General features: G+C 54.9%; 57 protein-coding genes and 2 pseudogenes (1 of these 59 cut by a window edge). 29 read left to right on the forward strand and 30 right to left on the reverse strand.

The annotated features are described in order from the left end of the window. Nucleotides 1-331: 331 nt before the first annotated feature. Nucleotides 332-688, reverse strand: a pseudogene (locus tag AC0IYS_RS26865) (IS21 family transposase); the annotation flags it as partial. 61 nt (nt 689-749) lie between these two features. Here AC0IYS_RS26865 and AC0IYS_RS26870 point away from each other — a divergent pair. Together AC0IYS_RS26870 and AC0IYS_RS26875 are read left to right on the forward strand one after the other, a co-directional pair. Beyond that, nucleotides 750-1,091 (forward strand): hypothetical protein, encoded by a 342-nt coding sequence (locus tag AC0IYS_RS26870; RefSeq protein WP_471708042.1) that lies wholly within the window; start codon nt 750-752, stop codon nt 1,089-1,091. A 503-nt stretch (nt 1,092-1,594) separates the two neighbouring features. Beyond that, nucleotides 1,595-3,130: a recombinase family protein gene (locus AC0IYS_RS26875; protein WP_471708043.1), complete on the forward strand. Its 1,536-nt coding sequence runs from the start codon at nt 1,595-1,597 to the stop codon at nt 3,128-3,130. Nucleotides 3,131-3,746: 616 nt separating this feature from the next. Here AC0IYS_RS26875 and AC0IYS_RS26880 read toward each other — a convergent pair. The 3 genes from AC0IYS_RS26880 to AC0IYS_RS26890 all read right to left on the reverse strand — a co-directional run bounded on the left by AC0IYS_RS26880 (nt 3,747) and on the right by AC0IYS_RS26890 (nt 4,793). Beyond that, nucleotides 3,747-4,064 (reverse strand): hypothetical protein, encoded by a 318-nt coding sequence (locus AC0IYS_RS26880; protein WP_471708044.1) that lies wholly within the window; start codon nt 4,062-4,064, stop codon nt 3,747-3,749. 184 nt (nt 4,065-4,248) lie between these two features. Then, nucleotides 4,249-4,542, reverse strand: coding sequence for a hypothetical protein (locus AC0IYS_RS26885; protein ID WP_471708045.1), 294 nt, complete (start codon nt 4,540-4,542; stop codon nt 4,249-4,251). After that, the gene (locus AC0IYS_RS26890) at nt 4,539-4,793 is read right to left on the reverse strand and encodes a hypothetical protein (protein WP_471708046.1); all 255 of its coding nucleotides are present in this window, start codon (nt 4,791-4,793) and stop codon (nt 4,539-4,541) included. Before AC0IYS_RS26890 ends, AC0IYS_RS26885 begins: the two co-directional genes overlap by 4 nt. 1,840 nt (nt 4,794-6,633) lie before the next feature. On the opposite strand from AC0IYS_RS26890, the gene AC0IYS_RS26895 reads away from it, so the two are divergent. After that, on the forward strand, nt 6,634-6,975 hold the full coding sequence (locus AC0IYS_RS26895; RefSeq protein ID WP_471708047.1) for a hypothetical protein: 342 nt from the start codon (nt 6,634-6,636) through the stop codon (nt 6,973-6,975). 141 nt (nt 6,976-7,116) lie between these two features. On the opposite strand, the gene AC0IYS_RS26900 is transcribed toward AC0IYS_RS26895, so the two are convergent. Continuing rightward, on the reverse strand, nt 7,117-7,581 hold the full coding sequence (locus AC0IYS_RS26900) for a hypothetical protein (protein WP_471708048.1): 465 nt from the start codon (nt 7,579-7,581) through the stop codon (nt 7,117-7,119). A gap of 598 nt (nt 7,582-8,179) precedes the next feature. On the opposite strand from AC0IYS_RS26900, the gene AC0IYS_RS26905 reads away from it, so the two are divergent. After that, the gene (locus AC0IYS_RS26905) at nt 8,180-8,329 is read left to right on the forward strand and encodes a hypothetical protein (protein WP_471705756.1); all 150 of its coding nucleotides are present in this window, start codon (nt 8,180-8,182) and stop codon (nt 8,327-8,329) included. Nucleotides 8,330-8,824: 495 nt separating this feature from the next. Here the strand turns inward: AC0IYS_RS26905 and AC0IYS_RS26910 are convergent, their stop codons facing one another. The 3 genes from AC0IYS_RS26910 to AC0IYS_RS26920 are packed head-to-tail and all read right to left on the reverse strand — an operon-like array spanning nt 8,825 to nt 10,655. Then, nucleotides 8,825-9,340: a substrate-binding domain-containing protein gene (locus AC0IYS_RS26910; RefSeq protein WP_307139974.1), complete on the reverse strand. Its 516-nt coding sequence runs from the start codon at nt 9,338-9,340 to the stop codon at nt 8,825-8,827. Beyond that, entirely contained in the window at nt 9,340-9,597 is a 258-nt protein-coding gene (locus AC0IYS_RS26915; protein WP_229255202.1) for a substrate-binding domain-containing protein, read from the reverse strand. Before AC0IYS_RS26915 ends, AC0IYS_RS26910 begins: the two co-directional genes overlap by 1 nt. 47 nt (nt 9,598-9,644) lie before the next feature. Next, on the reverse strand, nt 9,645-10,655 hold the full coding sequence (locus AC0IYS_RS26920; protein ID WP_056139903.1) for a YeiH family protein: 1,011 nt from the start codon (nt 10,653-10,655) through the stop codon (nt 9,645-9,647). 100 nt (nt 10,656-10,755) lie between these two features. On the opposite strand from AC0IYS_RS26920, the gene AC0IYS_RS26925 reads away from it, so the two are divergent. From AC0IYS_RS26925 to AC0IYS_RS26955, 7 genes are all read left to right on the forward strand, one after another. After that, nucleotides 10,756-11,640: a LysR family transcriptional regulator gene (locus AC0IYS_RS26925; protein ID WP_056139900.1), complete on the forward strand. Its 885-nt coding sequence runs from the start codon at nt 10,756-10,758 to the stop codon at nt 11,638-11,640. An 88-nt stretch (nt 11,641-11,728) separates the two neighbouring features. After that, the gene (locus AC0IYS_RS26930; protein ID WP_056139895.1) at nt 11,729-12,160 is read left to right on the forward strand and encodes a nuclear transport factor 2 family protein; all 432 of its coding nucleotides are present in this window, start codon (nt 11,729-11,731) and stop codon (nt 12,158-12,160) included. 11 nt (nt 12,161-12,171) lie between these two features. Further along, complete coding sequence (locus AC0IYS_RS26935) at nt 12,172-12,690, forward strand: RNA polymerase sigma factor (RefSeq protein WP_056139892.1); 519 nt, start codon at nt 12,172-12,174, stop codon at nt 12,688-12,690. After that, nucleotides 12,687-13,493 carry an anti-sigma factor family protein gene (locus AC0IYS_RS26940; RefSeq protein WP_056139889.1) on the forward strand — a complete coding sequence of 269 codons (807 nt, stop codon included), beginning with the start codon at nt 12,687-12,689 and terminating at the stop codon, nt 13,491-13,493. The genes AC0IYS_RS26935 and AC0IYS_RS26940 overlap by 4 nt, the downstream gene beginning before the upstream one ends. Further along, complete coding sequence (locus AC0IYS_RS26945; RefSeq protein ID WP_082488630.1) at nt 13,490-13,930, forward strand: DUF305 domain-containing protein; 441 nt, start codon at nt 13,490-13,492, stop codon at nt 13,928-13,930. The genes AC0IYS_RS26940 and AC0IYS_RS26945 overlap by 4 nt, the downstream gene beginning before the upstream one ends. After that, a complete protein-coding gene (locus AC0IYS_RS26950; RefSeq protein WP_070245919.1) occupies nt 13,917-15,317 on the forward strand; it encodes a YncE family protein in 1,401 nt (466 codons plus the stop codon). Before AC0IYS_RS26945 ends, AC0IYS_RS26950 begins: the two co-directional genes overlap by 14 nt. A gap of 14 nt (nt 15,318-15,331) precedes the next feature. Further along, nucleotides 15,332-15,922, forward strand: coding sequence for a uracil-DNA glycosylase (locus AC0IYS_RS26955; protein ID WP_065306379.1), 591 nt, complete (start codon nt 15,332-15,334; stop codon nt 15,920-15,922). 10 nt (nt 15,923-15,932) lie between these two features. Here the strand turns inward: AC0IYS_RS26955 and AC0IYS_RS26960 are convergent, their stop codons facing one another. Together AC0IYS_RS26960 and AC0IYS_RS26965 are read right to left on the reverse strand one after the other, a co-directional pair. Continuing rightward, a complete protein-coding gene (locus AC0IYS_RS26960) occupies nt 15,933-17,279 on the reverse strand; it encodes a TDT family transporter (protein WP_471708049.1) in 1,347 nt (448 codons plus the stop codon). A 53-nt stretch (nt 17,280-17,332) separates the two neighbouring features. After that, nucleotides 17,333-17,935, reverse strand: a pseudogene (locus AC0IYS_RS26965) (DnaB-like helicase C-terminal domain-containing protein). A gap of 233 nt (nt 17,936-18,168) precedes the next feature. Here AC0IYS_RS26965 and AC0IYS_RS26970 point away from each other — a divergent pair. Beyond that, on the forward strand, nt 18,169-18,471 hold the full coding sequence (locus tag AC0IYS_RS26970; protein ID WP_471708051.1) for a hypothetical protein: 303 nt from the start codon (nt 18,169-18,171) through the stop codon (nt 18,469-18,471). 17 nt (nt 18,472-18,488) lie between these two features. Here AC0IYS_RS26970 and AC0IYS_RS26975 read toward each other — a convergent pair whose 3' ends face one another. After that, nucleotides 18,489-18,641: a hypothetical protein gene (locus AC0IYS_RS26975; protein ID WP_471708052.1), complete on the reverse strand. Its 153-nt coding sequence runs from the start codon at nt 18,639-18,641 to the stop codon at nt 18,489-18,491. Nucleotides 18,642-18,700: 59 nt separating this feature from the next. Here AC0IYS_RS26975 and AC0IYS_RS26980 point away from each other — a divergent pair, with 59 nt between their 5' ends. Next, complete coding sequence (locus tag AC0IYS_RS26980) at nt 18,701-19,024, forward strand: hypothetical protein (RefSeq protein ID WP_471708053.1); 324 nt, start codon at nt 18,701-18,703, stop codon at nt 19,022-19,024. Nucleotides 19,025-19,302: 278 nt separating this feature from the next. Here the strand turns inward: AC0IYS_RS26980 and AC0IYS_RS26985 are convergent, their stop codons facing one another. The 4 genes from AC0IYS_RS26985 to AC0IYS_RS27000 all read right to left on the reverse strand — a co-directional run bounded on the left by AC0IYS_RS26985 (nt 19,303) and on the right by AC0IYS_RS27000 (nt 24,155). Beyond that, complete coding sequence (locus AC0IYS_RS26985; protein WP_471708806.1) at nt 19,303-20,553, reverse strand: IS256 family transposase; 1,251 nt, start codon at nt 20,551-20,553, stop codon at nt 19,303-19,305. A 48-nt stretch (nt 20,554-20,601) separates the two neighbouring features. Then, the gene (locus AC0IYS_RS26990; protein WP_471708054.1) at nt 20,602-22,251 is read right to left on the reverse strand and encodes a methyl-accepting chemotaxis protein; all 1,650 of its coding nucleotides are present in this window, start codon (nt 22,249-22,251) and stop codon (nt 20,602-20,604) included. Between the two features lie 1,146 nt (nt 22,252-23,397). After that, entirely contained in the window at nt 23,398-23,904 is a 507-nt protein-coding gene (locus AC0IYS_RS26995) for a hypothetical protein (RefSeq protein ID WP_471708055.1), read from the reverse strand. Then, complete coding sequence (locus tag AC0IYS_RS27000; RefSeq protein WP_471708056.1) at nt 23,901-24,155, reverse strand: DUF2498 family protein; 255 nt, start codon at nt 24,153-24,155, stop codon at nt 23,901-23,903. Before AC0IYS_RS27000 ends, AC0IYS_RS26995 begins: the two co-directional genes overlap by 4 nt. Before the next feature lie 376 nt (nt 24,156-24,531). Here AC0IYS_RS27000 and AC0IYS_RS27005 point away from each other — a divergent pair, with 376 nt between their 5' ends. Together AC0IYS_RS27005 and AC0IYS_RS27010 are read left to right on the forward strand one after the other, a co-directional pair. After that, nucleotides 24,532-24,702 carry a hypothetical protein gene (locus AC0IYS_RS27005; protein WP_471708057.1) on the forward strand — a complete coding sequence of 57 codons (171 nt, stop codon included), beginning with the start codon at nt 24,532-24,534 and terminating at the stop codon, nt 24,700-24,702. 134 nt (nt 24,703-24,836) lie between these two features. Beyond that, a complete protein-coding gene (locus AC0IYS_RS27010) occupies nt 24,837-25,061 on the forward strand; it encodes a hypothetical protein (RefSeq protein WP_471708058.1) in 225 nt (74 codons plus the stop codon). Here AC0IYS_RS27010 and AC0IYS_RS27015 read toward each other — a convergent pair. Next, nucleotides 25,058-25,288: a hypothetical protein gene (locus tag AC0IYS_RS27015; protein ID WP_471708059.1), complete on the reverse strand. Its 231-nt coding sequence runs from the start codon at nt 25,286-25,288 to the stop codon at nt 25,058-25,060. The genes AC0IYS_RS27010 and AC0IYS_RS27015 overlap by 4 nt on opposite strands. Before the next feature lie 315 nt (nt 25,289-25,603). Between AC0IYS_RS27015 and AC0IYS_RS27020 the strand changes: the two genes are divergently transcribed. Further along, nucleotides 25,604-26,203, forward strand: a complete 600-nt coding sequence (locus tag AC0IYS_RS27020) for a hypothetical protein (RefSeq protein WP_471708060.1) — start codon at nt 25,604-25,606, stop codon at nt 26,201-26,203. Between the two features lie 660 nt (nt 26,204-26,863). On the opposite strand, the gene AC0IYS_RS27025 is transcribed toward AC0IYS_RS27020, so the two are convergent. Then, nucleotides 26,864-27,286 (reverse strand): hypothetical protein, encoded by a 423-nt coding sequence (locus tag AC0IYS_RS27025; RefSeq protein WP_471708061.1) that lies wholly within the window; start codon nt 27,284-27,286, stop codon nt 26,864-26,866. Nucleotides 27,287-27,797: 511 nt separating this feature from the next. Next, nucleotides 27,798-28,289 carry an Hcp family type VI secretion system effector gene (locus AC0IYS_RS27030; RefSeq protein WP_471708062.1) on the reverse strand — a complete coding sequence of 164 codons (492 nt, stop codon included), beginning with the start codon at nt 28,287-28,289 and terminating at the stop codon, nt 27,798-27,800. 527 nt (nt 28,290-28,816) lie between these two features. Here AC0IYS_RS27030 and AC0IYS_RS27035 point away from each other — a divergent pair. From AC0IYS_RS27035 to AC0IYS_RS27060, 6 genes are all read left to right on the forward strand, one after another. After that, nucleotides 28,817-31,768 (forward strand): UvrD-helicase domain-containing protein, encoded by a 2,952-nt coding sequence (locus AC0IYS_RS27035; protein WP_471708063.1) that lies wholly within the window; start codon nt 28,817-28,819, stop codon nt 31,766-31,768. 200 nt (nt 31,769-31,968) lie between these two features. Next, the gene (locus tag AC0IYS_RS27040) at nt 31,969-32,256 is read left to right on the forward strand and encodes an H-NS histone family protein (RefSeq protein WP_471708064.1); all 288 of its coding nucleotides are present in this window, start codon (nt 31,969-31,971) and stop codon (nt 32,254-32,256) included. Nucleotides 32,257-32,497: 241 nt separating this feature from the next. After that, entirely contained in the window at nt 32,498-32,908 is a 411-nt protein-coding gene (locus tag AC0IYS_RS27045; protein WP_471708065.1) for a helix-turn-helix domain-containing protein, read from the forward strand. Nucleotides 32,909-33,151: 243 nt separating this feature from the next. Next, a complete protein-coding gene (locus AC0IYS_RS27050) occupies nt 33,152-33,418 on the forward strand; it encodes a hypothetical protein (RefSeq protein WP_471708066.1) in 267 nt (88 codons plus the stop codon). 565 nt (nt 33,419-33,983) lie between these two features. Continuing rightward, on the forward strand, nt 33,984-34,829 hold the full coding sequence (locus AC0IYS_RS27055; RefSeq protein WP_471708067.1) for a hypothetical protein: 846 nt from the start codon (nt 33,984-33,986) through the stop codon (nt 34,827-34,829). A gap of 214 nt (nt 34,830-35,043) precedes the next feature. After that, the gene (locus AC0IYS_RS27060; protein ID WP_471708068.1) at nt 35,044-35,910 is read left to right on the forward strand and encodes a hypothetical protein; all 867 of its coding nucleotides are present in this window, start codon (nt 35,044-35,046) and stop codon (nt 35,908-35,910) included. 104 nt (nt 35,911-36,014) lie between these two features. Here the strand turns inward: AC0IYS_RS27060 and AC0IYS_RS27065 are convergent, their stop codons facing one another. After that, nucleotides 36,015-36,374 (reverse strand): hypothetical protein, encoded by a 360-nt coding sequence (locus tag AC0IYS_RS27065; RefSeq protein ID WP_471708069.1) that lies wholly within the window; start codon nt 36,372-36,374, stop codon nt 36,015-36,017. A gap of 264 nt (nt 36,375-36,638) precedes the next feature. Continuing rightward, on the reverse strand, nt 36,639-37,109 hold the full coding sequence (locus AC0IYS_RS27070) for a hypothetical protein (RefSeq protein ID WP_471708070.1): 471 nt from the start codon (nt 37,107-37,109) through the stop codon (nt 36,639-36,641). A gap of 161 nt (nt 37,110-37,270) precedes the next feature. On the opposite strand from AC0IYS_RS27070, the gene AC0IYS_RS27075 reads away from it, so the two are divergent. Then, nucleotides 37,271-37,513, forward strand: coding sequence for a helix-turn-helix domain-containing protein (locus AC0IYS_RS27075; protein ID WP_471708071.1), 243 nt, complete (start codon nt 37,271-37,273; stop codon nt 37,511-37,513). Nucleotides 37,514-37,777: 264 nt separating this feature from the next. Here AC0IYS_RS27075 and AC0IYS_RS27080 read toward each other — a convergent pair whose 3' ends face one another. From AC0IYS_RS27080 to AC0IYS_RS27110, 7 genes are all read right to left on the reverse strand, one after another. Then, nucleotides 37,778-38,725, reverse strand: a complete 948-nt coding sequence (locus AC0IYS_RS27080) for a hypothetical protein (RefSeq protein ID WP_471708072.1) — start codon at nt 38,723-38,725, stop codon at nt 37,778-37,780. A 34-nt stretch (nt 38,726-38,759) separates the two neighbouring features. Then, complete coding sequence (locus AC0IYS_RS27085) at nt 38,760-39,416, reverse strand: TauD/TfdA family dioxygenase (RefSeq protein WP_471708073.1); 657 nt, start codon at nt 39,414-39,416, stop codon at nt 38,760-38,762. A gap of 416 nt (nt 39,417-39,832) precedes the next feature. Beyond that, nucleotides 39,833-41,170 carry a M48 family metalloprotease gene (locus AC0IYS_RS27090; RefSeq protein WP_471708074.1) on the reverse strand — a complete coding sequence of 446 codons (1,338 nt, stop codon included), beginning with the start codon at nt 41,168-41,170 and terminating at the stop codon, nt 39,833-39,835. 117 nt (nt 41,171-41,287) lie between these two features. Then, nucleotides 41,288-42,943 (reverse strand): non-canonical purine NTP pyrophosphatase, encoded by a 1,656-nt coding sequence (locus tag AC0IYS_RS27095; protein ID WP_471708075.1) that lies wholly within the window; start codon nt 42,941-42,943, stop codon nt 41,288-41,290. Then, a complete protein-coding gene (locus AC0IYS_RS27100; protein WP_471708076.1) occupies nt 42,936-43,907 on the reverse strand; it encodes a beta-ribofuranosylaminobenzene 5'-phosphate synthase family protein in 972 nt (323 codons plus the stop codon). The genes AC0IYS_RS27095 and AC0IYS_RS27100 overlap by 8 nt, the downstream gene beginning before the upstream one ends. Before the next feature lie 32 nt (nt 43,908-43,939). Further along, entirely contained in the window at nt 43,940-44,671 is a 732-nt protein-coding gene (locus AC0IYS_RS27105) for a hypothetical protein (RefSeq protein ID WP_471708077.1), read from the reverse strand. Then, on the reverse strand, nt 44,672-45,760 hold the full coding sequence (locus AC0IYS_RS27110) for a DNA adenine methylase (RefSeq protein ID WP_471708078.1): 1,089 nt from the start codon (nt 45,758-45,760) through the stop codon (nt 44,672-44,674). 317 nt (nt 45,761-46,077) lie between these two features. Between AC0IYS_RS27110 and AC0IYS_RS27115 the strand changes: the two genes are divergently transcribed. From AC0IYS_RS27115 to AC0IYS_RS27130, 4 genes are all read left to right on the forward strand, one after another. Next, a complete protein-coding gene (locus tag AC0IYS_RS27115; protein WP_471708945.1) occupies nt 46,078-46,671 on the forward strand; it encodes an ATP-binding protein in 594 nt (197 codons plus the stop codon). A gap of 135 nt (nt 46,672-46,806) precedes the next feature. Next, nucleotides 46,807-47,121, forward strand: coding sequence for a hypothetical protein (locus AC0IYS_RS27120; RefSeq protein ID WP_471708079.1), 315 nt, complete (start codon nt 46,807-46,809; stop codon nt 47,119-47,121). Beyond that, nucleotides 47,118-47,558, forward strand: a complete 441-nt coding sequence (locus AC0IYS_RS27125; protein WP_471708080.1) for a PIN domain-containing protein — start codon at nt 47,118-47,120, stop codon at nt 47,556-47,558. The genes AC0IYS_RS27120 and AC0IYS_RS27125 overlap by 4 nt, the downstream gene beginning before the upstream one ends. An 88-nt stretch (nt 47,559-47,646) precedes the next feature. Then, nucleotides 47,647-48,570, forward strand: coding sequence for a hypothetical protein (locus tag AC0IYS_RS27130; RefSeq protein ID WP_471708081.1), 924 nt, complete (start codon nt 47,647-47,649; stop codon nt 48,568-48,570). 26 nt (nt 48,571-48,596) lie between these two features. Here the strand turns inward: AC0IYS_RS27130 and AC0IYS_RS27135 are convergent, their stop codons facing one another. The 3 genes from AC0IYS_RS27135 to AC0IYS_RS27145 form a co-directional block, all read right to left on the reverse strand. Continuing rightward, nucleotides 48,597-49,571, reverse strand: coding sequence for a hypothetical protein (locus tag AC0IYS_RS27135; RefSeq protein WP_471708082.1), 975 nt, complete (start codon nt 49,569-49,571; stop codon nt 48,597-48,599). A 100-nt stretch (nt 49,572-49,671) separates the two neighbouring features. Continuing rightward, entirely contained in the window at nt 49,672-51,378 is a 1,707-nt protein-coding gene (locus tag AC0IYS_RS27140) for a phospholipase D-like domain-containing protein (RefSeq protein ID WP_471708084.1), read from the reverse strand. Between the two features lie 135 nt (nt 51,379-51,513). Next, nucleotides 51,514-53,799, reverse strand: coding sequence for a DOMON domain-containing protein (locus tag AC0IYS_RS27145; RefSeq protein ID WP_471708085.1), 2,286 nt, complete (start codon nt 53,797-53,799; stop codon nt 51,514-51,516). 421 nt (nt 53,800-54,220) lie between these two features. Here AC0IYS_RS27145 and AC0IYS_RS27150 point away from each other — a divergent pair, with 421 nt between their 5' ends. Both AC0IYS_RS27150 and AC0IYS_RS27155 read left to right on the forward strand, forming a co-directional pair. Further along, the gene (locus tag AC0IYS_RS27150) at nt 54,221-55,582 is read left to right on the forward strand and encodes a glycoside hydrolase family 28 protein (RefSeq protein ID WP_471708086.1); all 1,362 of its coding nucleotides are present in this window, start codon (nt 54,221-54,223) and stop codon (nt 55,580-55,582) included. A 2-nt stretch (nt 55,583-55,584) separates the two neighbouring features. Next, nucleotides 55,585-55,890: the 5' end (the start) of a pectinesterase family protein gene (locus AC0IYS_RS27155; protein WP_471708087.1), read on the forward strand. 1,143 nt of this gene lie beyond the right edge of the window; the window shows 306 of its 1,449 coding nt (coding positions 1-306); it begins with the start codon at nt 55,585-55,587; its stop codon lies beyond the right edge, outside the window.

A 55,890-nucleotide genomic window follows, 5' to 3' on the forward strand; every position in this document is an offset into this window, starting at 1 on the left:
CCGTCGCGCCTTCGCACAAAGGTCAGCTTGAGCACCTCACACATCTGCGATTCCGTTCATATTGGAGGTTCATTCCACCCTCCCCCGCTAACGTTCATCAGCAACTGCTGATAGACCGCCAGGGGGTGCTGCACCGACGCCCGCTTCGGCGACCCGCTCGGCCACTAGGGCAGGTCGCGGTAGCGGCGTTCGGGTTCGGCAAGCTGCGGCAGCGCGGCGGCCAACGCCGAGCTACGGGGGCGCCACGTGTTGCAAATGCGGCGCTCCAACGCCATCCCACCGCTGCTGCTCCTGCGTCGTGCAGTACACTCGCTCGCCACCTCGCGCATCAGCGCGCCATCTCGGCATTCGCGGTGACGGCGTCGAGCTGCAAACCGCTCTGAGCACGGCGGCTCGCCAACGGAACGTAAAACGAACGGCGCTGGTAGCCGTCGAAGCGATCGACCTTCCGCTTGCTCTTGGCCCGTATGGCTGGCACAGCTTGGTGACGAAGCAGCAAGGCTGGGCGAAGTCCAAGAAGCCGGCGTGGAAGCGGTGCTGGCCATCGCCGTTCCATGGCGCTCATCTTCCTCATGTTGTCGTACAAGACCTTGCGCGGCACGCCGCCGAACGCGGCGAAGGCGCGCTCGTGGCAAGCGATCACGGTGGCCACCTTCATGTCGTTAGCAAACTCGACATAGCTGGCGCGCCTGTTTCTAGTGTCGGGCGACCAACTTTTTGGTGCTCATGCGCAATGGATTGAACAACGGATGAAACAGCTCGAAGGCCAAGTGCTGAGTAGTCGCGAAGTAACGATGAAACGGTTCAAAAAAGGCGAATTGGCATATAAGGAAACTATCCTTGGCGGATGTACAAACCAAGGTCCGTGTGACCAGGTGGCCGTACAGTTGTTGCGTACAGCTTGCGTTAGCAATAACTGTAAAAACTTAGTTGGCAAACTCTCGAAACTGGAACTGGTGATCAAAGCTCAGGAGAAATTTATCGAAAACCTTGACCCTAACTCTGTAGAGTTCAGAACTGAGGCCCGTGAGCTAACCTGTCTTGTGGAAGCCCGAGATCGAGCTAAAACTGCTAAGGAGATTTTATCTTGAGCAATATGCTAGACGACTATTTCAGTGCATTGGAGCGCTTGAAATCAAATACCCCTTTACGAGTGCAGAAGGGCAGCAGCATAAATAATGACAACGTATCCTTGGAGGCGGGCCGTAAAATAGGCTCGATAAAAAAATCACAGGGCAGTTTTTCATGACTTAATAGAAGCATTGACACCGCAGCAACTGAGCAGTCGAAAATGGTCGATGCCAAACTACATAAGTTATCCGGGTGGCTCAAGGCCGAGACGACTAAGCCGCGTAAGCAGCGACGTAATTTGAAGCAGATCCATGAGGATGTGAAAGAGCTGGGCTATGAGGGGTCATACGACCGCGTGGCGTCGTTTGCCAGGCAGTGGAAGGCGGGTCAAACGGAATGGGTCAATTCTGCGAGCAAACGAACAAGCAGGCCATTCCACTCTACTTGGCCAGAATATTTTTGACCTATTCGGAAGAAGCCCTATCCTGTAGTCATGTAGCTACGTTGGGCGAGGACGAAAAAGATGGGGTCAACCGTAAAGAAACCTCTTGCCAGGCGTTGTGAGCGCACGCGAGCTGTTGCCTATGTCCGAATGTCGACGGACAAACAGGTGTACTCAACTGCGAACCAGCTTGATCGCATCCAGGACTACGCGCAAGCTCAAGCTCTCGATGTAGTTCGAGTCTATGAAGACGCTGGAAAGAGCGGCTTGACGATTAACGGCCGACCTGCCTTGAGCAAGCTGATGAGGGACGTGCAGAGCGGCCCCGACTTCAGCACAATACTTGTGTTCGACGTAAGCCGCTGGGGCCGCTTTCAGGACATTGATGAGAGCGCTTATTACGAGCACCACTGCCGAAGAAACGGCGTGACTGTGACGTACTGCGCTGAACTTTTTGAGAACGACGGCTCACCGTTTAGCACAATTATGAAGATGCTCAAGCGGGCAGCTGCGGCCGAGTTTAGTCGTGAGCTATCAGCCAAAGTTTTTGCGGGTCAATGCCGACTCATTCGCATGGGTTACAAAACTGGGGGCGGGGCGATCTATGGTCTACGCCGGCTCCTCTTGAGCAGCGAGGGTATTCCCGTAGGCTTGCTCGAACATGGCGAATGGAAAGCTATACATAACCAACGCGTGATTCTGGCGCCTGGCCCAGAACACGAAATCGCTGTCGTGAATTTGATCTTCAAGTGGTACGCCGAGGACGGGATTGGAGACCGGCGAATCGCTCGGCTTCTGAACTCTCAGAACGAGCCTTCTAATTATCCCGGGGGATGGACGCCGGACATCATCAGATCCATGCTTAAGAATGAGAAGTACATAGGCAACTTAATATTCAACAAGGCTTCGTTCAAGCTCCGACATACCGCCGTTCGAAACCCGGTCGAGGAATGGGTCCGATGTGATGGCGCTTTCCCCGGCATTGTTCCTTTGGCCCTTTTCCGCTCGGCCCAACTCGAGCGATCCGCGCGACACAGGCGCTACACCAAGGCAGAACTCGCGACTATTGTTGCTCGAATCTTCAAACGGCATGGCCGCATCTCAAGCTCTCTCATAGATCAGGATGAGAATGCGCCGACGGCTCGACTGATCGCTCGGCGCTTTGGGACATTGTCGAACGCCTACGAACACGCACGGGTGCCTCATGCGGTGAACAACGACTGGTTGATCGTCCGCAGACGGACGTATTCGATCAAAGACGCGCTACAGGCAGAAACAGAATCCCTGATTAGATTGGCAGGTGGCACTTGCGAACGGCAGTTCATTCCATATCGCTTCCGATTGAACGGAGTGTTCACCGTCGCTATCCGTACCATCAACTGTAGGCATGAGCGCGAGCACGACTACTATCGATGGCGCACCGAGACGCCGAATGCGCTCGGAGTAGACTTCGTGGTGGCAGCTCAGCTAGACCGTACAAACACGAAGATCGTAAGATACTTCCTATTCAGTGCACCAGACTTCGAAGGCAAGCACATCGCTTTCACCGAAAAGACAGTCGTTGGCTTCACTAAGTACGCCAAAAACCGGCTATCTGAGTTTTTCGGCCTAGTGTGATCGCGGTGTTGACTGGTCGGATATAGGCGTGGCGACGGGTTTTGTAAGCCTAGCGCGACGGACGGACCGGAAAATCCAAATTGCCACCCCGAGGAATTCTACGCCTCTCCCTTCGGACCAATATGAGATCTCTCTCTACGAAGATCTCTTCGAACAAATGATGACCGTCTTCCCAAACACAAAACCAAGTGGAGTTCAGCCAGTGATCTGCCGGCGCCTCGTCAGCACTCCCAATGATTAGCATTTCGTAACCAGCGCCCGCAACCCGAACTATGTCGCCCGCGTCCAACTTGTACATTAGAATCCTTATTCTAGGTTATGGACAACATTAGGCTAACAGCTGAGCGACAAAAAACCAAGCCAGCAGCATGGAGTAAGACTATCCGGCGGTCCGCGTCCCGCTACCATCAATCCCTAGAACTCACGACGACGATAAAGGGGCATTACGGGGGGGGGGCCTTACCAACGGCGTAATGTAATCATGGATCACGTCGCCGCAGCACTCAAGACGGGCTGAGCGGACGCTTACCCTGCGCCCAGGCCGCCACATCTTCGTCGAAGAGATTGCTCATGGCGTCTTCCTCGTGAAGTTAGACTAGAGCATGGGGAAATAAGTTCAGAGTGCTCCGCGCACCTCAGGATGCCGGGTCAAATTGAAAGACACGTAACTCTTGCTCACAACGGCAAGCCTTGGCAATGCGCGCCGCCCACGCAATAGCATCGTCGCGTGAAGCCAGTTCGAGCCCGGTAAGCCACTATCCTGCGACGGCGCCCAAGGATAGCCGCCCTCTGCCACGGCGCCATCAGCTGAAACCAACACCGGCGGCACACTTTCATCGATACCACCGCCCAAGACATAAACGCCCGCCAGCTTATCCTCCTCGATCACCGCATGCGAATCGCGAACGACCGCCTCCCAGTCACCATCCGCCACCACCATCGCCGCGCTGGGGGAACGAAATCAGATATTTAGACATAGTGATCCTTGTTGAACAGCGGCGCGATGTAGCCCCCTGCCTCCGCCTGCGCGACAAATTGCTGGCGACAGCCGCAGCGCGGCCTGAAAATGCTTTCTGATGGACAGGCTGGCGACAAATCCCGCCTCTTGCGCGACCACTTCAATCGATGCGGTACTGCTTTCCAACAGGCGCCACTACTTCTTCGATACGAAACATCCCCGGGCCCGTCCAGGTAACTGCTTTGAACGACCGATTGAGAATACCTTTCTCATTGAGCTCTCGCAGCACTTCAGCGGGAGGCCAGCCAGCCGGTTCATCAACGAAGGCGAAGCCCTCATCAATGAGTCGCGCCACCACCGAGGCGAGTTCGACATCGTTAGTGAACTCGAACTGGGAGACCTGTTCACCAGACGTATGCACGCGGCCATTTTGAATCAGTGACACGTATTTCATAAGGCATTCTCAACCAGGTCAGCTAACTTGCTGAAAAAACTGATCGCCAGGTGTATGTCGTCTTGCGTGTCCCCATCCCACTCTTCGATAGTCGCCAACTCTTCTCTCAGACTGTCGATGCGCGCATGGATCTCGGCCAACTCGGCAACGCCGCACTGCGCCACGATGATCGGGAGTTTCGCATCAGGAATGCGCTCCCACGGCTGCAGTCCTTCTTTCGCCTGAAGTAAAAGATTTTGTAAGTGGCTCATATGATATCAGCCGTTGTCAGCGCGGCCTGATTGAATGAATTGTCGTAAAAATTGGGCTCATTGGAAAGTGAGTACGCAAGCTGCCGCTTCAGAACCCAATAAGGCATTGACTTGGATGGAAGCAGCAGGCATCAAGTCCGCGTACTCGTCCGATAGATACGCGATTACCGCCTCATCCTCCCAAGGACCGAGCGAGGTCTTGAAGCCGGTGTACCGGTACTGTATCTGGCGCCATGAACTGAAACGTTCCTTGGACACCAGCATCGCAGATTCAGTGTAAATAATATGTAGTTCCATAAACCGAGGCTGAGGTCATCGCTACGCGACAAGAATAGGCCCCACGATTGCGTGGCCTGAAGAATTAAAGAATCTACCGCCAGCGAATCCATGAGGCTGGCGCTCGATATACGCTCGCGCGCTGGCAACAGAAACTTCAGCCATACTCTCAGGGACAACCTGAACGCGCCACCAGCGTCCGGAGCGGCTGTACTGTGGTTCTTCAATCAGATACGTCAGCCACACAGCGCCGCACCGTTTGCATGTCGACAGAGAGACCTCTGCGCCGCGTGCATCCTCACCATTCTCGACGGTATCGTAATCCGTAAAATAAAATGGTGGACGCTGACATTTACATGAAATCTGCACCACGGTTCCTAACTTGAAAACAAGCGACAGCTAAAACTTGCAGCACAGACTGATCGGTTAAGCGTCATTTGTAAATGAGTTTTCCGGAGAATTCACATTGAGCGCCATGGTGGTCCGAGCAGTTGTCTTCGGACACCGTGGCCGTTTTACCTGATTTATCAGTTTAACGGTAATCACGCATTGCCCCTCTCGCGTAACAGAAGGTTTGTATGGGCGAATTTCCAGTGACTTATCGTCCGACGTGCCGACTCCAGAAAATGAGCCGCTACATCCGGGAGCGCCAACGAAGATTTCAGCAGCCACTGCCTGGTCCTTATCCCCTACGGTAATGCTCCGAAGGGACATGTTCCAAGGTTGGGAAGCAGAGTACTCGTGCCGCAGGTGTTGCAGCAGTGGGTCTACTTGTGCCGACCCGCACGCCAAACCAAATGAGCATTCTGCAAGCAGATTTCGAGATTAAACACTGACACTCCTAACGTAATAATTTCCTCCGCGCAACGGCGAGAGAGCGCGCAATGCTCAAGCTTACCAGCAGTTTAGCAAATCACGAAACTCCACAAAATTACCCTGTTGGGGTCTGGGCCGCCCGGCTACGCTCGATTGCCACTGACATGGATCAGCGTCTAGACGGTGCTGACGTTACGCTTACCTTGTAACTCCCAGTCGGCATACAACTCGCTTCGCCAAACGCGCATACCAACCTCCGGTTATGGTGACTTTCAACGATTGTAACTGGCTGATTCTGCAATTGTGAACCCGACAGCACAATGTTTGACACTACTCAATATGTAACCGCCAGAACGCGAAATACTTTTGACAAGGCGTTGCACACCCCGTCTTTATTACTTTTCTGAAAGACCACATGGCAACTATGACTCCCGCATGTGACAAACAAATATTGCTGATCGCGGAAACACTGAGCAAACTGCTAACGCGACACGGCGACAAGAATGACCTAGTCGATATCCAGACCGAACTCATCATGATCTCCGTTCGAGCGACCGATGATGAATGCTCTCGAGATATACGGAGCTTAATGCATCATCTGATAAAACAGATGAGAGTGCGCATAGACTTGCGGCCAAAATAGCCAGTGCTCGTACTGGCCTTGAATGGACGCGAGGCCGGTAGCGACACGTGACGGCATACGGCCAGAAGCGGACGTGGGAAGTGAAGTGCATCTAATGGAGAACCAATGTCTCGCGTGAACAAAGTACGGCTGGTAGGCATCGCCTTCATCTCCGCGACAATATTGGCATTCCTGTCAGTCTATGTCGAGCGAGTAGGTCCCGAATTGGCACAGTATGGCGATTCGGACTTCAGGCCCGTACTAAAAGGTGGCTTTCCGGTTGCGTACTTGTTCGATATGCCAGGCGTTTCGGTGGTGGGGAAACTCTCATTTGGTGAAGACATTCTGCGCGGAGGCATTTTGGTTTTCGACATCGCTGTCTATTTCGCGATTGTTTTACTAATCATGGTGGTTCTCTCTCGTCGTTGGTCAGCCAGAAAAAAAGCTGCAAGCGGGGCCAGGCTGTAACTTTTCTCCCCCAAAGTCCTCTCTGGAACGTCTTCGGTCTGATGTGAGAATTGGTGAATTTTGCAACTAAGCAAGCTGCTATCCTAGCAGCGCGGCTGCCGCGTTCGGCCAAAAGCAGTCACACGGAGATGCCCTACTGATTTAGGCGCAAATAATCGTCTTCTGACCGAGGCCGAAATACGTCTTTTTGCCTGCTGTCTCAAATTTCAGCGATTCTCCAATAGAGAGAATTTTATTAATGCCCTTCAGGCGGATGTCCTTATCCTGCGTTTCGAACTTGGAGCATTCGCCGACGAAGAATCGAAATTCCTTCTGATAGGCAAACTCCGAATCCTTCACGGTAAGGGAGCGCTTCATAGGATCATCCGAATATTGAACCGGGCCGTAGCGAACTGATGCACCAGTGGCCTGTTCAAGCATAGCGGCATAAGTCGCTATGTATTTTCCAGGCATCAAGACGAAATAAGGGCCGAATTCGTTCACCAATTGCTGTAGTGACTCTTCATAATAGTTATCGGGGCCAATAATGGACCACGATTGCATCCAAGCGTCTTCCTGCTCATCTATCGGATACATTAGAAGAGTTTCCACGTCTGTCATATCCATTGGGACACCATCGCTTGATATAGTCGGCATTTCATGACCTAGTGTCTTACTCCAATGGCCAATGCAGGACTCGTGCCTATCGCCTCTGCCCGGATCTTCCTTGTTCCTGAAATAATGAGGGGTTCGCAATCGCATTTCGCCGTTCCTCGACGCCAAGTACCATCGTTCTTCAGAGATCAACCTGATAAGAGCTAAAACCCTTTGGCTATTGTTGCTGTTCCGATCCATGACGCTGCCCTTTAATTTAGTTGAATGGCGTTAAGTGACGCCGGTCCAACAAGTATATGCGCGTAGGAAGCGGAGAAGTGGGAGAAGCATGACCGGCAGGGTGCGATCGACCAGATATGCAGCCTGGCTCAACAGTTCGGCATACCGCTGCCTACGCTGTTGGCCATGCGCGAGAAGCGCAAGTCTCGCAAGGCGACGACCCCGGGTAATACATACAGAGACCCTGCCGACGCGCAAAATACCTGTACGGTACAATCCCCCGAAACCAACTTCTGCTTTCGGCCAAAAGCGGACTGTCGCTGTCCGGCAAGCCCGTAGTAGCGAACCTGTGGGCCAGTTGGTGCCCGTCGGCCGTCGAGAGACGACGGTCTTGGCCAAAGCGCAGGCAGGGCGTGGCGATGTCGTCTTCATCTTTGCTAATCAGGGTGGTTTTGCCCCGGCATTCAAATGCTGTCTTTCCCAAAAAAGCATGGTCCTGCAAAATGTTCTGATCGACCATATTGGCGCCATGGCGCGCTAATCAGGGGCGCGCGGCTTGCCGACAACACTTTTTTTCAATGCCAAGGGGACCAGCCAGTCAAACGCCGCAGGGGCGAGCTATCGCCGGCGACCTTGGCCAAGCATCTCGACAAGCTAGCCGTTCGGCGACAGCGCTGTCGGCCATCAGCATCGCGATGCCGTGGCCAAACGCAACGACCTCGATCCTCACGTTGTCGGCGCCTAGGTCATCCTGCGCATTACAAGTATTGTTGAGCGTCAGATTCCGTTTCATGGGGTTGGCGTCGCTCCCCTGGAAGACGACCCGCCATGCGGTGGCAGTCCCTGCGGCTGCAGCTCCAGAAAGGGTTCCAAGTGCACCGGGCGCTGCCAGGGCAAGCGATTGGGTCACGACCGCCCCGCGCGATGGTGCGTTATTGTCCATTTTGTCTAGGAATCGTTACCGCCGCCGTGCGACGCGCTGCACGCGGTACCTGAATATACTGAAACCCGCCGCAGGCCCACAATCCGGCGCTCATTATTTCTGCCAGCCCCACCTGGCAAAGATCGCGCTGCCTTGCGGCGATTGCAGGAATGCGATGAACTGCTTCGCTTGCGGGTTGGCAGCGCCATGCTCAGTCAACGCCACGCCGGTATCGCGGTAAATCGCATAATCAGGTTCGATTGGCACGACGTCGGCCAGGCGCGGGTTCGACACCTGCCAGATATTCCAGATAAGCCACGCGTCGATGTCGGTGCGCGCGGTCCAGGTACCGCGCGCGCTCGCGCTGTTGGGTGCGTAACTGGCAATATTTGCGCGTACCTTGCGCACCGACTCCATGCTGCCTTTGCGGCCAGCCATGTCTTCCCAGACGCCGTTCTGGCCGGCACCGTTGACCACCAACAGGCGCACGCCGGGCTGCATCAGGTCGGCCACGCCGCGCAGGTGCTTGGGATTGCCGGGACGCACCAGGATCGCCAGGGGACGCATATATAGCGGGGTAATGCTTGCCTCCTGTATCTTGCCGCCCATCGCTAACGTAAAGTCCGTCATCATCGTTTCCGAACCGCTGTAGATGATGTCCGCATCCTGTTTTGCGTGGTCGACCAGCTCGGCGTGGGGCCAGCCGTGACGGTGACTTTGATGCCGTTCGCGTGCTCGAATGCCGCCGCCGCCTCTTTCATCGCAGGAGCCGGTCCACCCGGGCCGTACACCAGCAACGGCTGCTGGGCACACGCGATACCAGCGGTGAGCGAGACTGCAACAACAAGGCTGCAGCGCGCCGCGGTCAAATAGTGATGTGATGTCATGGCGTTTTCTTTCGTTTTTGGAAAATGGATGGCGTACTTCTACGTCCTTAAACACCCAGAAATTTGATCAGGGCGAAACTGATGACACCAAGGCCGAGCAGCGAAAAAATGACAACCCCGGCAACCTTGCCGCCGGCACGCAGGACAGCGCGGGCATCGACGCCGAGGCCGAGCGCGGCCATCGACATAATGGTGAAGAAATTGGCGGCAACGTGCGCTGGCGCCAGCGCTGCCTGCGGAATCCAGCCCAGCGAGCGCAAGCCCAGCAATGCAAGGAAGCCGACGATAAACCACGGCACCAGGTGCGCGACGTTCAGGCGGGCGCCTCCCCGTCCGCGCCCTGTCAAGGACAACACCAGCACGACCGGGCCCAGCATCAACACGCGCACCAGCTTGACCAGGGTGCCAATGTGCACGCTGGCTGCGGACACCGAACTCGTTGCCGCCAGTACCTGTGGCACGGCATACACGGTCAGCCCGGCAAACACGCCGTATTGAACCGGCGTGAATGACAACAGCCCGACTAGCAACGGCAACCCGAGCACCACCACCACACCCAGCACCGCCGTAAAGGCGATGGAGGCGGCCACGTCCTTGCCATCTGCGTCGATCACTGGGGCCACCGCCGCAATCGCCGAGTTGCCGCAAATTGAATTGCCGCAAGCAATCAGGATCGCCATCTTTTTCGGCAGACCGGCGCTGCGGCCCAGGAAATAACTGAACAGAATTGCCAGCACGACTACCCCGGCAATGCCGCCGACCAGTCCCATGCCGTTTTCGAGCAGCGCGCCGGCGCTGACGGATGCGCCCAGCAGCACCACGGCAATTTCAAGCAGCAGCTTGGCGCCCATATGGATGCCTGGCTCGAACCGCTGATCGAGACGGTGCACGGTGCGCAGTCCGGTTCCGAGCAAGATCGCCAGGACCAGGCTTTCAAGCCACGCGCGTCCGAACAGATGGGCTTCTACAGCTTCCAGCCCATACGCGGCCAGCGTGACGGCGCCGCACAGTAACAGGCCGGGTACAAATGGAGCGCATTTTTGATAGTGGGATGTCATGGTCGACTCTCGTTCAGATATTTAGTGCATGCATTATTGAACGGCGATTTCGTTCGGTCCATCGTATAATTAATGACAAATCATTAGATTGGATCGAACGATGACATTGGACCAGCTACGCATTTTTGTTGAAGTCGCACAACGCCAGCACCTTACTCAGGCGGCTTCCGCGCTGTTTCTATCCCCGTCTGCCGTCAGCTCATCGATCAAGGCCCTGGAAGAGCGCTATGGCACGGCACTGTTCCATCGGATAGGACGGCGCATCGAACTCTCCGACGCCGGTTTGATTTTCTTGATAGAAGCGCAACGCACGCTGGCCAGCGCGCGTGCAGCGGAAAACACGTTGTCGGAGCTGGGCCAGATGCGGCGCGGCACGCTGGCAATCCACGCCAGCCAGACCATCGCGAGTTACTGGCTACCGCGCTTGCTCGTGCAATTCAGTCAAACCTACCCGGCCATCGACCTCACCCTGGAAGTGGGCAATACCGACAGCGTGGCGCAGGCCATCCTGCTGGGTGGCGCCGATCTCGGTTTCATCGAAGGCGATATCGACGAACCCTCCCTGGCCATCGAAGCTGTGGGGGAGGATCAGCTCGTTGTCGTGGTAGCACCCGATCATCCATGGTCCGCCGGGGTGCCGCTGGCGGCTGCCGACCTGGTGCAGGCGCAATGGATTTTGCGCGAAACCGGTTCCGGCACGCGTTCGGCGTTTGAGAAAGCGCTGTCGGACATGGGCGTGCCGGTCGCCGCAATGCAGGTTGCTCTCAGCCTGCCGTCCAACGAGGCGGTGCGCAGCGCGGTGATGGCCGGTCCCTTTGCCACCGCGATTTCCGAACTGGTCGTGGCATCGCATGTTCAGGCGGGCCTGCTGGCGCGCGCGGCGCTGGTCCTGCCGGCGCGTGGGTTCTCGATGCTGCGTCATCCTGAACGCCATCGCAGCCGTGCGGCGCTGGCATTTGAAGAATTGATGAACACAAAAAAATAAATACAAATACATGGAATAAAAACAGGGCAATGACGTTTGCACCTGTAGCAAGCCCGTTTTTCAACCTGACCTGTACTGGACCGCACCCATGAAAACCACCCACCTGATGTTCCTGTTGGCCAGCACCATCGGCATCGCCACCACGGCTGTTGCCGGGCCTGCGCTGGATATGGCGCAAGCCCACTTCGCCGCCATTGGCGCCGGTGAACACGCCGCCATCGTGCATGATTACGCCGACAATGCGCGGCTGACCTGGGTTGGTGGACCGCTTGACGGCAGCTACGACGGTGCAGCCGCCATCGGCGCCGTATGGAGCAAGTTCGGCGCGATGGGCCCGCTGCGCGTCACCGTTATGGGCGCGTCCGAGTCGGTCAATCCGAAGGGTGCGACCGTCACGGCGGCAGTGCAATTCGACGGCAAGGCCTCCATCAAGGTGCGCTACGTGCTGACCTACCGCGACGGCAAACTGGTCAATGAAACCTGGCAGATCGATCCGAAGCTGGCCGCCAGCGCGATGTAATCACTGGTTCCATGAGCGTCCTGCCCCTTCTTCCCGGCGCGGAGTTGCTGGCGTGTGTCCCGCGGCTGCGGCGCTACGCGCGCGCGCTCGTGGGCGAGCGCGCCGCGGCCGATGACCTGGTGCAGGACACGCTCGAACGCGGCTGGGCCCAGCGCGCCGCGCTACAACCCGGCACGGACGCGCGCGCCTGGCTGTTTGCGATCATGCACAATATGCGTATCGATCAGATACGGCGCGGCGCACTGGTCACCGAGCCGCTCGACGATGATACGCCGATGCCGGCCCTGGCGGATCGCAGCACGGTCGGCATCCAGGTGCGCGAGATGGATGCCGCGCTGCGCCTGCTGAGCGAAGAACAGCGCGCGATCCTGCTGATGGTCGGGCTGGAAGACATGCGTTATGAAGAAGTGGCGTCGACGCTCGGCATCCCGGTCGGGACCGTCATGTCGCGGCTCGCGCGCGCCCGCGAAAAGCTGCGCAGCCTGATGGACGGCGGCGCCCGCGTGAACTCGTTGAAAGTCGTGAAATGAACCTGCCCGTGACTGAAGCCGATCTGCACGCGTACGTCGACGGCGTGCTGCCGGCAGCACGCGCTGCCGAGGTCGCCGCCTACCTGGCAGAGCGCCCCGAGGAAGCTGCGCGCGTGCGCGCCTACGCGGCCCAGAACGACGCCATGCATCGCCTGTTCGATCCGGTGCTGGGCGAACCGGTCCCGGCGCCCATGGCAGCGGCCACCACGCCGCAGCGCAACCGGCACTGGCAATGGCAGGCGCTGGCGGCGGGCCTGGCAATCGCGTTGGTGAGCGGTGGCGCCGGCTGGGGCTTGCGCGGCGCGGCAACTGGCCAGTCCCTGGCGCGTATGGAGCAGCAAGCGCCCGCGTATCAGCAGGCAGCGTGGTCCGGCCTGGCACACCAGGCCGCAATAGCCCATGCCGTGTACAGCCCGGATGTGCGCCGGCCAGTGGAAATTCGCGCCGACCAGGAAGACCAGTTGGTGACCTGGCTGTCGAAGCGCATGGGCAGCAAGATCCGTCCGCCGCATTTGGGCAAGCTGGGCTATGAACTGATCGGCGGGCGCCTGCTGCCCGGGGCCAGCGGGCCGGTAGCGCAATTCATGTACCACGACGGCGCTGGCCAGCGCCTGACGCTGTACGTGTCGACGGAGCAGGCGCGCAACAAGGACACCGGCTTTCGGTTCGCCAAAGAGGGCGACGTCAACGTGTTTTACTGGATCGACGGGAAGTTCGGCTATGCGCTGTCCGCAGCCGTCGACAAGGGCGAACTGGCACGGGTTGCCAGCGCCGTCTATGAACAACTGGAGGGACCGGTTTGAAATTTTCACTTTTTTTGGGCGCCATGCTCTGGTGCTGCACCGCCACAGTCTCGGCGCAGCATGCTGGCCACCATGGCGCGACTGCGCCGCCTGCCTCGTTTATCGCCAGTAGCGACAGGCCCTATGCGTCTCTCGCGGATGATGCCATGGCGATCATGGATGACGGCATGCGACGCGCGCCGACAACCGGGGACCCCGCGCATGACTTCATGAGCATGATGATTCCTCACCATCAAGGCGCGATCGATATGGCCAAGGCCATCCTGGTGCACAGTAACGACCGCGAACTGCGCAACCTGGCACAAGGCATCATCGTCGAACAACAGAACGAAATCAATGTAATGCGCGCCTGGTTGCAACGCTACCAGGCAGCCCACGGCGCAAGAGCCGATTCCACCAACGCAGACACCAGGAAAGACTCTCATGCAACTCACTGAATTGAATAAGCTCACCTTCGCCATGACGCTTGCGGTCGCTGCCATGGGTACTGCGCAGGCTGCGCCAGGCACACAGGACCGCGTCTATACAGCTGACCAGAACAGCAACACCGTTTCGGTGATCGATCCATCCACCAATCAGTTGCTGGGACAAATCCGGTTGGGTAATCAGCGGCCCGACATCCTGTCTCCTTTGTACAAGGGGCAAGTGAATGTTCATGGACTGGGTTTTTCGCCGGACCATAAAACCTTGATTGCGATATCGAATGGCTCCAATTCGGTGACCTTCATCGACACGGCCACCAATAAGGTCAAGGGCGTTACCTATATCGGGCGGTCGCCTCACGAAGGATTTTTCACCGCGGACGGTCGCGAAGTCTGGGTCGTGGTACGCGGCGAAGATTACGTCTCGGTCATCGATCCTGTCACCTTCAAGGAAAAACGCCGGATCCAGACAACAGGTGGTCCGGGCATGGTGATGTTCCATCCCGATGGCAAACTGGCGTTCGTGGTATCGAGCTTTAATCCTGTCGTCGATGTCATCGACATGAAAACATCCAAAGTGATCAAGCATATTTCTGTCACTAGCCCGTTCTCGCCGTTCTTGCAGTTCACGCCTGATTTCAAGGAAGTCTGGATGACGCACAAGGACGTTGGCAAGGTCACCCGCATCGACGTGGCGACGCTGACAGTCAAAGGCGTCATCGACACCGGTTTTATTACCAACCACCTGGCGTTCGGGAAGAACGCTGGCGGCGCAAGAGCCTACGTGACAGTGGGCGGAGAAAATGTCGTCAAGGTCTATTCCACCGGTGATCAGCCACAACTGATGGCGACGATACCGACCGGGGCCTTGCCGCATGGCGCATGGGCGTCGGACGACGGCAGCAAAGTGTACGTTGGTCTCGAAAACGGCGATGGTGTCGACGTGATCGACACCGCAAGCAACAAGGTCGTCGCGCATGTGGCGGCCGGCCAGGCGCCGCAAGCGCTTGTCTACGTGTCCCATGCCGTGCCCACCGGTGCTGGTACCAGCAACCTGGTGCCGCGTGTGAACGGCGAGTCGAGCAATATCGCTCTCAAGTCCCGCGGCGACGCCAAAGGATTCGTGGTCGTGCGCAGCCTGGGCGTGACCGATGCACTGGAAGTGTTCTTGTACAAACTGAAACCGGAGACTGTTTACAACGTCTACGCCGGTGGTCAGCGCGCGCCGGTGGGTCGCTTCAAGACTGACGGCAAAGGCATGGCGAACGGTACCGCCATTGGGCCCATGCGCGACGTGCGGCCGGGCCTGGCGCAGCAGCCGGCTGGCGCCAGCCGGATCCTGGTGATGGAGGGCGACACGCCAGCCGGAGCGGAGCAGGCAGCGCTGGCGAGCAGCGAGTGACGTCTGGCGTGCCGGTGGCTCCCTTGCTGGACGATGTAGCCGAACTGGCACGCCGCGTCGAACTGCTGTCTCTTCCCCATGTGGTCGCGCTCAACCAGTGGGTCGACACGCACGCAGCCGTCCGCGCGCTGCCGTACTTCGATCCGCTGGACGGCGGCGCCGATGCGTCCATTCTCATCTTGCTGGAAGCGCCGGCGCGCCATGCGATGCGCCCGCGCTTCGTCTCGCGCGACAATCCTGGTCCTGCGCAGCGCAATCTTCAACGTTTCCTGGCGCAAGCCGCCGTCGCGCGTGCGCGTACCGTGCTGTGGAATACCGTGCCCTGGCTGGCCGACGAGCAAGCTCCGCCGGCGCGCCTGGGTGTGGCGGCGGTACGCGCAGGCATCGCCATGCTAGGCGATGTGCTGGACCTCCTGCCATGCCTGCGGGTGGTCGTGCTGGCCGGACGCACGGCCCGCCAGGCCCACGCTGCCATCGAGGCCAGGCGGCCGGGCTTGATCGTACTGGAAATGCCTCATCCGAGTCCGCTATCTGTTTGTACGTCGCCAACTGTGGCCCCGCAAATCGTCGCGACACTGGCGCGCGCGGCGCAACTGGCGCGCTGAACGTTGGCCTTCAGGGCCGGTTCATCGACGCAATACAGGGAGAGACGAACAGGTTGCCACGGTAAGCGCCGAGCGCGGTGCGCCATGCGACAACCAGCCACAGGCTTGCCAGTACCACTACCAGCGCGCTGCCGAAGACCTCGAAGAACAGCGAATCGAGCACCTTCGCCAGACGCAGCGTGGTGACCGCGAATACGCCGAGCGGAAAGGTATAGCCCCACCAGCCCAGGTTGAATGGAACGGCTGCCCTGAAGTAGCGCAGCGTAATCAGGGTTGCCAGCATCATCCACCACAGGCCGAGTCCCCAAAGCAGCAGGCCGCTCACCACGCCCATCCCGTTGGCCACGTGGCCAACCTCGGCCAGGCCAAACGGCGCCAGCGTCGCCGGCGCGGCGGCGCCGAGCACCAGCATGCCGAGCGCGCCGGTGCCCACTGGCCCGAGCGCCAGCCAGCTTGATGCCGCCATGCTTTCGTGCGGCAGTTTGTGCAGGGCCATGCGTAATAACAGAATCGCGAGAATGCTGAGCGCCACTGGCACCGAGTATGCCCACAGCACGTAGCCGGTGATCAGGACTGTGAAGCGCGCGCCACCATCCTGCAGGTGCGGCACAAGCAGCCCGGCGCTCGCCGCTGCAACCTCGGCAGCGACGACCGGCAGCAGCCAGACCGCCGTCATTTGGTCGATGCTGTGCTGCTGGCGCGTGAACATCAGGTAAGGAATGAGGACGCCGCAAGCAAGTGCCATGGCCACATCGATCCACCACAAAGCTTCGGCCACCGCGACGGCGGCGGCGCCCCAGCGCGACACGCCAAAGCTGAGAAATCCATTGATAATTGTAGCTAAGCCCATGGGAATGGTACCGAAGAACATGGAGACGGTCGCATGGCCGAACACCTGTTTCGCTTCGTCGAAAAACATGACCCAGCGCGCGCTGTACAGCGCGGCAAACAATACGAACAGCGCAATGTTAAAAAGCCAAAGTCCCTCGGCCAGGCGGGCCATTCCCGGGAGCGCGCCTGGAAGTTGGGCGAGCGCGAGCGACAAGATGCCGGTGCCCATCGTTGCCGCAAATGTGACTTTCCGAAATAGATGCGACGTTTTGGAAATTACTGCGACGACAGGGCATGAAGTAGCGAAATCCACCGCTTCTTGCTGAGTTACACTGGCGACGACGAACTTCTGCTTTCGGCCAAAAGCAGACCTTCGCACTGCTATTGTTGTTGCTATCCCTACCGCGCTCCAGCATATCGTAGCCAACGTACCAGCCGAGGCCAGCGGGATGGCGAAGGCGATCGCCGTGCCGATCGAGCGGCGGGATGGCCGGCGGCGCTGCACTTGTTTAGTTTCTTGGTCCATCGTTTGCTGCTCCCTATGTGTTTTGGTTTGGTGGTGCTGTGCACTGTGCCGCGCTATCGCTTGTTGTTGAACACGCCGCTGTTCGATTCAGCTTTTAGTGGCGATGGCGGCGGGCCCGACCATCTTGAGAATTTGGCCGTCGGTCCGTCGAATAGCAGGTGGACATCGCCCAGCGCGCCGCTGCGCTGTTTCCGGATCAGCGCTTCGGTGAAGCCGCGCAGCTCGGTCGCATCCGGCTTGTGCATTTCCGGCCGGTGGACCAGCATTACAACGTCGGCATCCTGCTCGATCACCCCCGAGTCGCGGAGGCCGGAGAGCATCGGGTGCTTGTCGACCCGGTCTTCGGATTTGCGGTTGAGCTGCGCCGGCGCGATGACGGTGACGCCGAGCTCCTTGGCCAGCGCCTTCAGGCCACGCGAAGAGGAGCCGACTTAGTCGGTGCGCTTGTCGCCGTCGCCGCCGGACATCAGGTCGACGTAGTCGACGATGATCACGTCCAGATCGTGCTTGCGCTTCCAGGCCTTGGCCTTCAGGCGCAGCTCGAGCAGCGTGATCGCCGGAGTGTCGTCGATGGCGTAGCGCGCGTCGTCCAGTCGAATGCACCCGTGCGAGATACCGTCCCACGCGGCCTTGTCGGCGTCGTCGATCTTGCCCATCGCCTTTGGCCAGCGACACCTGGCCACGGTTCGCCAGCGCGCGGCCTGCCACCTCTTGGCTCGCCATCTCCATCGAGAACATCATCACGCTGTGCTCGCCGGCGATGCTCAGGCCGATGGGGCATCAGGCTGACAGGATGTTTGAGTAAACTTGTAAAATGGCAGTAGGTTGCCGTGACAATGTACGCACATTGCCGTCCAATTTAGATGTATAAGTTACCTAGGAGGCAGCCATGTACTACATATTTTTAAAACTCATTCTTCTTCTCTTTTTAGCTTTTCCAGTTCCACTGGTCAGCTGGTACGTCATCATCGACTTTCTATTCGAGAGCCTCGCCTTACTATGGCTCACTCCCTTCATGCTCATGGGATGCCTCGCGGCCCCCTACTCGGGATACCTTTTGGTTCGACGAGATCTGACGACAAAGCAGCGGAGGTTCGGCCTCGTGACGTATGCAGTGGTTCTAACGGCAATGATGTTCATGTTAACCGTGTTAAAGCGCCCCGTGGAAAGAGCAATCGCACTCTGGATGTAGGGCGCCGCTATTGCGCGTCAGTCCGGTCCGGGCTGCTGGTTCGCCGGCAGCATGTCCCAGCCCAGCTGGCGCCGGATCTCGGCCGGCGTGGGCGGCGGGTCATCCGAACGCGTGCGCGAGTCCATGTAGTCGCGGACCAGCTGCTTGCTTGAGTTGAGCGCTTGGGTCATGAGTTGTATCAATCTCTCTAGAGTAGAATAGATATTTTTCTAACAACTCAGTCTTAAATATGAGCGACTATTTCACTGAACTCTTCATTGATGATCTAGCGGCATTCGCAGCCCTCCATGAAGGACTATTAACGCACGGATATGTCACCGATGACACTGCCCCTTTTATGAGCCGTGTAGGTCACAACAGTCTCACCGAGCAGCGATACAAGAAGATCTTCGAAAAGCACTATCCGTCGCAGCGCTCTGGTGTGGAAGCAGCTGTCTGCGCATTTGATATCGGCAATGGATTCCCGTCCTTCTACGTCGCCTACGATCAGAAGCAATTTGAGGGCAGAGAAGAGGTGGAGCGCGAACTAAAAAGGATCGGCGCACTGAAATAGAAAAAGCCACCTCTAGGGTGGCTTGCTCCCGCGACAATCGGTGCGCGGTAAACTTTTTCAAGGCGAACGAAGTACGCCTATGCATTGCTGGTGATAGAACACATGACCACATACAAGCACATGTGAAATATCCTCTAAAACTGTGCCCACTCGGAATCCGCTTTAGCCGATGCCGACGCGCGGGGCGAAGTACGTGCAATGAGAACAGGACGACGCGCCGAGACGGAGTCCGGACTTGCAAGGACGTGTAAGAAATTCTGTGTGTGCGGGGCCGGGTTTTAGTTAATCGCGTTCGTGAAGCGTTCGCCAAACATGATGGCAAACTGATTGGCCGCCAGCTTCCAAGTCCGCTGCGGCATCTTCCAATCTTTTTCGATATTGCGCAAGGCCAGGAACAGCAGTTTGGTCGCTGCCTCGTCGCTGGGGAAGTGCCCACGGTTCTTGACGATCTTCCTCAGACGCATATGCAGGCTCTCGATGGCGTTGGTGGTATAGATAATGGTGCGCACCTCCGGCGGGTAGGCAAAGAACGGAATCACCTGCTGCCACTGGCGCCGCCACATGGCTGCGACGGTCGGGAATTTCATCCCCCACGGCCCCGCCTCAAACTCGTCCAGCGCCGCTGCAGCCAAGTCGGCATTGGCGGCTTGGTAGACCGGCTTCAGAGCCGCCGCCAGTTCTTTGCGGTCCTTCCACGACGCCAACGTGGTCGAGTTGCGGATCAGGTGCACGATGCAGGTCTGGATTTGTGCCTGAGGATAGACGGCCTCTATGGCCTCAGGGAAGCCGCGCAGGCCGTCAACGACGGCGATCAGGATATCGTCCAGCCCACGGTTCTTGAGCTCGTTAAACACCTTCAACCAGAACTTGGCGCCCTCGGTCTGCTCGATCCACAGCCCCAGCACTTCCTTGCGGCCGTCAGCGCGTATGCCCAACGCCAGGTAGACCGCCTTATTCTTGACTGTGCCTTCGTCGCGGATTTTCAAGCGCAGCGCGTCGAAGTAGACGATGGGATACATCGGCTCCAACGGACGCTGCTGCCACTGGGTCACTTCCTCAATGACCTCGTCCGTGATGGTCGAGATCAGCATCGGCGACACCTCGGTGCCGTACAACTCCAGCAGATGTCCCTGGATCTCGCGCACGCTCATGCCGCGCGCATACATGCTGATCACATGATCATCGAAGCCCGGCATGCGCCGCTGGCCTTTGGCCACCAATTGCGGCTCAAAGCTGGACAGCCGGTCACGTGGAATGTCGAGGTGCAGCTCTCCGCCCGGTGCCAGCACCTTCTTGGGCGTGGTGCCGTTTCTATGATTCTTGCTGGTCGCGTCCTCGTTGGCCAAGTGATGCGTCAATTCGGCCGCCAGCATTCGCTCCGCCAGCATCTTCTTGAGCTGGCCAGCTAAGCCAGTCTCACCGAGGATCGACTCGGCGTTCTTGTCCTGAACCTGGGCCAGCAGTTGGTCGATCAGCTCAACTGGGAATGGATATGGCTCTTTCTTTTTGCGAGGTTTCTTCGTGGTCATCGTGTCGGTCATGGAACATCCCTTTCGGTATTATTTCATGACCCCGGTTCACACAGAAATTCTTACAGGCTCACTTGCAACCATTGTCAGCTGACGCGACCTCTTTACGGCGGACCGCGCGTTACCATTTTGCACATGCTCACCGCCCAACACGAATTTTCCAACGACCCCTGCAAGTTCCACAGCCTGGCCTTGCAAGGATTCTGCTGCAGCAGCTGACTCCTCGACTAAAGCCGCATTTTGTTGGGTTACCCCGTCCATTTGCATAATGGCTTGATTAATCTGCTCGATTCCCAGACTTTGCTCCCGACTGGCCGCTGTAATTTCCGTGATGATATCGCTCACACGCCGTACACTATCGACCACCTCGTTCATCGTAGAGCCAGCCTGATCAACTAGCTTCGATCCCGAGTCCACTTTTGATACTGAATCGCTGATCAGCGTTTTTATCTCCTTAGCCGCCGCTGCGCTGCGCTGCGCAAGGTTGCGCACCTCGGTAGCAACAACCGCGAAACCACGCCCTTGCTCACCTGCGCGCGCGGCTTCGACGGCCGCGTTCAGAGCCAAGATGTTCGTCTGGAACGCTATGCCGTCGATTACGCTGATGATTTCAACGATTTTCTTTGACGACTCGTTGATCGCTCCCATGGTGCTGACCACATCGGCGATCACTGCGCCGCCGCGCGTTGCGACTGCAGATGCAGCAGTAGCCAGCACGTCGGCCTGACGAGCGTTATCGGCGTTTTGCTTCACCGTACTTGTCATTTCTTCCATCGAAGAAGCGGTCTCTTCTAGCGAACTGGCCTGCTCTTCCGTCCGTGATGATAGATCTAGATTGCCAGCAGCGATTTCCTGCGACGCTGTAGTCATGGTTTCAGTACCAGAACGCACCTGGCTGACGATCTTCTGAAGGCTCTCGTTCATGTCCTTCAGAGCTTTTAACAGCATGCTAGTTTCGTCCGTACCACTCACTTTAATCTGACTGGTGAGGTCGCCGGCAGCTACCGTCTGAGCAATTTCCACAGCACGAATGATAGGAACTGTGATGCTGCGGGTAATCAGCATGGCGAGGACCGTGCCCAGCAGAACGGCGGCTATCGAAAGGCCGATCACAATATTTCTGGCAAACAGATAATTGGAGTCGGCCTCCAATGTCAATTCTTCGTTTTGCTTTCGCTCGGCTTTTATGAGGCTTTCAATACTCTTGCTCCAAGCTTTTTGAATCGAGCGCAAATCTCCCATCAACAATTTCACCGCATCGGCGTTCTGGTTCGCGAGCCCTAGCTCCTGAATTTTTTGAATCAGCGGTTGCGCCGCCATACTGCGCTCGCGAATCTCTGTTAGGAATTTCGCCTCGTCCTCCTGAACTCCGTATATCTTAAACGTTGCAAGAAGCTTTTCCTCAGCTGCGTTATAGAGCTTAAGTTGCTCGGAGACACGGTCAACCTCCGGTTGCATCTGCGCCGGATTCTCCAGCAAGACAATATTGCGCAGTGCGATCATGCGATCATCAAGACTCAACTTCATATCCGACGCTAGATTAGCTTCGACGTCGTTCGCCTTCGTAATCTCCGTCATAGCGTCGTTGATCGCCGCCATTCGGGTTAGCCCAAGTACCGCCACGCCTACAAGCATGCACAGCACAACGGCAAAGCCCATAATGAGCCGAGTGCCGATGTTTAAATTTTCGAGTTTCATTAAGCTGCTCCTGTCAAAGGAAGATTCTTTAAGGACCGATCGCTCTGAGACGTATTCGGTTAAAGCATTGCAGCGGCGGGGATAGGCCGAAATAAACGAGGTGTCGCGGAGCGGCGACTGTGGTCAGGCAAGACTTGCCATCGAAATTAGGGTGAGCATGTAGTGCGGGATTTGGCAGTTCAGCTCTAATGTGTGACATTCTACGCTAATTTCTCAATGGAAACACATCCTTTCCAAAATGGTAGACTTCATCCGCGCCGCATGGCCTCCGCTTCCGGAAGCCCCCACCGCTGACCTCAAACCTTCCTTCCTCGATTCAAAATAGTACGGAAGTGCAAATGTTTTTCCACAGCTTCGTTGCTAATTCGCCGCGCGTCTGAGCGGCCACGTCGACCAGCGACGCATTCAGGAAGCGCCATACGGTGGTCAAGCTGCAAGCGCGGTAGATCGCCCACACGTGCAGGCGCGCCATGCTATTGATCGCTGTGTTCGTGGCCTGCGAGATCCGGATGTCGTTGGCCTGTTGCGCCTCGCGCGGGTCGAGCCGCGCCCATCGCCCTCCCGCTCAGGCCGCGCATCGTCTTGGCGCCCAAGTCGCGATCGCTGTCGCCGGCCATCCAGTTCTTCTACAGCTCCAGGCAGGTCGACCGGATCAGGCTTCGTCCACGGATCCATGCGCAGCGCCGGCGCCGGCTGCTCCTCGACAAACCTGACGTCCGGCAGCCTGGTGGTCGCGCCGCGCCAGCCGAGCGTCAGCTTCGCGCGCTTCGCCTTGGTGGCGCCGATCTGTGCCAGCAGCTCGCTGTTATTGTCCATTGCGTTTCCCAAAAGTCCGCCCCGTAAAAGTCCAGACGATCACAGCCAGCCCGACAGAATAGAGCATGCAAAACGCCTGCGAGGAACGCCTCCTACACTTCTAAAGCTGCCCACCGCTGCCTCCCCGGTGACGAAAAGCACCCCAGCTAGGCGCTGGTGGCGAGGTGGCCGTGACATTCACGGACGGCCAGGTCCAACTGGCGATCTATCGGGTTGAAGGGCTAACTAGGGCAAACTGGGAACTGGGAACCGCGAAGCGCGGCTTTGGGACGGTCGGCGACGTTTGGTGACTAGCCGCTTTTTGAGCGGGAAGTTGCTAACTTAAGAGCCCTAGTCTGCCGGACGGCTGTCGAGCCAATCGCCGGCCTCGTGCGCCGCGTCGTGCCACGCCTGGTCAGTTATATAAGCCAGGTAGGCGCCGACGGCCGTGGGCCCGGTGGCACGGGCCAGCCACAGCGCCGTTTCGTCATCCCCGAGCGATTTCCACCAGGCGGCGCCGGTTGCCTCGTCCTGTTTAACGGGGAACACGCCTCCGCCCACTTCCACGCCATTCTCAAGCAGATATAAACGCCAGCCGCCGCCGAGATCGGCCTCGTGCGGCACGATCTGGAAGTCGTACCAGATGCTGTCGTCGTTCCGAAGGGGGAGGCGGCGGCCGGCCTTCAGTTCGGCGGCCAGCTGGGTGGTCCGTTGCCGTATGTCGCGAAACAGAGGGGTTTCCCGGCATTGCATCAGCTCGGCGTCGCGCAGGGTGATTTTGGCCGCGATGTGGGCGCGGTCATCGGCGGTCAGAGCGGTGTTATCGCCATCGTCGTCATGGTCTTTGAGCACGGTCATTTTTGGTCGTTGATCAGAGAATAGTTCCCAGCAAATTCGTGTGTGAACTCATTGTAGAAATTTATGGCAGGCGCGGTTTGAGCCGTTGCGCCTCCGGATTGATCGAGGAAGCACTCCCCACGCATGAACAAAATTGAACCTTTCATCTCAGCAGAAGAAATGTTCATGCCGTCAATAAATCCAGGTCGAGTGCGGATTTGTTCGTTAGCGAGGTCAAGCAGGTCTTGAAGCGGGAGCAATTTCTTAGTCATTCTGATTCCTTGGCAGCTCTCGGCCGGCGAGTCGGGCGCGTGTGGCGCGTTGATCTTAAGTGAGGGTGGCCTGGTCGCGTTGCCACTTCGTAAAAATTGATTTCGGCGTTGCGCAGCCCGAAGCCCCGGATCTCCTCGAGCGCGGTTTCGACCTTGGCGAAGGCCGTGTCGATACTGACACTTTCCATAATTAAGCGATCCGTAAAAGTTAAAAGTGTCAGACACTTTATAGCAAAGTGTCGAACGATGGCGAGCGTAGTGTGGTGCTCGATTAGACATAACGCTGTTCCACGCGGTCCGCGCCATTCATTCCGACAGGATGTGCAAATTGCACAGCTCATCTATAATTATTTCCATTACGACATGGGAGAAGGCTATGCGGGTCTGGCGCTGTGAACTGTTCGCGGACAAGGCCTTGACGATGCCATGCGTGGCAATCTATGTGAAGGCCGCCGATTTTATCGATGCCGTCGATCTCGTTAAGTTTTCGGCGTCCAGTTTCGCCATCGTGTGCTATCCGGCTTTGCCCGTCGAGGTGGAGCCATGAACGATGTCGTTCCCTCCTGACTCGCGCGTGAGTTCCATTCCGATAGGCGAAGCGGTGCAGCGATAGTGGCTCCGTGCGCGCCGGCCTTGGCGGTGGCGGTATAGTGCTATACCACCAATACACCAGGAGGCCATATGGAAAAGCAATCCTCGGCGGCGCGCGAAGCGTTTCAAGATATCGTGCAAGTTGTCGAAACCACCTCCACTGGCGAAGTGAACCGCCGTCTCGCCTTGGGCTGGGTGATCCTTGGCCTGTCGAGCAGTCAGTATATGGAAAGCACCTCGTTGCACTATCACCTTGGCTGGCGCGGCAATCTGGGTCCACCGCAATACCCGCCACTCGATCCCAACCCGTTTTAACCGGCCCCGCAACGAAGGCTCACTTGACTATGTATTTCTCCATCGATGGCCAGCCCCTCGATGACGACGTCGCTATCACGCACCGGCAGCAACTGGTTGACCAGGTTAACGCCATAGTCGGCGCCATGCAACAGGACTTCATCAGCGCACGCATGCCCTATGATGCGATCGTTTCCTATGTGCGATAGTGCAAATTCATGATCGATGCCGCCACGAAATGAAATCACTCATTAGCGTGCAGCTTGAGGTGCCAGCAAACGACACCCTTGTCAGCTTGGACGAATTGATCAGAGTTAGGGGCGAGGCGAGAAAACGGTTCGAAGACGCCGTCAATACGTCTGACCGCAAAGAGGCGGCGGCGGCCCGTGGCTTTGCAACAAGCTGCCGCCGTACTCTCGGCGCACATCAATCCTGGCGAAAGGCGTCGACGATTACGTTCCCCCTCCAATTGCTGGCAGCTGGCCCGTTATTGCAGTAACGTTCGGGTGTGGTGATTCCACGTGCCAATGTTTACCCTCCCCATTCTTGGATAGCCTCTACCAATGCAACTACCCCCGCGACCTGAAGCTGACATCAATACGCGAACAGTTGAAGACGCGTGTGAGCTCACCACACGCGCTACGACATTGGTTCACGCCAGCAGCATGTGGCTAAGTAATGTGGCAACCTTAGGTAGAGAAAGCCATGCGATGTCGGAAAGTTTTGCGCTTGCAGCCGCGCCTGCCCTCGACAATATTGACAAGGATAATCCGTGTGTCCCGCCATCGGCGTTACCCAAGTTTGTCGAGTTGGTGGCTCTTGGGCGAACGGTGACGCGTGCAATATCGCAAAATTCTGCAACATTATCTAACCTCCTTGGGAAGACTAGTGTTAGCTACTTGCCGCAAGCGGTGTGCGACGCTAACACGCTCATTACTCTCGACACTAAGTTCAGGAATATTTTCGCGCGACTGTCATTACTCGAAGCTAATCTTGGTCAAAAAGGGTTTGCCGCGATCCACAATGGCGTCACTTCTCTGCGAAATCAACACGATCAAAATGTATCGATCGCTTGTGAGACCGCGCGCGGGGTCGAAAAAATCCTAGCTAACACGATTTGCATTCTTAGGGTGCTGGAGTTTCTAGTATCTGACGTCCGGTAAGCACTACGCGAGGGCTCAATGACACCGTGTGCCGCTCACTAGCCGCACTTGGCGCAGCGGCCCAAAGCGCCGGCCGCAACCTTTGTCGATGCGTTTGTCATCAATAGATCGTGTCAAGTTCAGCCATCCGGGCGTTGCCAACGTCTACTGTATATACCTGGGTGCCCGCCGCGTCCGGCATGCCCCCGCGCCTGGAGATATCGCTTTACCTTCGCCTTCGCTTGACCATCATCGGAGGCCACCACCAGGAACTCGCCCAACTGGTCGGTTTCCTTCTCCTTACGGTGGACAGTGGCGTGGTAGCGGTGTGTCGCTCGTGCCAGAGCCTAACTAGTACATATCATGTTAAGCGAGAGGCTCCAAACTCTCTTCCAACTGGGCGCATATTCAGCCAAGAGCGATCTTCGCTGTTGAAAATATAGGGAGACAATCGGCCAGCTTTTGCCTCCGCGAGACCGCGAAGCGTGTCTCGGACTTGAGATCGGCGTTTTTGCATAAGTCGCTTCTTACGAGTTCGAATTTTCATCTTCTCCTATCCTCCCCTCAATCTTTAGCAATCCGAATTCCCCGTTGCGACGATGATGCTTTGACGTTTTCCTGTAAAGCTTCGAGGAATTCGTTTGCGAGTCATGTGCAAGCCTATAGTGGGCCGTCGATTTGCTACGCGTAGTAGGTTCCTGTGGAGTTGCGTGCAGCCGTCAAGACAGCATCGCGATCTTCAAGAACATGCATTGGAGCGATGGGTCCCTCTCTGCCGTCAACCAAACCGGATATCCAGTCATTTTTAAAAACGAACCAACTGCTGATCGCGAATGCGTCGTCCTCCGACAATAGGCCCAAGATGTCTTTGATGACGGGCAATGGTCTCATTTTCGAATCAAATTCAAACCGAGGATACAGCGCTCCGCGTGGGCTTGGGATGCTAAAGATGTGTCCCTCGTCTTCCCACTTGATCACAAGTTCTCGTGCATAAGGGTGATCGACACGTAGCACGAGTTCCTCTGCTGAAACCCATTCGCACATGTCCATCATTTTCGCGATCGTTCTCCCTCGCCCCGCCAAGTACTCTTCGTCGGTCCACATCTTTCGGCTCCGAAATAAATTTGATTGGTGTTGACGATGACGCAGAATGCGCCAGGCGTCAAACAGATTTTGGTGCCATGGTTAGAGACGGGTGCCAAGTATAGAGAAGACACAGCGTGTGGACAGTGCTGGGATACGCGACGGCCCATCGATTGCTGGAGATGCGTTAGCGGGAATTAGGCGTGCTGGAACGGGCCTTCAGAAGTCTCCAGATATCGACTGGCTGTACTCGTGATGGGGCGGTGCAGAAAGATGGTTATGCTGGCGGCGCGCCATCAGAAGGCAGCGCGCGGCTGACGGTGTCGTCCAGTGGCGTGTCAAGTCAACCAGCCACCACTTTGCGCTTCCAGCCAACAGTACATCTGCCATGCTTTGCTGGCTACTAGAGGCGATAGAGGGCCCAACCGGCGTCAACAGCCTGAGTAGCTGCTCGCCCGTCATCCACGCGATAGCCGGTCGCTGTGCTTGGCCAGCTATGGCCATGCACATGAGGCTGACAAAGATGAGGACGTTACGCATAGCGATTGGTCGACAGGTTCCAGCCGCCAGCCGTATTCCCGCCGGCACCGCCGCTGATTTTTTGCTGGGTGTAGCGCCATTTCACCTGTGCGAATTTGAGGCCGACGTTCTCGTTCATGATGCTGCCTGCCCCAACACCCGGCGCAACATGGGCGATAAGCACGTTCTCCAGTTCAATCTCGTAGTATTTGACGCGCTCGCCCTGGCCGTCGGCGCGCCAGAATTCGAACTTGGCCCTAGGGATCGTCTTGCCGCCCGCGCACGTCTGCGCGAGGATGGGCGATGCCAAGTGGCACATCTTGTGAAACGTGACATCCGAAAGCTCGGCACGCTCGGCGGTATGTCCGCCAGACGTCGACGCTGTGGCCGACTTCGGTTGCGAGATGGACCAGTTGACCGATTCACATTCGATCCAACCATGGTGACCTTGATCGGCGGATTCTCCTTTGACGCCGTCGATTTGCAGGGATACGTCGATTGCCATTTCAGCTCCCGATTAAAAGTTTGGCGCGCGCCCCGTTGGCGGCGACCGTGGCTCATTGTGATGTCGAAAAGTACACATCAGGTTTTCAACGGTCTAATCCTGCATTGCGTAAAATCACAGCCGGCGTGAGATGCAACCCTGGCCGAACGGCATGGCTGTATCGGGCAGTCCTTGATTGATGAAATGAGCGGCAGACCCTGACTTGGAATCGACAAATCACGCAAGTTCCCTGACGCTGTCTCCGGTTAGCAGCGCTCTCTAACAAAGCCGCGTAAGCCGAAATGGGCAGCGAGATCGACCGCGGCACTAATCAGAGTTGGCCAAGCCGCGTCCAAAATATCCGTGTTGATGTTGGAGATGGATCAAGCCGTTCAGTGGCCAACGACAGTTTGATCCCACCGTGAGAGCCAAATGTGCCATGATTCGGGATTTCCGCTTAAGCACTCACACCCTCGCTTTAAAGTCAAAGATCCCTACTGGAAAGGCGCCGAAGGGGAAATCAGGCGAGCAACAATCTAGGACGATCGGTGCAACTTACAGAACCTCTTTACTTGGCCGTTGTTCATCTTCGGAGGCGTCGAAAGGTCCGCCTGTCCGAATCTCACCTGGAGATCGAAGCAGAAAAAATTACGCTTGATGACGTGATTTCCGTAGAGGTTCGCCGGACAATTCTGCTACGCGTTTTTTTCGGATCGCGGATTCGCGTTTCGTTCTCGTGCCGAGGAGCACCATGCAGCCAAGATTTTTTATTAGCGGAAAACAATGCGCAGCTAAGTGCGAAAAAGATCAGTCAGCTTGTAGTGGCAAGGCTCGAAGCAAAGGTGACTGCGCTGGAACTAGCCGTCGATCAAATTGAACGGAATAAAGAAGCTGTCTACGACAGCCAAAAATTTGTTAGAAAATCGCTTGCCGAAAGATTTTCCAGTGAACAGCGGGATGATTTTTTCGACCAAGGAACTCGACTGGCACCGCTCATCACGCACACAATGCTCAGTCCCAATTTCAGAGCTAAGGCAGAGGCCGCACGGCTGCGATTGCTTTCGTTGGCACCCTTCATTGAAGGTAATGAATCACGTCGGAACGAGCATAACAAACGCTATGAAGCTTATTGGCGAGTAAAGGAATCCGACTTCTTTAAGTGCGTGGAAAGTAGTCCCCTAACTGACGAACAAATTTCCGCAGCGCTGACTTTCGAAGATGCCACTCAAGTGGTAGCCGCCGCTGGATCCGGGAAAAGCTCGTGCATCGTTGCGAAAATTGGTTTCGCGCTAAAAGCCGGCTTTTTCGAAGACCACGAAGTTCTTGCGCTCGCGTACAACAAGAAGGCGGCGACGGGCTTGCAGAAGCGGCTGGAGAAGAAGTTAGGCGATGCGTTAGCGAGAAAAATCAAGGTTACGTCAAAGACATTTCACGGTTTTGGATTGTCGACTTTGCTGGAGTGCTACGGCGAAGGCTACGAGCCCAAGGTTTTGAAAGAGGACGGTGATGAAGAGGGCCGCTTCATCAAATCTGTGATCACTGAACTACTCTCCCAAGAAAGTGAATTTCAATACGCGCTGGCGTTGTGGTTCAGTATCTATCCGTACGACGATCCACAGCCTGTAGGAATCAGTGGAGATCTTGACGCGTGTGCAAAGCGCTACGAGGAGTGTTGCCGGGACAAATTACGCATACGACGCGACGCAGGCAAAAAGCCTTGGGAACCAACAATTCCAACCTTTCGTAAAGACGTGTTTGTTCGCTCGCTAGAGGAGCGAGCTATCGTGAACTGGCTGATTACCCACGAAGTTGAGTTTGAATATGAACGCCCAGACTGGAGCGGAGCAAAACGACTAGGTCTCGGGGTTCACGTTAGTGGAAAGGCGAAACCTTACAATCCTGATTTTACGTACACATATCAAGAAACACGGCCCGATGGAACGACGCGTTCTGTTCGAGTTGTGCACGAACACTTCGCCCTGGACGCGGCGGGTCATGCGCCAGAATGGATGGGAGGTGAACGATACGAAAGACACGCTCAGCAGAAGCGGGATATGTACTTGGCGTGGATGGCCGAAAAATCCGATGTGGCTGAACGCGTGATGTTTTTCGAGACGCGCAGCTCACAGATGCGCGACGGTACTCTTCTTGATCACCTCCGTACCTCGTTAGAGAAAGCAGGCATCAAAGTTTGTTCGCTGAATGCGAACATACAAAGCCTCGCGCTCGAAGAATTTAGGAAATCAAGTGATCTCGAACAGCTCATCATCGACTTCGTCTTGCGCTTCAAGGACTCGGGGATGAGTGAGGAAATCGTTCGTGCGGAGGCATCAAGATCCGCCAACCCATATAGATCGTCATTGTTTTTAAATGTTGCGTTCAAAGTCTTTGATGGCTACCAACAGGCGCTGAAGCGTGCCGGCAAAATCGATTACGCAGACATGGTGCGTGACGCTGTCGAGGCAATCGAAACCAGCCGTGTTAAGACGCCCTACAGATTTATTTTGGTGGATGAATTCCAGGATATCAGCCGGTTGAGGGCTAACTTAATTAAGGCGACCCTTGGACAAAATTGTGGGACGTCCATACTCTTTTGCGTAGGCGACGATTGGCAAACCATTAACCGATTCTCTGGTTCAGATGTGAGCATCTTCACCAGTGCTGATACATATTTTTCTCGGCATACTGCCCGGCTTCTCCTGACCCGAACTTTCCGCTGCTCGCAGGATATAGCGGACGTGGCTCGAAAACTCGTCATGCGAAACACCGGGCAACTTGACAAGCCCATTCTCGCTCCAGCATCTGAGTTACAGAGTTGCGTGCGTATCATCCACCATACAGACACTGCGGAAGGAAGGCGGCAGATCCTTGAAGAGGAACTTACCCGCTTTGTCTCGATTGCTTCTGACATGGGCTTGACATGCCCCACGGTGCAGGTTCTTCGACGCACTCAAAAGGACTCGACGGTGCCTGACGGGATGGACACGGAATATTTAAAAGAACTGAGCACCGTCTACTCTGGGCGACTTTCACTTGAACTCTTCACTCTCCACGGAGCGAAAGGATTGGAGGCCGACTTTGTCATTCTGGTTGGGCTGGATTCTGGATTTCGAGGCTTTCCAGACGAGCGTCCGCGAGAGCCGCTGATTGATTTGGTACTGCCGACGTTGGCAAGCACGATAGAGGAGGATCGCCGATTGATGTATGTAGGGATGACAAGAGCGCGACATGCGGTGTCAGTCTTGGGAGCTGGAGCGCGTCCTAGCGAATTCTTGCTCCAAATAGAAGAGATGCGTGAAACCTTTTCATTTATTGAGTGCATTCCATCGGAAGAAGTTAGGGTCGCGTGTCCGAGATGCGGGCGAGGATCATTGGTGCAGCGTCAAGGCACTGGGGCCGCGAAAGCGTGCTCCAGATCTTCGGCGTGCGGATTCCGCGAAGGAAAGGCAAGCCTTCCTGGCTTGGCTATCGATACCAAGTTCAGTTTTTCTAAAATATAGAGTGCCTCGAATTGCCCCTGATTACAAATTAGCGGTAATTTGATGTACTTGAGGCTCCAAGTCGGTCAAGCGCCCAAAATGTACAAGTGATACCCTCCCAGCAAAAATTCGTCAACGAGCACTTTCTGCCATCTCAAGAGAGAAATGTGCCGTAGTTAGAGGTACAATTTGCTTTCGAAAAACCATTAAAGGATAACGCCATGACGAATTCTTATGCATCGCTGAAGGCTCAGATCGCGGAACTAGAAAAACAAGCTGCGCAGGTGCGTGAAACTGAAATTTCGGCTGCAAAGAACCAAGTTCGTGAGATTATGCAGACCTACGGCTTGACCATCGCTGATTTGGGTGGCGCGACGAAAGCACCTAAGGCACGTAAAACCGTTGCAGCCAAATATCGGGATGCCGCGACTGGCCAGGAGTGGACAGGGCGTGGTCGTGCTCCTAAATGGCTCGATGGGAAAAAGAAAGACGATTATCTGATCAAGTAAATTCCTTGCCCTCACGTGTTGCATAACATTCCCGACCGGCGGCAATTGGGATGGAGTTGTGCCCTCGAATTCCGGGGACGTCTCGACCGCGATGACAAAATCGAGCTTAGCCTGAGATGCGTTTCTTACGAATAGTGGATAGGCATTGAATGTGGGGCTCACACACGCCACGCTTATGTCTTGCATGTGATGTTCTCAATGGCAGCCATATTGCGCAAGGAGTACCACAAATGGAAGCCTTATGGACCGTCATCTGATTATCTACATCACCACCGGCTTTCAGGCTCTAGCAGCTCTGGTTCCCCTGTGTGCGATCCGTACGGACGCAGACTATGAACAAGCCGTTACGGTCTTGAACCAGCTCCTGGATACAGGTGCTGCCAACGAGGGTTCACCACTCGCCGATCTGGCAAACGCGTTGGGTGCCGTGATTGGTGACTACGAAGATTCGCACAACACCGCTCAAGAAGTTTCGCCTGCGGCGACTTTGTGGTTTCTGATGCAGCAGCATCATCTCACCCAGTTTGACCTTCCAGAAATCGGCAGCCAGGGAGTGGTATCAGAGATTTTGCGCGGAAAACGTGAACTTAACGTTCGGCAAATTAAAGAACTGGCCGGACGCTTTCAGGTTCCTGCTGCTGTGTTTATCTAAACGCCAAGGAAAATACTATATAAACGGTTTATAAGGAAAAATGGATATCTCAGACGGCATCGCTATCGCAGCTGCAACCATTTCGATGGTAGAAACCTGGTCAGCCCATCGTGCTGCTATCAGTGCCGAGCGGTCCGCGCGAAGCGCCGAGCATGCCAATAAAATTGCTTTGCACAACGAAAGACTGAATATCTACAAGGGACTGCAAGAGTTTCACCTGATGCTTAGAACTCGCGGCATCATTTGCCTGACGAGACGGTCTGGCATTTCTTCGATCGCGCGAACCTTAGCGAATTCTATTTCAGTCCCGAAATAGCGGCCTCTCTTCTTGCGATCGCGAAGTGCGCGAACGACATGAAGGCCATGGGGGACTATGGCGAGAGTACCCCGCACGGCGAGGATAGCGCACAAGCGGATAGCCGGAAAGCGGAGAAACTTAAAGCTGACCTCGTCAAACAATGCGAGTCGGCGGACAGTACGCTGCGCAGTTTGTTGCGCCTGACGAACTAGTAAAGGATAAGGGAAGATCGTGATAAACAAGTGCCTCTTGCAAAACTGCTTGAGCCAGCGATGGTGACCTGAGACGAGCGCCTTGTCGGGCTTTTTTCAAAGAATTACACCAACCCGACGTGGAACAGGATGCAATCGATGTGTTTGAAATCCTTTCTTACGTTCATCGAAAGCTAGACGGGGCTACAAAGATATGAATCGACGACTACGGCTACCGCTCCCTGACTACCAACGAATCTATCAGGTCATCTATAGCGTTCTTGAGAGATCCGGGATTGCAGTCATGCACCGTGCCTGCATTTTCTTTGCAGCGGTTGATTCTGCGGAAAATTCAGATCAGAATGTAGAACCATACATGACTAGATTCCGAGATACTTAGGGTGCTTGGTAAGCTCCTCGCTCACTGTCTTCAATGCCACAGATGCATTCATTTGGGCAATTTAGTGTTCAGTGACCAAGTGACTAAATTGGTCGAGCACTTCTATTTCGGGATCTCTTGCTCTGCCGCTAGCGGCCAAATGAAACCCCATTTTCAATTATCTTGCTAAAAAGCGGAAATAAGACTATGTCAATACAATTGAACACCGGGTTGTCCTGCAACTCTGTAATTTGGATTAGCAGCCTTCCTAATGCACAAATGCCTGCAACCAATCGCATGTTAGAAACTATGGAAGCTCACTCTAGTGCATTGGGCTTTGGCTTTCAACACGTTTCTGTCTCAAGGGTAGCAAAGCTATGGGATCTTCTCGATGAGATTTCTATACATGCGAGGGATTACAATATGAAACCTATTGTTCATTTTGACACGCATGGAGACAAGGAAGCGGGTATTTATATTGATGGCGAAGAGGCTTACGCAGATTGGAACACCTTGGCTGAAAAGCTTCGAGCGATCAATATCAATACAAAGAATAACCTTGCGGTTGTCGGAGCGACCTGCTTCGGCTTGCAAGCCATAAAGCCGATTTCGCTCGAAACAGAAGTTCCCTTCTTTTTGCTACTTGCGCCCGAAGAAAAAGTTAACGTCGGCTTTCTTGAAGATAATGTTCCAAATTTTTACCGAGAGTTGTTTGAACTTGGTTCCATTGATGTGGCATATTCCCAGCACCTTTCCAAAAAGTTCAAATATTTCCATTGCGAAAAAATGTTGTTCATCGCTATAGCACGTTACCTGAAGGAACAGTGTAAAGGGAAAGGCGGGGCCGCAAGAAAGGAGCGGCTGATCACAGAGATATTTTCCCAAGGTATGGAGAAAACGTCCGATAATCTAAAGCTGATTAGAAAAAAACTCAAGGATGGCTTACGGCCTGATCAGGGTCTGCTTGACCGTTTTGCCGGGACGTTTCTTATCGGTCGACAATGCAGCTTCAGCATGGCGGACCTTGAAAGCTTCATTGATTCGAGCAACTAGCTGCCATAGCTCGTCAGGCGTACAAACCATACTGGACCTTAGAAGATTTCCCACCGCTTACCGGCAGCAACTGAGCCCGCCAAGAAAGTGTTAATCGGTTGGTTATAACGTACTTCCGCTTCGGTGCGGACGCCGCTGGCCAAACCACGCCAAAAGAAGATACAATTTGCGCATACAAAATCTTCTATTTTTATATATACCATGACGGCCGATAATGCAATTTGACCCTTCCGAAGAACTTAACTTTGATTTTTTTAAGAAGAATAAACTCGAAATTTGGTATAGCGCCAATAAAGTTTCCATTGCTAAAATTTTAGGCAGAGATCTTTCGAGAGCAGTTACAAAAATATGTGAAAAAGGAAGATTGAAGGGAGCAGAAACATCCATTAATGGTGGCGTTCGAATGCTTCAACAATTGCTCCGAGACGAATTTGCAGTTTCTAACTATTTTTGGAAAAGTTATTCATTAGAAGCTCATACTTTTGTCAGTGAGCAAGAAGGACCTACGGGCTGCGATATTATATTCACATATGAAGTTTTTCCGCACGGCAAAGGAGAGCCGTTTATTTCAAAATGCATCCCCGTTCAAGCAAAAATAGCTACTATTAAGACGGTCGGTGCCGTCGAACATTTATATTGCAAAGATCCCCACTTAAAGGATCAACTTATCAATATAAATAAAATTTGTCCCGATAATGGTTATCTTTTGATGTACACGGAGCATGATGCCTATGTTGCGCTCGCAGCAGATGCTCTAAATGCCATGGGCAATACTTCAACAACCATGCTACTCAAAAAATCGTTGGCAAAAAAATGCGGCCTCGTCGCGGAACTACTAGCGATCTGCACTGGCGGAGATACTGAATTGTCTCCCGATAAGTTAGGGATCAAGAGAGAAAACAATGGGGATTTTGATATAGAGGCTTACGTCGAGAAATTTACGTCAGAAGCCGAGAAGAAAACTGGAGTGAGAGCGAGCAAGAAGATTTCCAAAGAAGAAAAAGCAGCCAAAAAAAAGGAAATAAAAGCTAATTCCAACTCAGTTGCTGTAGTTACACTAAAAACGACCAAAAAAAAATAAAAATCTAGGGAAGCGCTGATTTAATTTTGGAGTGAACCGCCATGTCGGATGGGGGCGTCAATCGTGACAGTCTAAGACGTGTGGAAATTGTTCTTCGCCTGAAGCTAACTCTTCTTGTCAGAACGATGCGCATTTAGCTCACGCAAGAGGCGATCATTTTCTTGAACAGTGGTGAACAGCTTTGTGAGCTGATCCTCCCTCAGTTCATCCGGCCGCTTTGGCGGGAAAGATTGGATCACCCGTTTCTCTCGGCTTCGAAGTAAAGAATGGATTGCTATCTTCTGGCCACTCAGCGGGGCGTGGATGGCGTCAATGTGCCAATCGACTGCGGTGATTTCTCCGCTTGTAACGTTATGCACCCATAACATCTCCGCCAATGCGATAGCATCATGATGCTCAAGACGACGACCATCATCCAACTCCGCAACCAGCAAGTCGGACAGTAGATGAATTTTAGCTTTCATGCATCCTCTGAGTATTCAATGTGTTCTCGCGAGAAGATACCCATATCTGAGCCAGGCTTAAGCTAATGCGCCGAGCAATGCCCGCGACACTGCGCGAAAACTGGGCGGCGCGGTGGAACGGAATTAGGCGAAACATTAAGCCCACTCCATCAGTTTTAACCCTATTCTAATCAACGTCAATAACCCAAACTGCAGCGTAACTTGGGCCAGATTAACTCGTCGGAATTGTTTTGTTTGCTCTGGCTTTCTATTCCAACATCCACCTCAGCTCAGTGGCTCGATCCCCTCAGGCTTAGAGCCACGGGGCCATATCTTACACTGATCAGTGACAGTACCGTTATATTCACAACCGTCCCAGCCCACATTGAAGGAGCCGTTCAGCGACTCGCAAAGAAAGACTTCGCGGCTATGCTCATCGAGACCACATGATACCGAACTGATGAGACGTAATCGATCTTCCTCACCGTCTTCGAAAGCTGTCTCTTGCGTAAGACGCGTCTCCACAGGGTTCGCATCCTTGATGAATTGCAAAGCATCATCCAAGCTTTGAAGACGAAATCGTCGCAGCACCTGGTCTTTCGAAAATTTCTCGGGCAACACCACATCTAGTCGATAAATGGGCATGTTGAGTGCTACTTCGAACATCTTGTACTGGCGTAGATTTGGCTGTCCAGCTAACGCGCGAAGCAATTCTGTACCTTCTTGAATCTCCCAAGATGGCTCCGTCTGAAACATGGCTTCTCCATAGAAATTATAGAAGAGTGGCCAGCGGTATTGCCATAAGGCAACCAAACGGCTAAGTTAAAGCGATCTTCGCGCGTCCTCTTCTTTGCCGGCACACCAAATAATGGATATATCCGTTGGATATGAACTGAGTATACCCGGATCATTCATCGGTGACCACCATTTCTACAAAACGGAAACAACCGAGCCTCCTAGCCGTCGGTGACGCCATCAGGACCCTGCGAAAAGAGCGTGAGTTGACTCAAGAAGGGTTGGCAGCGGCGGCTGGGCTGAATTTGAGCTATCTCTCCGCCGTAGAGCGTGCTGACAACAATCCTACGCTAACAACTCTTATCGCAATTTCAAACGCGCTCGGTCTCACTCTTGAGGAGCTATCTGGACGAGCAGGTGTCTAGGCTGTAACTTTGCTTTGTTGGTCTACGTTTGCCATTCCATCAGTCTGTGACTCACGGCTGGGCTTGAACACCGCCGCGAAGGCAACGCCACGACTTATGACCGGTCCACTTCCCTAAGTAGGCGTGACTGAGCTACAAGAAAACATCGCGTGATCGCCGCTGAGCCTCTGAGACGATCGTTGAGAGTCGGTAGGGACCGCTACAACCGCATTGCGAACGACTACCACGCACCAGGTCATTACCGACTACACAGGCCAAGTACGGTTAGTCGTTCCCGTAGTCGGGCTCATAACTAATCTCCCGCTCCTCCACTTCCACAATTTCGTCGCTTAAATTAGCTGCGGAAAGCTCATCTGAACCTACAAGGTGTAAGTGGCATTGATCACAAATAAACTCGACCGGGGAATATGTAGTTTCGACCTCTTCATATCCGGGAGACACTTCTCCCTGATCATCAGTCAACTCTTCATAGTCCTTGTCTCCACCCAGCAGCGCTGTGCATTTGCAGGCGACGCATGTGCGTGTCCAATACTTGCTATACATTTGCTTGGTCTGAAGATAAAGATGCCACCAGGAGCGGTCGTGCGACTTTAAAATCTGGTCCTCTATCGATCTCAAAGTCCGATTTTTTCCATCTTCATCTCTGCTAAACCGATCTCTTGCGTGCACAATCTTCTGCAACGCAGTCTGTTTAGTGAGATGAGACAGATGCTCAATTAGTTCCATCTTCTCTTCCGCCGCACCGCCAATGAAGTCATCGAGATCCTTATTAGCAGCCTGTAAAATTAATCGCATCGCATGCCATAGCTTCCCTTCCCAAACCTCTAAGCTGATACCGATATAAGCGGCGTGCCCAGAATGAAGTTCTGCATTCCGGCGATCTGCCAAGTCCTTACACGCGGTATAGGCCAACGAATTAAAGCCAGGAACAACATGCTTCAGCCGTAGGAAAACGTCATTAGCGTCAATTGTTCGGACAGCCGTAGCGGTAGAAATTCCGCATGCTTCAAGCATACTATTCGGATTTTTTGGGTCAACAACTAAGCTCGGGTGAATCCTTGCTAGAAAAAACTTTCCAAGCAATTCGAGGGACAACGTCGCCCACAGCTGATACGCATCTTCTTCGCCCCCGTTCTTCGCCTCCAAGGCTCTACGAGCGTAGACCATCGCCTTACCATATAGCGCATCAGCAGAGAGTGCTGGCGGAATCATACTAGTCGCGCCACGTCTTAGAGTCTGCATTAATCTAGTCCTTTAACGATATACGTAAGAGAGCGCGATGACCCAAGCCAGAAGCCTCAGCCCTGCGATGAAGTACAGTCCAGTTGTCAATTATGAGGATATCACCTTCACTCCATTCTTTATTAAGCCATGGTTGAATCGGCATTGACTCTAGTGCGGCGAGCATCGCGTGTCCCTGCGCGGTCCGCGCTACCATGCACCCTGGGTCGAAACGAAGCCAAGGTCGCTCTGTACTTGCTATAGTGGAATAAAAACTTGAGCCACCATTTCGTATCATGAATGTCTCAGAATGACTCCCCTGAAGCGCGGATTTAACGTCCTTAATTCTCAATAATTGAGTTGGAGGCGCACCTACGCCCCTCACTAGCTCACAGCCAAAGATAAGATATCTCGGCGGCACAATAAGATGGGATCCATCGACGTGCCAAGGCTGAGCACCCATTCCGGACAGACGACTCAAAGAGCGAAGAGGAGCTTTCGTCGGCTCCAATGCCTTCAATTTTTCCACTATTGCTCTGCCACGTCCGGGCAATATTCTTCCCCCTAAACGTAGGGCAATTTCCTGCATAGCTTCTAAAACAGGTTTTGAACGTGCCGCACCTAGTGTTACATAGCCGTGGTCACTAAGCAAAGCACCGAAGTTTTGAAGATCGTCTTGCATTTCGAAGGCCCGGTTAAAATCGTAACTTCTTGCCTACAGCTTCATCTTCAAATTCCCATTCATCTGGAACTTATCCAAGCGCAGTTATCTTAAAGTAAAACATAATATTTGGGTACTAGCAGTCGCGGTCGCGGATTAATAGCGATTTTTGACGGCTGGTGAGAGCAGGCTTCAGCTCCTGATATAAGCCAAATCCAGCCTGCAAAGACCGCCCCCGATCCCACAGCACTTCTGCCAAACCCTCAGCGTCGGTGTGAAATATGCATTCCTGCTCTGAGAGATCAGCGACTAACGTATTTTTATCGAATAATCTCTACATTCAAATACAAACGCTTCGAAGAAGCATCTGATAGTGATTCTTGTTACATGCTTCTACAACAAGTTATTTTCCTTAAAAAAAGCGACGCGTCAAACACTTAGAAATCAAACCTGTCAATCTTCGGATTCTTCCCGCGACTTGGTAGATAGACAGAACTATACTGCTCTAAATCATCGATATGGTAGGGGAGAATGTCATTGGTCAACTTCGCCTTTATAGATCCGAAATACTCTATCCAATCTAAGATATCCTCATTGCTAAATAGATCGCCCGACTCGACTTCTTGGTTGTCACAAACCGATTTCCGCAGGGTCCATATTCGTTCTATCGGATCCGGGTGCGTTTTCGGCCCTCCAAACGATGGATTTATATAATCTGAAACTGAGTAATACAGATCCAGGTACAGAAAAAACAAAGTCGCTGCGTTAATTATTCTTACTCGCTCACCGTCGGAGTAGTTAGCATGCATTACACTTCCGTAATCGGCATCAAATTCCTGTTGCTGTCGCGGAGTATAATATTTCGGAAATTCACGCGTCGCTGACATCGTCAAAATATCTGCAGCGGAAGAAACCATAGAATTTGGATCAAGATGCCCAAGAATTAGGTGAGCGTACTCGTGGCCGATAATAAATTGCAACTGATCATCCGCTACAATTCGACAGTAGTCGTGTGCATCTCTTGGTAAATCACCGCGCGGATCAATATCAAAGTCAAGGGCTTCTGTCTGAAGCATCGTCCTGATAGCGATGAATAGGCAAGCGACAGCATCATCAAAATCTAAGGAAAAATTTCTATGATGTGCAAAAACATTCATGTAATATAAAAAATGTCGCATAGCTTCGGAAACGACGACAACTTTTCCAAATTTACTCTTAATACATGCGCCATTCGGTTCCCGAACAAGAATGAATCCAGAGGGCACACTAGAGCATTTCAACGCATTCTCTTCCGACAACTTGGTTATATACTTACCAAAATCGAAATCTAAATCTTCGTAATAGCGTGTAAGTGACCAATCATCGCCGAAATTTTCCATCCTAGCAAAAAAAATCCTAGCAATACGAGGATTATCTGCTATTGGGTTTGCTCTGAGAAGCAGCAGATAATCATCGCCAGCTTGCGGATTCTCAATCCGTTTTATTTCTTCGATTGTGCATACTGGATAGTAAAAAAAACTGTCAGGTTTGATTTCGGCCACATCAGAGCGCGGAAATATAAGAAGCAAATGGATTATCACTTCCTCGTCAATGTACAGTTTTTTCGACACCTGCTCTCTAAGTGGATGAGTAGCTAGCTGGTCCAGATACAATTTACGAATACTAAGAAATTTTTCCTCGTCCTCATTCCTTGAAATAATTTCAAAATGGACGCTGGTATCTTCCAGATTTATGCAAAAGTGGTCGCGAAATATCGAATCAAGTTTATTACTCACTCTTACAACCTATATTTTAGAGGTGAGAGACAACATATAATCCCAAGTCAGATACAACGCGCAAATTGCAGGGACTTTATATGTACAATCATTGGGCATTTTTATAGCCTAATCAATTCAATCATCATTTGCGAACAGAGAAAGTTGCACAATCGTTGACTTGCCGGGCAATTTTCTACTCAACCACTTTGCATAGTTGTTCTTTAGACCTTTAGCTCTGCTGATGCCTGTCGCAGATAGCGAATATTCGATCATTGTAGTAGAGCGGCCCTCGTAGGTTCGTAACCGAGCCTCGAAATATGGATGATATTCCTGGTTAAAATATCGACTTACGTTAGTTTTGCTCTTCTTTTCGCCAAATATTTCGTTTAGGCTTGCGGCTACCTCGGAGGTGTTCATCCAATTTAAAGAGCCAGTATTCTCAAAAAGCGCCATAATAATTAAAGCTTCCAGATTTGAATCAAATTTCTCCGTCGACGCCCACAAACATCCTAGGTCAAAAGTGGATTTTAGTTTTTTTTCAATCGTACTGCCTAGTTTTTTAACAGTCGAGTTATTCTCAATATGCAAAGACGCTGAATTTTCTCGAATGCCAAGCAGACCCATCTTTACTTCTTTTTCGTCACGCGCAAAAAATCTCTCAGGTGTAACCTTGTCCCTATTTCTTTTAATCGCCCGCTCAAGCCGAATTTCAGCTACAGCATCAATATAGATTAATTCTACTTTCATATTAAACGGCAACTCAGCCTGGAAGATATGAACCTCATTTAACGACCGAAACCCGGTTACCACGACGGAGTTGAAACCGCGTTCTGCTATATAGTTCGCGATTGGACTAGCAACGATACTTGGTTCACTCTCTAGCGCCGCCACAGCGAAATCGACAATAGCATGCTTCGATCTCAACCCATGCCTCTCCCAGAAAGCCTTATACATAAAATCGCTTGCCTCGATATGAGGAATGCCATAAACGTCATTAATCCAAGTGGCGGTGGTAGTTTTGCCAGCGCAAGACGGCCCGCAAATGACTATAACCGCCGGAGCCGCTGGAATTACGGGTAACTCCATTTGCTGGATCGCAGTTTGGAATGTCGGCCTGACAAAGCTTAGCTTTTTTAAAACGGCTTCCATTTTCTGAAAGGCACGAAGTCGAAAATCATACTTATCAGCCACCGAAATCTTTAAAGCACTGAGCGGAAGGGATTCGCCGTCTGGTACGAACCATCTATTAAAACTCCGATCATCAAGCCAAGTGAACAACAGGTTCGAATCAATATGGCGTTCGACATTAGTCACCTCTCCTTGAGTCTCTCCGCAAAACCAAAGAAAGTCCTGTTGTGTACCGAGGAGGCCCTTCCATTTTTGCGGAAGATGCATGACGATATCGCTCCTTACCGAGACCCGTCTATCATTGCCGTGGCGCTTCAGTATCTCGTCAAGCTTATTAAATGTCATTTCTTTCATCCAAAATTTGACATTAACGCCCGGAGTTTCTACATCGTGGCTAAGGGCTGCTATCTTTACCGAGGTGTCCTCAAAAAAAAACGTACTAGCGCCATCATCTGACCGCCGCAACCTTTTTTTCCACTGCGACAAAGCACTCATATAACTTTGAGTTAATAGGTCTTTTCGATTGTCTATTCTCGGCTCATCATAGCTAGCGTAATAATTAACTTCTCTGAAACTTTTTATTTTTAGGCCAATTTTAGATCCGAGGTATCTAAAGTGGGCTATTTTCGTCGCGTTCGTAGAAAAGAAAGTAAGATCAAGCATATATGATCTCCCGGCCATGGTTATTAGGCATGGAGGATAACAACATTGAGTCCGAAAATAAATGCGAAACTCGGGAAAAAACGTTATCGAAATCTGCAGCGAAAAAATACAAAGCTGGACCTACGCTGGACATACCCACAGCATCGCATCCGAGTTCCTTTAAAACCGCCATCGGGTTAGAAACCGATGTACCGTGTAGATTTATCTCTGCCTGCTTCCAAGCGCACTGCTGAAGTGCATTTACGGAGGAACAGAAGGAGTTAAAATCACCAACCGCAACGGCGGCCAATGCGCCAAATACTGCGTGGTAAGTAATCTCATGCACGTCCCGCGAACTAATGGGTATCGTAGTAGAAAATAGATGTCGTTCAGCCTCTAAACTCACAGGCTTAGCATCATTGAGGTAGAGGATCCCCACATCCCAACTGGGCATTTTTTGGAGAGAAAGCGCAACCGGAAGTTCTCGGGGAAGTTGGACATCTTCTGACGAAGTAATCCGCGCAGAATCAAATTTCCTACCTATATCGAAAATGAACCCGCCATGAAAATAGCTATTCAAACCAATACCGGAAGCGCCGCCACGCCCAGACCTTCGCATAATCTCTTCGTCAGAAAGGTTTAGACCGTTCAGTAAACTCATCGCCTCAATTGCAGCAAGACCGACGGCCGTTCCAGTACCGAAACCCATATGCCGTCCTGGCATAGATACCTTCGCCAACCGAATACCATGCAAGTTAAACGAACGTTGCAAATGTAAAAGTCGACATTCAATCGCCTCAATTTCCGAAGCTAGATAACCCATCGTACTTAATAGGGAAAAGTCGATCTGCTCGCTCAGCACATACGAAAAATTGCTCGCAGGCCCGTCTATACAAAAGCCTACGCCGCCGTTTCGGCGGTAGCCAATTTCACCAAGATCAATCAGGCTCATATGTATTCTAGACGGAACCACAATACTTATCATTTATATCTCAGCTTGTTTATTATTGTGAAAAATTAGACTAGTGGCGTAGCCGATACCCAATCAAGATCGAATTCCTCCATATAGCATTGCGCAAGCGCGCTATGGGCCGCCGTGTGAATAGTAGGTGTATTCCGACTCGGTAGATGTTTGAAAACAGGCCCGAAGATGAACTCATCATCGGCTCGCACTATAGAAACGGTGGGATTATGAGAAAAATACCTAAGTTCAATGCGCCCAGGGAAGCGGTGCTTCAGGTCACGAACTACTTCGGCGGTCGTGACAGACTTGCGCTGATTTACAGCATCAAGCAGCCTAGGGTCAGGAACCAAAAACCGGACAATAACACCATTCCTTAAAGCCGAAATTAAAATTTTCTTATCTTCATTGCTCGAAGTATTATCGGCAAAGTCTTCAACAAACCGAGACGCAGTCACACCTTGTACGTCTATTTTCCGTTTTGCAGAGGAAATCACTTTAGCATAGTATTGTTCACTATCCCTACCATCGAAAACGCTCTTGATTTTCATAGAAGAAAATTTTGAGATCCGACTAAACTCGACCCAACTTAAAAGAAATTGTGCCAGTGCGACGGACAACCCAGGAACTAATCCTACTGCAAACACATAAAGGGGTCCCTCATCAGCGAAAAACGTTTTTTGTGTTTTGGTTAAAGAAATTATCACGAACGGAATTAGAAATAGACTCGTACAGATCAAAATTGACCAAGGCAACGATAGCGAATATTTACGATTATAAATCGACATTTATCTTCCCACCAAAAGGATTTCAAAAGACTCTTTATTCGAGAGAACTTTCTTAAAAGAGCGGCGTGATAACCTTACATTATCAAAACTCTCTTTGAAAAGTCCGAATAATTCTTCTTCCGTCGGCTCCTCCCCGGAAACATATGATAATGCAAAAGTAGACCCCTTATTTCGTTCAATCAATTCCCGAATATTAGAGAGCATTAGGCGCTTATCAACCCATTCGTCGCGATACGGTCCCTTTAAAATTCGTTGAGGAGAGCTAATATCAATGAGATTGGGCCACTCGTCGTATCTTGCCAATCCCTCCAGAAAATGATAACGCTGAAGATAGGTATCAGTATTGCGCTTTCGCCTCTTAAAATAAGGAGGATCCAAATATATCAAATCGTACTGACCATCGACTCGCTTTGCACATGATGCATGCCCTACGTAGACATTATTGCGAATTGACCATTGCGCGCGTAAGATTTCACTATGCGCCGAAATCATGTGGTGAGAAAAAGAGCGCTCCCAAGTCGTCCTATTTCCGAATTGCACAGGAACTGTCGAATGCCTTAAGCCTAAATTTGCGCGATGAAATAGGTTGAAAGGCCGTTTTTTTAGACAAGCTTGAAACAGACAATGCAAAAGTAAATCCCGAATCTCTCGATGCTCCCCGCTGATCAAACGCATTATTCCGTCTAGCCAACGATTTTCCTCATGCGTGAAGTAGAGGCCCTCAAACGTCGCACAAATAAATCCATCGACTGGGACCACTGCTTGAAGTAGCTTTTTCAATGACAGCTCGCTGAAACTAACTGCGGATTTCGAAAAAATAGCACGTGCCGATACAGTGTTAAACTCAAAAATATCATTATAAGTAGTCTGAAATCCTAACTTTCCAAGTAGATAGGAAACCGCCCCAGTGCCGCCAAAGGCGTCCAATGCGGTCTTCCCCTCAACGCGCGATAGCTCAGCTTGAAGCCAACTAAGTTGTCTACGTTTGCTACCGTAAAACCGTGTGGAGGGAAAGGCTAATGGTGGTATATCTTCCACTCGTGCTCGGCAAATAATATCGTAGGCATCCCCCTTTTTGGGTAACCACATCCGACTTTCCGCCTCATCGCCTTGGGATTGCTCCGAAGATAGGTATCCAAGAGCTGACCCTCCGTCATCGCTGGCATAGTTAGGATTTTTTTTTGTTCTTAACCGCATCTTCGAGAATTCCTACGCCAAAAATCATAAGTTAGCTATAGTATATCCGCATTTCCACCGGCCAATTAGCAGGAAGCTGAGATCGGACATAATTGACGAAAACACAATCAAAGGTTGAGAATTGCATTGGTGCAACTCCAGCGCTTACCTGGATGTATTCTGGTGTCCAATTTTGACAACTTCGGGAAGAAAATGAGGCATATAGGAAAATTCCGGAATTCGACCGCCGCGTGCTCGACGTGCTGCGCCAGCCGATGGAGTCCGGCCACATCACCATCTCGCGCGCCGCGCGGCAGGCCGACTTCCCGGCGCACTTCCAGCTGATCGCGGCGATGAATCCCTGTCCGTGCGGCTACTACGGCCATATCAGCGGCGTCTGCAATTGTTCGCCGGATCTGATCAAGCGCTACCAGGGCCGCGTCTCCGGCCCGCTGCTCGATCGCATCGACATGCAAATGGAAGTGGCCGCCGTCGAACCGGATGTGCTCAGCGAGGACGCCAACGGCGAACACTCGGCCGCCATTGGCGCCCGCGTACAGGCCGCCGCCGAAGTGCAGTTGCAACGCCAGGGCAAGCGCAACCAGTACCTGACCACGCGCGAAATCGACCAGTTCTGCAAGCCGGACAAACCCGGCAAGGCGCGCCTGAAGGCGTCGATGGAGCAGTTTCAATGGTCTGGCCGCGCCTACCACCGCATCCTGCGCGTGGCGCGCACCATCGCCGACCTGGCGCACGCCGAGCGCATCGGCGAGGCGCACGTCGGCGAGGCGGTGCAGTACCGGCGGGCGTTGCGGGACAGGTAGCAATTGCAGCAGAAATCACGCCAGAACGTTGCTCGATTATTCAAGGGAGCTAGTTCAGCGAAGACGTCGCTATCCCGCGCTGCTCGCGCCTAACTGTTATACACTATGAGCTATCAGAGCTGACTAGGTACTGTCATGGAACGGACACGGCTAACAATTGAAGTGGACGAAACTGATCTGGCGCGTTTGAGGCAAGCCGCGCGCGATCGTGATGTTCGTCTGGAGCAACTGACTGCTGCGGAATTTGTCGAGATTTTAGCGATGGACATGCGCTCTAATCCGCCATTAGCCGCGTCAACGGCGGAATCCAAAGAAACAGCGATATTGAGCAAGCCATCTCGCGAAACACGTCGCGCGGCAATTGCTAGCGTGCATGGCATCTGGAGAAATGACCCAAGCAAACAACAGGATGGTCTTGAATATCAGCGTGAGATTCGGGACGAATCGTGATCGTCCTCTTCGATACCAATATACTTATCGATAACCTTCAAGGCATCAAAGCGGCAGAAGACGAAATCCTGAACTATGATGATGCGGCCATCAGTTCGATCACTTGGATGGAAGTCGCTTGCCGGATGACCGATTTCGAGAAAATTGCTTTCCATTCCTTCCTCGACGCCGCCGCGATCCGGATTATCCATCCCGACGACAATATTATGCGGCGCGCTGCAAGCATTCGCGGTCACAGCATTTTCGTCGGCCCCCGCAAGGTCCCGCTTCTCGATTGCATCATACGTGCCACTGCGGAGGCGTATGGCAGGCTTATTATCACTAGAAATCCTCGGGATTTCTTCGGTCCGGGCAGCAATGTACACATGCCGTATGAGCTGTCGACGGATGCAGCGGGTAACGCGATTGCGGTCAACGCCCGACCTCCGCCAGGGTGAACCGACGAAGCCTGCTCTGACCAACTGTAATACACTACCAGCCACGATAGCTGAAAAGCGATAAAAGCAATCCGGTAGCAGAATAATAATGGTGAAGATGAATCGATCGGTATCTATCAGGCTTTTGTGCATAGGCGTGCTGCTCGGCGCCGGCACGGCTTCCGCCACCGCGGACAATTATGCTGAACGCCACGAGCGTTTGAAGACGATCGAGGCGGACAACTTCAAAGCAGACCTGTCAACCAGGGAAGCGGCAGACCGCGTGGCGACAAGCTATCTCGGCTTATTCGGCAATGTCGACGTCACATCCGTCAAAGACCAACCGGAAATGCTGAAGTCGCTATTCGATGCATCCAGCATGGCCGCGTTCTACACCGACGACGCTTATTACGCAAAGAAGATGCATCAGTATTTCGACCTGCTGAAGTCGGCGGGCGCGGATGAGACGTCTGGAGGTGTGAAAGTATATGGCGCCTACCTCGCCGCAGAAGAATTTGAGGCCGCTACGCGATTTTCAGCCGCACACCCCGACCTCAACGTCGGGCCGCTTCCTGTCATCGTCGCGCAGCAAGCGAGTAGCGGCCTGCAAGAATGGATCATCGACGCCGACGGTAAAAAACTGTCGTCGGCCACCTTCGTCCTGCCGCCAGGCCCTTACATGATGGTGGCATCGTCCATACATTGCCATTTTTCACTCGACAGCATGCGCGCGCTGCAAAGCTTCCCCGACCTGGACCGCTTGAGCGGCCGCAGCAAGTGGCTGATGCGCATTGAAAGGTCCACAAATTTTGCCGAGATCGCGCAGTGGAACAACACGCACCCCAAGTTCCAATTTTCGGTTCCGCGAAAGTATGCCACCTGGACCGGCATCAGCCACTGGGATACCCCGACCTTCTATTTCTTCAACAATGCCAAGCTGGTCTACAAATTTTCCGGATGGCCGGCAACGGGGAATATGGACAAGATCAAGCGCGGCATGAGCGAGGCGGGCTTCTACCGCTCACCGCAATGAGCCCGCATAAATCCTGCATCGCCCCATCAATGCTGATAAACCGAACCTACATTGCCGCTGCCGGCCTGCGCGATGCTGGCCGTGAAGCCCTCACCCACCTGGATAATCGTTGCGACATTTAACGGCGGCATCCCCGACAGCGTCACCCCACTCTGCACCACCGTCGCGGCGTTGAGATTTCCGGTCTGCACAATGGTCGAATCGTTATACTTCAAACTCTTGGTGACGGTCGCCGTATTACCATCGCCGGTTTGCATGATGGACGAGGGGCTGCGACCGCCGCTGCCGGTATGCGTCGCCCGGTTGTCGGCGCCGTTTTGCACAATCGACGTGCCATCACCCAAAGAGCTGCTGCTCCGCGTCACCGTGGCAGTGTTGCGCATGCCGGTCTGGTACACGGTGATACCGCCGGGGTAAGTGTCCGAATACTGGGTAACGGTTGCCGTGTTGCCGATGCCGTCTTGCGTGATGACGGGGCCGCCATAAGCGGCTCCGTTCTGATCGACGGTGATGACATTGTCGGCGCCGGTCTGCCGGGTCTGGACCAGATTATCCACGTGGGACTGATTGATATAGGCGGTATTGCGCGTCCCGGCCTGTACTGCGTCGACCGCGGGTGCGAAACTGTCCACCTGGCTGATCAGCACCAGATTATCGTCGCCGGCCTGGTTGACGGTCGCTCTGGCGCCGGTCGTCGCCCGCTGCTGCAGGATCCCGGCGAGGTTACGGTTACCGTCTTGCGTGATGGTGGCCATGCCTCGTGTATCCCTCTGCACGATGCCGCCCTCCACCGCCGCGCCGCCTGCGATATTGTCGTTGCCGGTTTGCGTGATCGTGGCCTCGGTGGGCCGTCTCGCATTATCCTGTTCGATCCCCGCGCTGTTGTTGGCGCCGGTTTGCGTCAACGTCGCCTGGTTCTGCTGCGCCAGACCGGCCTGGCTATAGGTCAACGATACGATGAACGCTGCAGCCAGCGCGGCTGCGGACAAGGTGGTTTTCATGATCTTCTCCCGAGGTTATGCTCTCGAGTATAGAAGCCGGTCCCCCGCCTAATTTGACAGCGATCAGGCCGGGGAACGATACATCGATCGTAGCGACGATTCAGTCCGAGCCGCCCATCCAGAATTTCCATTCGGCCTGTTGCTTCGCCGAGTTCAGCCGGGACTTTTGCCAGCTCGCCTTGTCGTCGAGCTTTTGCCACGGCTGCCTGCCTGCGGCGGTCGTGGAGGCGACGTACTGCCGCCAGCGGTAATGGTCGTAGACCGAGATGATATGCGCCGCATACGACTCCGCCACGCCCCGGTCGCCCTCGATGACCAGGAAGTTCTCGTCATTGCTTTCCGACGCCATCTGCGAGAAATTGTGCGAGCCGGTGACGACCACGGGATGCGTGCCGAACGGGTCGATGCACAGCACCTTGCTGTGCACAAGGACCGAAATTTTCCCTCCCCGCATGAATTCCTCGGCCCAAAACGCAAACTGCTGCTTGATGCCCGAAGGCGTGAACACGTCCAGGTTCATCGGGTCCGACTTGCTGCCGCCGACCAGCTCCGCCATCAGCGCGCCGTCCGCGCCGCCGACAAACCGGTTCAGCACGCCGCGCACGAATTGTCCTTGCGCGCGCTCCTCCAAAATATCCAGCACCGGGCCGTTCGGGCCGGGCATGAAGGACAGGAACAGGATGCCGTCCTGCGCGGCCTCGACCAGCGCTTGAAGACTTTTGAGATCCGCATTCTTGACCGTTGGCGTGAACCACGGCTCGATCTGCGCCGGCACGGTGGTGCCGGCAGCCGGCGCCGCGTTGCTTGTCTTCAAAGTCGACGGCGCCTCGCTTCCCGCCTCGGCCAGACGGCGCCACTGCGCCAGGTATTGCGTGGCCAGCTCGGCGCTCTCGATCAGCACCGCATTGTTTATTTGGGTGAAAAGCCCTGTCGGCGTCAGGTTGGTGGAGCCGGTCCACACGGCCACCGGCCGGTCGCCATCCAGGACGACGATGAACTTGTTATGCCCCAGCGCGCCCACCTTGCCGGGAGCGGCGGTCATGCGATCGATAACGACGCAGCCCGCCTCGTGCACCTTCGCCCGGCCCTCGGCGTTGGCATCCGGTTCGGTGGCCTTGGTACTGCCGTTGGCCAGCACGATATTGGCGCGCGGTCCAAGGTCGCAAAACCGCTGGGTGACTTCGTCGTCCTCCAGTTCGAAAAGGGCAGCGTACAAGCTGATGTCGGGGTTGCGGTCGGCGTCGTCGAACAGCTGGCGCAGCGCCAGGATCAGCGATCCGCCGCAGAAATCGCGCAGGAAGTCGCTGGAGACATCGGAGATCCGCTCGACCAGTTCGGTCCCGGTCTCGATCTCCATGTCGGCGGCGACCTTGGCCATCCAGCGCGAGGCGGCCATCGGGCGATTGAAGAAGCAGCTCAACCGTCCGCCGGCCGGCTGGACGGCATGGACCTCGACCCAAGCACTGGCCCACTCTTCCCGTGGCTCCAGGGCACCGGGCGCTCCGACCATCGGTACGATCCGGTACTTGGCACGGTCATTGAAGCTCACCTCGTGGTCCGTCCAGCTATAACGCTGAAACGGCCAGACATCCGACGGCTGCCGCTGATCGGGCCCGCCGCCGACATCCTTGGCGAAGCCGACGCGGTTGACCAAGAACTCGGCTTGATTCAGCGGGCGATTTTCGTCATCGCTCTCCAGCCACACCCGCTCGATGGCGAAGCCGATGCAGTTTTGCAGCTCCCCGGCCCGCCAGATCAGAAAGGCATCGTCGGTGTTGCAATACACATTGAGTTGGACTGGGCCCATCTGTTCCTCCGTGCCGTTGGTTTAGAAAGCGTGAATTGGCGGGGACAACACAGTGACAGTAGCAGCGACGCATGACCGGAACGTGTCAAAACGACATAGATTTTTGCTATCACTTGTCGCCGGAGACGGGGCGCCTTACATCTCCCACTGGAACTTCATCGTCAGCGACTTGCTCACCGTATCCGGCGCGCGCGTCTTGTCGCGAGAATAGCCGACCGACAGCGAGCGGCCGTGCCGCCACAGGTGGCGATACAGCAGCGAACGGTGCACCTGGCGCTCGGCCCAGGGCTCCAGGCCAGACACACCGTCGTCGCGCCGCGCCGCCGAGGTGTTCTGCGCCAGCAGCCGCAGCGAGTCGGCTGGCGTGAAGTGCAACATGCCCAGCCAGCGCCAGCCGTTGTCGACGAAGGCCGGCCGCCCCAGCGTGCCCTGCACCCAGGCGCGGTTGACGCGCTGGTCCAGCTCCATCGCCCAGCCGCGCGGCAAGGCGAAGCGCAGGCCCAGTTCCACCAGCGCGTTGCCGCCACGGCCGACACGGTCGGCGTCGACGTCGAGCTGCTTGCCCAAGGTCACTTCGGACCTGAGCTTGGTGATCCACGGCAGCGGCGATGTTTCCAGGCCGAAGTGCAGCGCCGGCACGTCGTGCAGCCGCCCTTCACGCCGCCCGCGCTGCTGGTCGAAGCCCAGGTTGGCCCAGAAGTCCGTCTGGCGCGCGGCGCGGAACCAGATGCCCGGTTGCAGCTTGCGCTCGACGATCTGGTTGGCCTGCTGGCCGGAGAACGCATCGGACACCGTGCGGATCTCATGCAGCCCCAGGTGCGCTTCCATCTCGTACGCCTCGACCGCCATGTCCGCCACTTCCAGCCGCTGTGGACCCAGCCTGCGGTTGAGGTTGATATCGGTCTTGACGATGCCCGTTTGCGGCACGAAACCGTTGTCGTTGACGAAGCCCGGGCCGACGGCCTCCAGCTTCAGTTCGTTCCACCAGCCCTCTGACAGGTGCGTGTACTTGCCCGACAAATAGGCGCCATTGCGTGAGCGCACCCGCACCACGTCGGCCACCGGTTCGGTGACGAAGCCGGCGCTGGTCTGCGAGTGCATCAACAGCCAGGTCGCCTGCTGGCCTTCGCCGCGCCATTGGCCGTCGAAGCCGAACACCTGGTTGCTGCCGGCGTCGCCATAGTCGCGCTGCGAGACGAAGGCGCCGAGCACCGTACCGCCGGCGTGCCAGCGCGCGCGCAGCAGGCTGGTCAGGGTACGCCGCGTTTGATCGTACTCGGCCGTCTCGTACGGCCCGCCGCGCAGCACGATGCCGCCCTCCTGGTCGCGCAGGCTCATCGCGGTAGCGTCGGCCTGCGCCGCGCGCCAGGTGCCGCGCAGGCCCCATTCCGGGTCGGCCACCGTACGCGAGTAGAAGGCCGCCAGCGGCAGCCCCAGCACGTCGGCGCTTTCAAGGAAGAAGCCGCGCTTCTCCGGCAGGCTCAGCGCGATGCGGCTGGCGCCCGACGACGTCGGCTCGTCGATCTCGACCTGTGAAAAGTCCGGGTTCAAGGTGGCGTTGAAGACCATGTCCGCGCGCGGGCGGGCGTTGATCTCCAGGCCCAGGCTGCCCTTGTTGGCGCGTTGCCGGCCGGCGCCGTCGGTGTCGCTGTTCGAGCGCAAGGTCAGCTCCGGCTTGATGTCGAGGAAGCTGCGGTCGCGCACGGCGGCGACGGTGCCGCCCATGCCGTCGATGTCCTGCATCACGCCGATATGGCCGATGGTGTCGGTGGTTAAGGGCGTGCTGGTCAGCAGCAGGCCGCCGGCGTGCGGCACGTTGCGTTCGATCATCACGCGCCAGGCCTTGCCGTCGGCGTACGGAAAGCGCAGGTTCGACAGCGGCCAGCGCACTTCCATGCTGTAGCCGTCGGGCAGGCGCCGGACGGCGGCGTCGATCGGAAAATCGGGACCGAGATCGGACTCATCCTCGTCGGCGCGGTACATGCCGTCGTTGAGCACGCCGGCGGTGTTGACGCGCACGAACTGGGCGGCGCGGCCGTGGCCGGTCGGGTCGAGCCAGATGCCGATGAAATCCTGGTCCGTGCCGACCTTGTCGCGCCGCGCCAGCGAGCCGCGCAGTTTCTCCGGCGTAGGGTCCCAGGCGCGGATGCCGAACACCAGCGCGCCGTCGTCGATCAGCAGGCGCACGGTGGTGCGCAGCGCGGCCGGCGCGGCGTTGCCGCTGTTGGGCAGGAATTCGTGGAAGGTGTCGAACTCCGGGGCGTCGCGCCAGGCGTCCTCGTCCAGCGCGCCGTCGATCTTCACCGGGGAAGTGTGGCCGATCAGGCGCGCCGGCAGCGGCAAGACCTTGCGCTGCTCGCGCTCTGCGACCTCCAGCGCCTGGACCTCGCACATCGCGGCCAGACCGGAAAGAAACAGCATGCCGGCACCGACCCGGGCATTGCTCGCCACTCTGCTCAAAACTTTGATTAAATGATCCACCGCCGCCTTCAAATCAACCGCAGCCAAGCAAGCTACGCGGGCGGTAGTTTAAACTAAAGAAATATCTTTTTGAGAACTTTTTTGAGCGGGCATCGCACGCTGTTTCGACATGACCGGCATTGTGAAATCCACCAATCCGCGTAATGATTCTTCCCATCTGAACCTGGAAGCATGGTTTCGCTCATTCTTATCTGCTAATCTTTTTTTTAGAAACAAGCAAAGAGACAAGCAAAGAAACAAGCAAGACCCCACCGAGCGACCTCGGCCACCTCATGCGCGTGGCCCTCGTCTTATCGGCGCGGAGTACGCGAGGTACTCCAGTGAGCGCTGCCGAAGCAGCGCCTATAACTGGAGACATGTCATGCGCATCGCCAATTCAGGCCCGAAAAAACGGCCTATTCCCGTACCGTCCCTGGTGGCTTCGGCCATCGCCGCCACGCTGCTGTGCGTTCAACCACCAGCACAAGCGCAGGACACGCGCGACGTGCGCGAACCCACCCTGCCGAAGTCCTGCGCGACCGTGACCGCCGAAGCCGCGACAGCCGGCCGCGACGACGCCGCGCGCATCCAGAAAGCCATCGACCAGTGCACGCAAGGCGGCGCGGTCCACCTGGCGGCGGGCGGCGACAAGCATAACGCCGCTTTCACCGCCGGCCCGTTGACGCTCAGCAACGGCGTCACCCTGGTGGTGGATGCCGGCGTCACGCTGTACGCCAGCACCAATCCCATGCTGTTCGACACCGGCGAAAAAGCCTGCGGCACGCTCGACCTGGCCGGCAAGGGCTGCCGTCCCTTCATCACCGTCAACGGCGCCAAAGGCGCGGGCATCATGGGCGACGGCGCCATCGACGGCCAGGGCGGCCAACGGATCGACGGCAAGCCCGAAACCTGGTGGCAGATCGCCCGTCGCGCGCAAAAGGAAAAACTGCGCCAGAACGTGCCGCGCCTGATCCAGATCGACAACGCGCGCGACTTCACGATGTACCGCATCACCTTGCGCAACTCGCCCAACTTCCATGTCGCCCTGAACAAGGTGGACGGCTTCACCGCCTGGTCCGTGCGCATCGATACGCCACATGACGCGCGCAACAGCGACGGCATCGATCCGGGCGCCTCGCGCAACGTGACCATCGCCCACAGCTACATCCGCACCGGCGACGACAACGTCGCCATCAAGGCCGGCAACAACGGCATGAGCGAAAACATCTCGATCCTGCACAACCATTTCTACAGCGGCCACGGCATGTCGATCGGCAGCGAGACCAACGGCGGCGTGCGCAACGTGCTGGTGGACGACCTGGACATGGATGGCACCACCTCCGGCCTGCGCATCAAGAGCAACGACCGGCGCGGCGGCGTGGTCAGCGGCATCGTCTACCGCAACGTCTGCCTGCGCGGCAACCGCTGGCCGCTGTATATCGACACCAACTACGAGCCCGGCCCGGCCGGCCAGCTGATTCCGTCGTACAACGGCGTGCGCATGGAAAGCGTGCACAGCCTGACGCCCGGCCAGGTTATCCTGCAAGGCTACGACGACGCCCATCCGCTGCGGCTGACCTTGAAGGATGTGGTGGTGGACGGCAATCCGCCGGTCAAGACTTCGTCCATCAAGCTCGACGGCCAGCTCAACGCGCCGGACGCGCGCGCGGTCGATTGCGCCAAGCGCTTTGTGCCCTTCCCCGAAGGCCCGGAGGCCTGGCCGGTCAAAGTCGCGCGGCAATGATCATGCGGCTCCTTTTTCCCGTCCTCCTTGGAGCGGCGTTGCCGCTGCATGGTCACGCCGCCGACTCGCCCCGGTGGAAACTGTCGCCGGCCGCGCGCGCCGCCGACGTCCAGGTCGATACGCCGTTGCGGATCGTTTTCGACAAGCCGCCGGTGCTGGGCGCCGATGGCGCGGTCCGCATCTACCGCGTCGCCGACCGCGCGATCGTTGACGAGCTGCGCCCGGGCGAGGACGTCGATGTCATCGGCAACCCGCAGCAGGAATACAAGCGCGTGGTGCGCTACACGCCGATCACCGTGCAAGGTGCG

The sequence above is a fragment of the Duganella sp. AC237 genome (assembly GCF_979254035.1).

Excerpts from the sequence above, each read along its gene's own strand:
- AC0IYS_RS27095 (WP_471708075.1), bottom strand. The coding sequence starts at position 42,943 with ATGCTTGATCTTACTTTCTTTTCTACGAACGCGACGAAAATAGCCCAC.
- AC0IYS_RS26985 (WP_471708806.1), bottom strand. The coding sequence starts at position 20,553 with ATGACCACGAAGAAACCTCGCAAAAAGAAAGAGCCATATCCATTCCCA.
- AC0IYS_RS27140 (WP_471708084.1), bottom strand. The coding sequence starts at position 51,378 with ATGGGCCCAGTCCAACTCAATGTGTATTGCAACACCGACGATGCCTTT.
- AC0IYS_RS27120 (WP_471708079.1), top strand. The coding sequence starts at position 46,807 with ATGGAACGGACACGGCTAACAATTGAAGTGGACGAAACTGATCTGGCG.
- AC0IYS_RS26895 (WP_471708047.1), top strand. The coding sequence starts at position 6,634 with ATGTCTCGCGTGAACAAAGTACGGCTGGTAGGCATCGCCTTCATCTCC.
- AC0IYS_RS26990 (WP_471708054.1), bottom strand. The coding sequence starts at position 22,251 with ATGAAACTCGAAAATTTAAACATCGGCACTCGGCTCATTATGGGCTTT.
- AC0IYS_RS26885 (WP_471708045.1), bottom strand. The coding sequence starts at position 4,542 with ATGAAATACGTGTCACTGATTCAAAATGGCCGCGTGCATACGTCTGGT.
- AC0IYS_RS26940 (WP_056139889.1), top strand. The coding sequence starts at position 12,687 with ATGAACCTGCCCGTGACTGAAGCCGATCTGCACGCGTACGTCGACGGC.
- AC0IYS_RS26935 (WP_056139892.1), top strand. The coding sequence starts at position 12,172 with ATGAGCGTCCTGCCCCTTCTTCCCGGCGCGGAGTTGCTGGCGTGTGTC.
- AC0IYS_RS27150 (WP_471708086.1), top strand. The coding sequence starts at position 54,221 with ATGCGCATCGCCAATTCAGGCCCGAAAAAACGGCCTATTCCCGTACCG.
- AC0IYS_RS26995 (WP_471708055.1), bottom strand. The coding sequence starts at position 23,904 with ATGACCGTGCTCAAAGACCATGACGACGATGGCGATAACACCGCTCTG.
- AC0IYS_RS26870 (WP_471708042.1), top strand. The coding sequence starts at position 750 with ATGAAACAGCTCGAAGGCCAAGTGCTGAGTAGTCGCGAAGTAACGATG.
- AC0IYS_RS27145 (WP_471708085.1), bottom strand. The coding sequence starts at position 53,799 with ATGCTGTTTCTTTCCGGTCTGGCCGCGATGTGCGAGGTCCAGGCGCTG.
- AC0IYS_RS26915 (WP_229255202.1), bottom strand. The coding sequence starts at position 9,597 with ATGACATCACATCACTATTTGACCGCGGCGCGCTGCAGCCTTGTTGTT.
- AC0IYS_RS26975 (WP_471708052.1), bottom strand. The coding sequence starts at position 18,641 with ATGACCCAAGCGCTCAACTCAAGCAAGCAGCTGGTCCGCGACTACATG.
- AC0IYS_RS26960 (WP_471708049.1), bottom strand. The coding sequence starts at position 17,279 with ATGGACCAAGAAACTAAACAAGTGCAGCGCCGCCGGCCATCCCGCCGC.
- AC0IYS_RS27055 (WP_471708067.1), top strand. The coding sequence starts at position 33,984 with ATGTCAATACAATTGAACACCGGGTTGTCCTGCAACTCTGTAATTTGG.
- AC0IYS_RS27100 (WP_471708076.1), bottom strand. The coding sequence starts at position 43,907 with ATGATAAGTATTGTGGTTCCGTCTAGAATACATATGAGCCTGATTGAT.
- AC0IYS_RS26970 (WP_471708051.1), top strand. The coding sequence starts at position 18,169 with ATGTACTACATATTTTTAAAACTCATTCTTCTTCTCTTTTTAGCTTTT.
- AC0IYS_RS27020 (WP_471708060.1), top strand. The coding sequence starts at position 25,604 with ATGCAACTACCCCCGCGACCTGAAGCTGACATCAATACGCGAACAGTT.
- AC0IYS_RS26925 (WP_056139900.1), top strand. The coding sequence starts at position 10,756 with ATGACATTGGACCAGCTACGCATTTTTGTTGAAGTCGCACAACGCCAG.
- AC0IYS_RS26950 (WP_070245919.1), top strand. The coding sequence starts at position 13,917 with ATGCAACTCACTGAATTGAATAAGCTCACCTTCGCCATGACGCTTGCG.
- AC0IYS_RS27085 (WP_471708073.1), bottom strand. The coding sequence starts at position 39,416 with ATGCAAGACGATCTTCAAAACTTCGGTGCTTTGCTTAGTGACCACGGC.
- AC0IYS_RS27070 (WP_471708070.1), bottom strand. The coding sequence starts at position 37,109 with ATGTTTCAGACGGAGCCATCTTGGGAGATTCAAGAAGGTACAGAATTG.
- AC0IYS_RS27010 (WP_471708058.1), top strand. The coding sequence starts at position 24,837 with ATGGAAAAGCAATCCTCGGCGGCGCGCGAAGCGTTTCAAGATATCGTG.
- AC0IYS_RS27005 (WP_471708057.1), top strand. The coding sequence starts at position 24,532 with ATGCGGGTCTGGCGCTGTGAACTGTTCGCGGACAAGGCCTTGACGATG.
- AC0IYS_RS26980 (WP_471708053.1), top strand. The coding sequence starts at position 18,701 with ATGAGCGACTATTTCACTGAACTCTTCATTGATGATCTAGCGGCATTC.
- AC0IYS_RS27065 (WP_471708069.1), bottom strand. The coding sequence starts at position 36,374 with ATGAAAGCTAAAATTCATCTACTGTCCGACTTGCTGGTTGCGGAGTTG.
- AC0IYS_RS27105 (WP_471708077.1), bottom strand. The coding sequence starts at position 44,671 with ATGTCGATTTATAATCGTAAATATTCGCTATCGTTGCCTTGGTCAATT.
- AC0IYS_RS26890 (WP_471708046.1), bottom strand. The coding sequence starts at position 4,793 with ATGAGCCACTTACAAAATCTTTTACTTCAGGCGAAAGAAGGACTGCAG.
- AC0IYS_RS26910 (WP_307139974.1), bottom strand. The coding sequence starts at position 9,340 with ATGACGGACTTTACGTTAGCGATGGGCGGCAAGATACAGGAGGCAAGC.
- AC0IYS_RS26900 (WP_471708048.1), bottom strand. The coding sequence starts at position 7,581 with ATGGATATGACAGACGTGGAAACTCTTCTAATGTATCCGATAGATGAG.
- AC0IYS_RS27000 (WP_471708056.1), bottom strand. The coding sequence starts at position 24,155 with ATGACTAAGAAATTGCTCCCGCTTCAAGACCTGCTTGACCTCGCTAAC.
- AC0IYS_RS26920 (WP_056139903.1), bottom strand. The coding sequence starts at position 10,655 with ATGACATCCCACTATCAAAAATGCGCTCCATTTGTACCCGGCCTGTTA.
- AC0IYS_RS27060 (WP_471708068.1), top strand. The coding sequence starts at position 35,044 with ATGCAATTTGACCCTTCCGAAGAACTTAACTTTGATTTTTTTAAGAAG.
- AC0IYS_RS26875 (WP_471708043.1), top strand. The coding sequence starts at position 1,595 with ATGGGGTCAACCGTAAAGAAACCTCTTGCCAGGCGTTGTGAGCGCACG.
- AC0IYS_RS27110 (WP_471708078.1), bottom strand. The coding sequence starts at position 45,760 with ATGTGGTTACCCAAAAAGGGGGATGCCTACGATATTATTTGCCGAGCA.
- AC0IYS_RS27130 (WP_471708081.1), top strand. The coding sequence starts at position 47,647 with ATGGTGAAGATGAATCGATCGGTATCTATCAGGCTTTTGTGCATAGGC.
- AC0IYS_RS27025 (WP_471708061.1), bottom strand. The coding sequence starts at position 27,286 with ATGTGGACCGACGAAGAGTACTTGGCGGGGCGAGGGAGAACGATCGCG.
- AC0IYS_RS27040 (WP_471708064.1), top strand. The coding sequence starts at position 31,969 with ATGACGAATTCTTATGCATCGCTGAAGGCTCAGATCGCGGAACTAGAA.
- AC0IYS_RS27080 (WP_471708072.1), bottom strand. The coding sequence starts at position 38,725 with ATGATTCCGCCAGCACTCTCTGCTGATGCGCTATATGGTAAGGCGATG.
- AC0IYS_RS27045 (WP_471708065.1), top strand. The coding sequence starts at position 32,498 with ATGGACCGTCATCTGATTATCTACATCACCACCGGCTTTCAGGCTCTA.
- AC0IYS_RS27135 (WP_471708082.1), bottom strand. The coding sequence starts at position 49,571 with ATGAAAACCACCTTGTCCGCAGCCGCGCTGGCTGCAGCGTTCATCGTA.
- AC0IYS_RS27030 (WP_471708062.1), bottom strand. The coding sequence starts at position 28,289 with ATGGCAATCGACGTATCCCTGCAAATCGACGGCGTCAAAGGAGAATCC.
- AC0IYS_RS26930 (WP_056139895.1), top strand. The coding sequence starts at position 11,729 with ATGAAAACCACCCACCTGATGTTCCTGTTGGCCAGCACCATCGGCATC.